A 55,536-nucleotide genomic window follows, 5' to 3' on the forward strand; every position below is an offset into this window, starting at 1 on the left:
TAGTGCTGGGTCGTTGACCAGATCGAGAAGATCAGGTGGTAGGGATCGCAGTCGACGATCTTGCCCGCTCTTATCCAGCTTCGGATCACCTCCACCTTTTCGTCGACCAGCGCCTTCAGCGGGCCTTTGAGCACGTCCTCGATGTTCGGCGCGCCCTGCAGGATCTCGTTGGCGAAAAGACGGCTCTCGCGCGGAAAATCACGCGCCATCTCGAGCTTCCGCCGGATATAGGAGCGCACCTCTTCTTCCGGATCACCTTCCGCGTCGAAGGCGCGCAACGGCTCGAGCCAGGTATCGAGCACCCGGTCGATCAGGGTACGGTGCATCGCCTCCTTGGTACGGAAATAGTAGAGCAGGTTCGGCTTCGACATGCCGGCGACCTCTGCGATCTGGTCGATGGTCGCACCGCGGAAGCCGCGGCGGGAAAACACGTCGAGAGCAGCTTCGAGGATGATCTCCTCTTTCTCCTCCTGGATGCGGGTCCGACGCTGGGTCTGTGCTGCCCTCGGTATTGCCATGCCATCGCTCCTGTCGCCTGTCGGCCACCGTTTTTCCTGCCTTTTTCCGCCGCACATTTTTTTGGCAATTGCCCGCCAAATTGTCGTGTCTTTTTTGATTTTTCCGGCTTGAGTGCGGCGATGGAAGTAGTAATGTTTACCAATCGGTCAAATTATCTGCCAGTTGTCTGACAAAGGCAACCGGGCATGTGACACCGGACAAGGCACGAAGAGGCCGCCGGAGACCACGGGAACAAAGAAGAGGGCATGCGGCTTGCATGACCCCGTCGAAAAACTGGTGAGGACTTTGCAATGACGGCTGCACCCGGCGAGAATCTGCGCGTGAACGGCGATCGCCTGTGGGATTCACTCATGGAAATGGCGAAGATCGGCCCCGGCGTCGCCGGCGGCAACAATCGCCAGACGCTGACCGACGCCGACCGTGAAGGCCGCCATCTCTTCAAGAAATGGTGCGACGAGGCCGGGCTCACCATGGGCGTCGACAAGATGGGCACCATGTTCATGACCCGCGCCAGCACCGACCCCGATGCGCTGCCCGTCTATGTCGGTTCGCATCTCGACACGCAGCCGACCGGCGGCAAGTTCGACGGCGTGCTCGGCGTGCTCTCCGCCCTCGAAGTCGTCCGCTCGATGAACGATCTCGGCATCAAGACCAGGCATCCGATCGTCGTCACCAACTGGGCCAACGAGGAAGGCGCGCGCTTTGCGCCAGCCATGCTCGCCTCCGGCGTCTTCGCCGGCGTCCATACGCTGGACTACGCCTATGACCGCAAGGATCCCGAGGGCAAGACCTATGGCGAGGAACTGAAGCGCATCGGCTGGCAGGGCGACGAGGAGGTCGGCGCCCGCAAGATGCACGCCTATTTCGAGTACCACATCGAGCAGGGGCCGATCCTCGAGGCCGAGGACCGGCAGATCGGCGTCGTCACCCACTGTCAGGGCCTCTGGTGGCTGGAATTCACCCTGACCGGCCGCGAAGCCCATACCGGCTCGACGCCGATGACGATGCGCGTCAATGCCGGGCTCGCGATGTCCCGCATCATGGAAATGGTGCAGACGGTCGCCATGGAGAACCAGCCGGGCGCCGTCGGCGGTGTCGGGCAGGTCTTCTTCTCTCCCAACTCCCGCAATGTGCTGCCGGGCAAGGTCGTCTTCACCGTCGACATCCGCACACCCGACCTCGCCAAGCTCAACGCCATGCGCGCGCGGATCGAGAAGGAGGCGGCCGTGATCTGCGAGGCGCTCGGCGTCGGCTGCTCGGTCGAGGCGGTCGGGCATTTCGATCCCGTTACCTTCGATCCGGTTCTGGTGGATCGGGTCCGCAAGGCTGCCGAACGGCTCGGCTACAGCCACATGAACATCATCTCCGGCGCCGGCCACGATGCCTGCTGGGCGGCCAAGGTCGCGCCGGCAACCATGGTCATGTGCCCCTGCGTCGGCGGCCTCAGCCACAACGAGGCCGAGGACATCTCCAGGGAATGGGCCGCCGCCGGCGCCGACGTGCTCTTCCACGCGGTACTTGAAACCGCGGAGATTGTGGGGTGAACACTTCGGCGCTATATTCGGTCGTCGAAAGGGTGCGACCATGTCCGACAAGGTCACGAACGAGCTCATTTACGAGACGCTCGGGCGCATGCAGGAAACGCTTGCCCTGCACACCCAGTATCATCTTGAGACCAAGGAGCGTCTTGGACTGCTCGAGTATCAGGTCGGCGGCCTCACAGCCCAATACGCCAGCCTCTCCAAACGTTTGGATCGTGTGGACGAGCGCCTCACCCGGATTGAAAAGCGACTCGACCTCGTTGAGGTGTGAGCGGCGTAGCGGCTCCAGACAGACAATAAGACGATAGGCATCGGGCCTCCGGCACCGATGTAGCCGGTGGTCCTCGAACAAGAACAAGAGGGAACGGGACCAATGAGCACAGTCATCAAGGGCGGCACGATCGTCACCGCCGATCTCACCTACAAGGCGGACGTCAGGATCGAGGGCGGCGTGATCGTCGAGATCGGCCCGAACCTTTCCGGCGGCGAGGTGCTGGACGCCTCCGGCTGCTACGTCATGCCGGGCGGCATCGATCCGCACGTCCACCTCGAAATGCCGTTCATGGGCACCTATTCCTCCGACGATTTCGAGAGCGGCACGCGCGCCGGTCTTGCCGGCGGCACGACCATGGTCGTCGACTTCTGTCTGCCCGCTCCCGACCAGTCGCTCCTCGACGCGCTGCAGATGTGGCACAACAAGACGAGCCGCGCCAACGCCGACTACTCCTTCCACATGGCGATTACCGGCTGGAACAAGCGCGTGTTCGACGAGATGGAAACCGTCGTCAAGGACAAGGGCATCAACACCTTCAAACACTTCATGGCCTACAAGGGCGCGCTGATGGTGAACGACGATGAGATGTTCGCCTCCTTCTCGCGCTGCGCCGAACTCGGCGCGCTGCCGCTCGTCCATGCGGAAAACGGCGACGTGGTGGCCGCCATGTGCGCCAAGCTCCTGGCGGAAGGCAACAACGGACCGGAAGCGCACGCCTATTCGAGGCCGGCGGAAGTCGAGGGCGAGGCGACCAACCGCGCGATCATGCTGGCCGACATGGCGGGTGTTCCGCTCTACGTCGTCCACACCTCCTGCGAACAGGCCCATGAAGCGATCCGCCGCGCCCGCCAGAAAGGCATGCGCGTCTATGGCGAACCGCTGATCCAGCACCTGACGCTCGACGACAGCGAATACTTCAACAAGGACTGGGACCATGCCGCCCGCCGCGTCATGAGCCCGCCCTTCCGCAACAAGCAGCACCAGGATAGCCTCTGGGCCGGCCTGCAGTCGGGCTCGCTCTCCTGTGTGGCAACCGACCACTGCGCCTTCACCACCGAGCAGAAGCGCTTCGGCGTCGGCGACTTCACCAGGATCCCGAACGGCACCGGCGGGCTCGAAGACCGCATGCCGATGCTCTGGACCTACGGTGTTGCGACCGGCCGCCTGACGATGAACGAATTCGTCGCCGTCACCTCGACCAACATCGCCAAGATCCTCAACATGTATCCGAAGAAGGGCGCGATCCTCGTCGGCGCCGACGCCGACATCGTCGTCTGGGATCCGAAGCGTTCCAAGACCATTTCCGCCAAGACCCAGCAGTCGGCGATCGACTACAATGTCTTCGAGGGCAAGCAGGTGACCGGCCTGCCGCGCTTCACGCTCACCCGCGGCATGGTCGCGATCGAGGAAGCAACGGTCAAGACGCGCGAGGGCCATGGCGAGTTCGTCAGGCGCGAGCCGTTCCAGGCCGTCAACAAGGCGCTCTCCACCTGGAAGGAACTGGTCGCCCCCCGCAAGGTTGAGCGCACCGGCATTCCGGCGACGGGGGTATGACGGACCCGATGCTGGCGGCACCTGGCCTTACCCCCCTCTGCCCTACCGGGCATCTCCCCCTCAAGGGGGGAGATCGGGAGCGGCTGGCCGCCCGATCACCTGAAGGAATTGTGATTGGCGAAGCTCGCCTATCGGCCACCAGCCGTTCTCTCGACCGAGATACGAGACCGCCGGCATTTTCAGTCACCACGCGCATGGTGCCCCTTCTTGGCCAATCGGCAAACGGCTCAAGGTGTCTGATCTCCCCCCTTGAGGGGGAGATGTCCGGCAGGACAGAGGGGGGTGCAGGCCGGGCCACCTTCTCCCCGTCGGGGAGAAGGGGAACCTCAAATCTCCACCAGCGCATCCAGCTCGGGCAACAACACAACGCTCTCCTGCTCGTTGGGATCGGTGCGGGCGATGATCGCCGAGCACGGCGTGCTGGAAAGGTTCGCCGGCAGGTGCGGCACGCCGGCCGGGATGTAGAACATCTCGCCCGCGTGCAGGATCACGTGGTTTTCCAGCCGGTCGCCGTACCAGGTATGCGCCTGGCCGGAGAGGCAGTAGATCGCCGTCTCATGGCTCTCGTGCAGGTGGGCCTTGGCGCGCGCTCCGGGCGGCATGGTCAGAAGATGCATGCAGATGCCCTTCGAGCCGACCGTCTCCGCCGCGATCCCCTCGAAATAGCTCAGGCCCTGCTTGCCGTCATAGGTGCTGCCGGGCTTGACGACACGGCAGGTGGGTTTCGATGATGCTTCCATGGTCGCGACCTCTTCTCCCTGGCGGCCGTGCCGCCGTTTCCCTTTCGCCGCGCGCTCGCGGCGCCTCATTGACAGAATGCAAGAGGCCTGATGCCTTTGCAAGAAAGCCGAATGGTTCCACCGAATGAATGCACCCTCCTCCGTTGTCTCCGCCAAGGACCTCAGTCTGGTCTTCCAGACCAATGACGGCCCCGTCCACGCCCTCTCGAACGTCGATCTCGAGGTCGAGAAGGGTGACTTCGTCTCCTTCATCGGTCCCTCCGGCTGCGGCAAGACGACCTTTCTGAGGGTGATCGCCGACCTCGAAAAGCACACCTCCGGCGCAATCACCGTCAACGGCATGACGCCGGAGAACGCCCGCAAGGACCGCTCCTACGGCTACGTCTTTCAGGCGGCCGCCCTCTATCCCTGGCGGACGATCGAGAAGAACATCGCCTTGCCGCTGGAGATCATGGGGTACGGCAAGGAGGAGCAGCGGCGGCGCATCGAGGAGACGCTGAAACTCGTCAACCTCACCGGGTTCGGCAAGAAATTCCCCTGGCAGCTTTCCGGCGGCATGCAGCAGCGCGCCTCTATCGCCCGTGCACTCGCCTTCGACGCCGACCTCCTGCTGATGGACGAGCCCTTCGGCGCCCTCGACGAAATCGTGCGCGATCACCTGAACGAACAACTGCTGAAGCTCTGGGCGGCGACCAACAAGACCATCTGTTTCGTCACCCATTCGATCCCCGAGGCCGTTTATCTCTCGACCAAGATCGTCGTCATGAGCCCGCGGCCCGGCCGCGTCACCGACATCATCCATTCGACGTTGCCGAAGGAGCGCCCACTCGACATCCGCGAGACGCCGGAATTTCTCGAAATCGCCCACCGCGTCCGCGAGGGCCTGAAGGCGGGGCATTCCTATGATGAATAGTGTTCCCTTGGGAAAGAAGGCCCCTCTCCCTCTCCTACGACAATTCCTGACCGCGGAGGAAGGCCCATGACCTCACCTTCCCTTTTCCGTGACCGGGTCTTTCCCGTCCTCACCGTCCTCTTCGCGATCCTGGTCATCTGGCACGTTTTCGTCGTCTACCTGAACGCGCCGTTCGTGCGCGACCAGGCCGCCCGCGACAACGAGGTCCTGACGTTCGGACAGGTGGTCGAACGCACCTTCAACCAGGAACGGCCGGTCCTGCCCGCGCCGCACCAGATTGCCGTCGAGCTTTGGGATACCACGGTCGGCAAGGCGATCACCTCCAAGCGCAGCCTCGTCTATCACGCCTGGATCACGCTCTCGGCGACGCTGGCCGGCTTCGGCATCGGCACGCTGCTCGGCGTGCTGCTGGCGGTCGCGATCGTGCACAACCGCGCCATGGACCGCTCCTTCATGCCGTGGGTGATCGCCAGCCAGACCATCCCGATCCTCGCGGTAGCGCCGATGATCATCGTGGTGCTGAACTCGATCGGCGTTTCCGGCCTGCTTCCGAAGGCGCTCATTTCGACCTATCTCTCCTTCTTCCCGATCGTCGTCGGCATGGTGAAGGGGCTGAGAAGCCCGGACACGATCCTGCTGGACCTGATGCACACCTATAATGCCAGCCGTTCGCAGATGTTCTGGAAGCTGCGCTGGCCGGCCTCGATGCCCTATCTCTTCACCTCGCTGAAGGTGGCGATCGCGATCTCGCTCGTCGGTGCGATCGTCGGTGAGCTGCCGACCGGCGCGGTGGCCGGGCTCGGCGCCCGCTTGCTCTCCGGTTCCTATTACGGGCAGACGATCCAGATCTGGGCTGCCCTCTTCATGGCCTCGGGTCTTGCCGCTATCCTCGTCACCATCGTCGGCATGGCCCATTCCGCCGTCCTGAAGCGCATGGGGGAAAAGCCGTGAACAGCGCCTATCTGATCTTCGCCGTCCTGTTCTGGCTCGGGGCCTGGGGCCTCAACGAATGGCTGGTGCGTCAGCATTTTGCCGCACCGGCTGCAAGGCGGGCGGCCCGCATCGCCGTTCCGCTGATCTTCGGCATCACGCTCGTGGTCGTCTGGGAATGCGTCGTGCATGGCTTTGCGATCCCGTCGATCCTGCTGCCGGCGCCCTCGGCGATCTGGGCAAAGCTCGTCGGGTCGGTCCCGACCCTCTGGGCCGACTTCCGCCAGACCTTCCTGAAATCGGTGCTGACCGGCTATGTCCTCGGCTGCGGCCTCGGCTTTGCGGTGGCGATCCTCATCGATCGTTCGCCCTTCCTCCAGAAGGGCCTGCTGCCGATCGGCAATTTCGTGTCGGCACTGCCAATCGTCGGCGTCGCGCCGATCATGGTGATGTGGTTCGGGTTCGACTGGCAGTCGAAGGTTGCGGTCGTCGTCATCATGACCTTCTTCCCGATGCTGGTGAACACGGTCCAGGGCCTCGCCTCGGCGAGCCATATGGAGCGCGACCTGATGCGCACCTACGCCGCGAACTGGTGGCAGACACTGGTGAAGCTCCGGCTGCCCGCCGCCTGGCCGTTCATCTTCACCGCCCTGAAGATCAATTCCACGCTGGCGCTCATAGGCGCGATCGTGGCAGAATTCTTCGGCACCCCGATCGTCGGCATGGGGTTCCGGATTTCCACGGAAGTGGGGCGTTCGAATGTCGACATGGTCTGGGCCGAGATCGCGGTCGCCGCGCTCGCAGGCTCGATCTTCTACGGGGTGGTGGCGCTGGCAGAGCGCGCCGTCACTTTCTGGCATCCGTCTGTCCGCGGTGGACAGGCTTAAACAAAAAAGAGGGAACAGGAATGAAAACGACTATCGCATCCCTGCTGCTGGCCGGCGCCGTCTCGCTGATGGCGATGCAGGCCGCGGCCGCCGACAAGGTGACCCTGCAGCTCAAATGGGTGACGCAGGCGCAGTTTGCCGGCTATTACGTCGCCAAGGACAAGGGCTTCTATGAGGAGGAAGGCCTCGACGTCGAGATCAAGCCGGGCGGCCCGGACATCGCCCCGCCGCAGGTTCTGGTCGGCGGCGGCGCCGACGTCATCGTCGACTGGATGCCCTCCGCACTCGCCACCCGCGAGAAGGGCGTGCCGCTCGTCAACATCGCCCAGCCGTTCAAGTCCTCCGGCATGATGCTGACCTGTCTCAAGGAAACCGGCATCACCAAGCCGGAAGACTTCAAGGGCAAGACGCTCGGCGTCTGGTTCTTCGGCAACGAATATCCGTTCCTCTCCTGGATGGCCCATCTCGGCATCAAGACCGACGGATCGCCGGACGGGGTGACCGTGCTCAAGCAGGGCTTCAACGTCGACCCGCTGCTGCAGAAGCAGGCCGCCTGCATCTCGACCATGACCTATAATGAATACTGGCAGGTCATCGACGCGGGCATCAAGGCGGAAGACCTCGTCACCTTCAAGTATGAGGACGAAGGCGTCGCAACCCTCGAGGATGGCCTCTACGTGCTCGAGGACAAGCTGAAGGACCAGGCCTTCAAGGATAAAATGGTCAAGTTCGTCCGCGCCTCGATGAAGGGCTGGAAATGGGCCGAGGAAAACCCGGATGACGCCGCCGGGATCGTCCTCGACAACGACGCCTCCGGCGCCCAGACCGAAAAGCACCAGAAGCGCATGATGAGCGAAGTCGCGAAGCTGACCGCCGGCTCGAACGGCGCCCTCGACGAGGCCGACTACAAGCGCACGGTCGCAACCCTGCTCGGCGGCGGCTCGGATCCGGTCATCACCAAGGAGCCGGAAGGCGCCTTCACCCACGAGATCACCGACGCCGCATTGAAGTAGTCTTCGGCGACGCCAGAACGACAAGAACGACCAGGACGCACGGGTTTACCGCCCGTGCGTCTTGCTGTTGCGAGACGGGCACAGTCCGGCCGTTCCTCGTTCAAAACTGGAAGTAGCGGCGGCCGTGTGCGCTGCAGGCGTTGATTTACCTGAAACGGCAGCCTAATATTTCGCGCGCAAAGCGCTTTGGAGGGCCTTGCAAGCGGCCTTTACCAAACCCACGTAAACCGCTTGAAGTGCCTTCGGGAAGAATTGTCGGTCGCGTTCAGAGAAGATATACGGCTTCCGTAAAGAGTTACGGAATTCCCGCCGGACTTCCACGGCCATTCTCCGATTTTAGAACAACGAATTTCTTGCAGCTGAACCTCGGAAGGGACAGATGAGTCGATACCTGAACACGACGGCCGTGCTGCTGGCACTGAGCACCGTTCTCGCGCCGCTGACCGCAACCGCCGAGGAGGCACCGGCAGCCAAGACCGAACAGATCCTCCCGTCGATCGTCGTCACCGAAGCGAAGGTCCGGAAGCTCGTCGACCGCGTCGTTGCGACCGGCAGCATCAAGCCGGTCGAGGAGATTTATGTCCAGCCGCAGGTCGAGGGGCTTTCGATCCGCTCGCTCGAGGCCGACGTCGGCGACCGTGTGGAAGCCGACGGCGTGCTCGCCCGTCTCTCCGACGACAGCCTGCTTCTGCAGAAGAGCCAGCTCGTCGCGACGAAAGCAAAGGCGGAAGCAGCGCTCGCCCAGTACAAGGCTCAACTGACGGATGCCGAAGCGAATGCTGCGGAAGCCGAACGGCAGTACAATCGTGCAACGAAGCTCGGCAAGTCCGGTACCGTCTCGACCTCACAGATCGAACAGGCGGAAACCGCCGCGACCAGCGCCAAGGCCAAGGTCAACAGCACCGAACAGGCGATCGCGATTGCCGAAGCCGACATCAAGGTCGTCGACAGCCAGATCGCCGATATCGACCTGAAGCTCGCCCGTACCGACATCAAGACTCCGGCCGCGGGCGTCGTCGCCTCACGCACCGCCAAGGTCGGAGCGATTGCGAGCGGCGCCGGCCAGCCACTCTTCACCGTCATCCGTGACGGCCAGATCGAGCTGGTCGCGGATGTTTCGGAAACCGATGTCCTGAAAATGAAGGTCGGCCAGAAGGCCAGCATCACCGTTGCAGGCGGCAGCTCGACGCTGACCGGCACCGTCCGTCTGATCTCCCCGGTCGTCGACCAGCAGACCCGCCTCGGCGCCGTGCATATCGCCATCGACGACGATTCCGGCGCGCGCGCCGGCATGTATGCCAAGGCCGGCATCATCGTCGAGGAGGCGACCACGCTTACCCTTCCCCTCGCCTCGGTGACCACCGAGCGCGGCGGCTCTTTCGCCCGCAAGGTCGAGAGTGGCGTCGTCAAGCAGACGGCGATCGAGATCGGCATCCAGGACGACGGTTTCGTGCAGGTCGTCAGCGGGCTGAAGGAAGGCGACGAGGTCGTCGCCAAGGCCGGAGCCTTCGTCGGAGACGGCGATCACATCAATCCCGTGCATGAACAGCAGACTGCCGTGTCGAACTGACCCGAGGTTAACCCATGAACTTCTCCGCCTGGTCGATCCGCAATCCGATTGCGCCGCTGCTCGCCTTCGCCCTTCTGGTGGTGGTCGGCCTGCAGTCGTTCTACACGCTGCCGATCACCCGCTTTCCGAATATCGACGTGCCGGTGGTGGCGATCACCATTACCCAGAGCGGCGCTTCGCCCGCCGAACTGGAGATGCAGGTCACCAAGGAGATTGAGGATGCCGTCGCCTCGATCAGCGGCATCGACGAGATCCAGTCGACGGTCACCGACGGCCAGTCCCAGACGGTCGTCGTATTCCGCATCGAGAAGCCGACCGACGAGGCCGTTCAGGACACCAAGGACGCGATCGACAAGATCCGCGGCGACTTGCCGGCCGGCATCGACGAGCCGATCGTCTCCAAGGTCGACGTCGAGGGCCAGGCGATCCAGACCTTCGCCGTCTCCTCGCCCAACATGACGCTCGAGGAGCTCTCCTGGTTCGTCGACGACACGATCAAGCGCGCGCTGCAGGGCGAGCCCGGGATCGGCCGCATCGACCGCTACGGCGGCTCCGATCGCGAAATCCTGGTGTCGCTCAACCCCGACCGCCTCGACGCCCACGGCATCACGGCGGCCGATGTGAACGGCCAGCTTCGCGGCACCAACCTCGACCTCGGCTCCGGCCGGGGCCAGGTCGCCGGCAACGAGCAGACGATCCGCACGCTGGGCGACGCCAAGGATGTCGCCAGACTGGCGGAAACGACGATCGCGCTTCCGAACGGACGCTTCGTCAAGCTCGCCGATCTCGGCACGATCAAGGATACTTACGAGGAGCCGAAGTCGTTCTCGCGCTTCAACGGCACGCCGTCGGTCACCTTCGCGGTCTTCCGCGCCAAGGGAGCGAGCGAAGTGTCGGTCGCCGAGACGGTCGCCAAGAAGCTCGATCAGGTTCGGCAAGGTCATCCCGACGTGAAGATCGAGATGGTCGACGATTCCGTCTACTTCACCTACGGCAACTACGAAGCAGCACTCCACACGCTGATGGAAGGCTCGATCCTCGCCGTCATCGTGGTGTTCCTGTTCCTCCACAACTGGCGTGCGACGCTGATTGCCGCGGTCGCCCTGCCGCTCTCGGCCATACCCACCTTCTGGGTGATGGACCTCATGGGCTTCTCGCTGAACCTCGTGAGCTTCCTCGCGCTCACGCTCGCGACCGGTATCCTGGTCGACGACGCGATCGTGGAGATCGAGAACATCGCCCGCCACATCAAGCTCGGCAAGACGCCTTATCGGGCGGCGATCGAGGCCGCCGACGAAATCGGCCTCGCCGTCATCGCGACGAGCTTCACGATCATCGCCGTCTTCGTGCCGGTATCCTTCATGCCCGGCATCGGCGGACAGTACTTCATCCAGTTCGGCCTGACGGTCGCCTTCTCGGTGCTGTTCTCGCTTCTCGTCGCCCGCTTCATCACCCCGCTGATGGCGGCTTACCTGATGCGCGCGGAAGACGGCATGGAGGACCATCACGACAACGACAGCCGCCTGATGAAGACCTACACAAGGCTGGTGACCGGAACGACGAGCAAGTGGTACTCGCGCTACGCGACGCTTGCAGCCGCAATCCTCTTCCTCATCGGCTCCATGGCGCTGCTGTCGCAGGTACCGGGCAGTTTCATGCCGCCGGACGATTCCTCCCGCATCGTGCTCTCGGTCGAACTGCCGCCGAATGCGACGCTCGAGGAAACCTCCGCCGCCAGCGACCAGGTCTATGAGGCCGTCCGCAATCTCGAGGGTGTCGAAAGCGTCTTCGTGCTCGGCGGCGCCTCGCCCAAGGGCGACCTGGAACTGCGCCGCGCGACGGTCCGCATCATCCTGCAGAACATCGACCATTCGCTGGTGAAGGTCCTCGTGAACAAGGGACTCGGTTCGCTGCCTCTGATCGGCTCCTATCTGCCGAAGATCGAGGAAAAGGGCCGCACCCGCCCGCAGTGGGAGGTGGAGAAGGAAGTCTTCGCCAAGGTCCGTTCGATCCCCGACGTTCGCATTTCCAAGGTGAACGACCGCGCAGAGCGTGAACTCACGTTCAATTTCCTCTCCACCAACGAAGAGGACCTGAACGACGCCGTTCGTCTCCTGGAATCGCGGCTGCGCGCCTCGCCGATCCTCGCCAATGTCAGCTCGGAAGGTGCCCTGCCCCGGCCCGAACTGCAGATCCGCCCGCACAAGGACGAGATCGCCCGCCTCGGCATCACGCCGCAGCAGATCGCCCAGACGGTGCGCGTCGCCACCATCGGCGACATCGATGCGCAGCTCACCAAGATCTCGCTCGACGACCGGCAGATCCCGATCCGCGTGCAGATGGCGCTCGACGTCCGGCGTGACCTCGCCGCGATCCGAGCCCTGAAGGTCCAGACCGCGACCGGCCAGACCGTGCCGCTCTACAGCATCGCCGACGTCGACTACTCGGAAGGCCCGAGCTCGATCAAGCGCAATGCCCGCAGTCGCGTCGTGGCGATCGGTTCCGACGTTCCGCAGGGAACGGCGCTCGATACCGCGACCGCGGAGTTCAAGCGCATCGTCGACGAGACGAAACTGCCGCCGACGGTACGTCTGGCAGAAAGCGGCGACGCGAAGATTCAGGCCGAGATGACCGCCAGTTTCGGCAACGCGATGCTGATGGGCCTGATGCTGGTTCTCGTCGTGCTGATCCTGCTGTTCAAGAACGTGATCCAGCCCTTCACCATCCTGTTCTCGCTGCCGCTCGCAATCGGCGGCGTGGCGGTCGCGCTCATCATCACCCAGAACGCGCTCTCCATGCCGGTGCTGATCGGCATCCTGATGCTGATGGGTATCGTCACGAAGAACGCCATCCTACTCGTGGACTTCGCGATCGAGATGCGCAACCGCGGCATGGGCCGCGTCCAGGCCATGGTGGAAGCCGGCCGCAAGCGCGCCCGGCCGATCATCATGACCTCGATTGCCATGTCCGCCGGCATGTTGCCGTCCGCCATGGGCGTCGGCGAAGGCGGCTCCTTCCGCGCGCCGATGGCGATCGCGGTGATCGGCGGCATCATCGTCTCGACCGCCCTCAGCCTCCTGGTCGTGCCGGCCTTCTTCCTGATCATGGACGACCTGTCGCGCCTGCTCGGCTGGATTTTCGGCCGCCTGGTCGGCAGGAAGGAAGAGGAGGAAGAGAGACTTAGCGCGGAGGAACTCAGCGAGCGCACCCGCAGGAACGACGAGGCGCTGGCTGCCATCGAGCAACGTCTGGCCAGCATCGAAAAGCGCGCCTCGGGCGGAACACCGGCACCGGCGCATTCGAACAAGCTTGTGCCGATCCGCCCGCTCGCCGCCGAATAAAGGCCGACATACACACCGCAAATGGAAAAAGAGCCGGGAAACCGGCTCTTTTTCGTTGCTAGGCAGGCTCATGGCGATCGATTTTTCACGAATGGACGCGAGGCGATTGATCGAAATCAAATCGTCACTTCCCGCCCTTGCTTATCCTGCCTCGCACTGGGAAATGAGTGCAGCGTAGGTCGTTTCCCGGTTTTGGGAGTGAGGCGTGGTCGGCCGCGGGCCGCGGGTGATCCGTGGCCACGGAACGGCGGAGCGGACGGGAAAGACCATGGCCGAAGGCCGCCGATGGCGCGTGCCGCTCGGACAAAGACGACTCCCAGCAAAGCCGGATCGACGACCATCTCCCGAGAACCGGCAACGGGCCCTGCGTCTGCCACGCACGGTCGGCAGGAATGGTGATACCTGTGAACAAGACATTGAAGCTGAACACACGCGACAAGAACATACTGCTGAAGAACTCCTTCATGGAAACCCTCGGCCCTGCCTCGATGGCGCGGATGCTCGACCTTGCGACCGTCACCAACTTCGAGGCCCGCGACATTCTCTTCCGGGAAGGCGAGGCGGCGGAATACTTCTACTGCGTCCTCACCGGCTATATTCGCCTCTACCGCCTGAACAGGGACGGCCGCGAGGCCGATATCCGCATCTGCGGACCGGGAGACACCTTCGCCGAATGCCTGCTCGCCTGTGGCGACCGCTATCTCTACAATGCCCAGGCGGCGGAGAACGTGACGGTGGCGCGTTTCGACTTGCAGAAGGTGCGCCAGTTCGCCGAGCAGGAAAAGGACGTGGCGAAGGCCGTGATCCAGTGCTTGTCCGCCCACCTGCGCACCAGCATGGACTGTATCGCCAACGACCGGCTGCAGACGGCGCCCCAGCGCGTCGCCCATTATCTGCTCGACAACTGCCCGCAGGACGGCAGCTCCGCCTCGATCCGCCTCCCCTTCCAGAAGAGCCTGCTCGCCGGCAAGCTCGGACTGGCGCCCGAGGCCCTGTCGCGTGCCTTCTCGTCGCTCCGCCGGGCCGGTGTCACGGTGCGCGGCCGCATCATCCAGATCAATGACATCAGCGCGCTGAAACAGATCTGAACCGGCACGTGTCGGGCATGACAGCCGGCGGTCAGAGGCCGCCGGTTTCCTTGATGAACTGCACGATATCCTCGACCCCCGCGCCGCGTTTCATGTCGGAGAAGACATAGGGCTTGGCGTTGCGCATCCGCCGGGCGTCGCGATCCATGACCTCGAGATCGACCTCGACGTAAGGGGCGAGATCCTTCTTGTTGATCACCAGAAGGTCCGAGCGGGTGATGCCGGGGCCGCCCTTGCGCGGGATTTCCTCGCCCTGGCAGACGGAGATCACATAGATAGTCAGGTCGGCGAGATCGGGCGAGAACGTCGCCGCCAGATTGTCGCCGCCAGATTCGATGAAGACGACGTCGAGATCGGGAAAGCGGCGATTGAGGTCGGCGATCGCCTGCAGGTTGATCGTCGCATCCTCGCGGATCGCCGTGTGCGGACAGCCGCCGGTCTCGACGCCCACCACACGATCGGAGGAGAGCGCCTGCATGCGCACCAGCGCATCGGCGTCCTCGCGCGTGTAAATGTCGTTGGTGACGACGGCGACCGAATAGTCGGCGCGCAGCGCCTTGCAGAGCTTTTCGGTGAGCGCCGTCTTGCCGGAGCCCACCGGGCCGCCGATGCCAATGCGCAAGGGTCCGTTTGCCGATTTCATCCCGTGTATCCCGTTGCAAGAAGAGTGAAGCCCGCGCCGATTACGAGGCAGAGCGGTCCGTAATAGCGCCGGTCGAGCCTCGCGAAAGGTTGCTGCGGAACCCGCACCCGCCACGCCGGCAGATAGGCCGCGACACCGCGGGCAAGAAAGACGAACGCAAGGACCATGCCAGCGGACGTGAGTGACCAGTCCCAGAGCGGCCAGGCGCAGAGGGAGGCAAGGGCCAGCCCAACATAAGCGGCGAAGGCGAGCGCGACCGCAACCAGCACGGCGGCCGCCGGCGGCGGCATATGCTCCTGCCCCTTGAAGCCGACCACCATCCGCACGAGCTCTTCCTCGCTCGCGGCCGGAAAGGTCGATCCCGCGGCCCAGGCGAGATGCAGGGCCGCAATCATCAGAAGCAGGGCGGCGAGGAGAAGGGCGAGCGCCGTCATGACAGGAACAGCCTCGAATGCTGTGTCTCGTGCCTGAGGCTCATCAGGTCGGCGACGAGCGTTGCGCTGCCGAGATCCTCGAGCGTGGAGGAGACCGCCTTCTCCGTCTGCTCCGCGATGACCTCCTCCAGCGCCGAGAGGAGCGCGACACCCTGGCTCTGCCCGAGGACGCCAAGACGGATCGCCACCGAGACGAGTTGCGACACCGCAGCGTGGAGAAAAGCGGCGGCGGTTTCGGCAAGGCCGACGCCATTCGATGCGGCGACGGCGCCGACGGCGACGCTGTAGGCCGTCCCGTCGCCGAGCGCTGCCGAAACAGAGCCGGGCCAGGCGCTTGCGGCCGCAAGGAAGGCGGCGCCCTGCCGCGAGATTTCGAGATGCCGTTCGGCCGATCCGGCGAGGGCCGTTGCGAGCTCGGCGACCTCCAGCAGCCGTTCATCGTCGGCCGCGGCGCGGTGGGCCTCGGCAAGCAGCACCGCGTCGTTCCGCAAACTGCCGTTTCGAAGCAGGGTCAGGAGCCAGTCCTTCAGCGTCTCGGCCGACGATACGTGTCCCGACTGGATCGCGGCCTCCAGGCCGCCGGAATAGGCAAAGCCTCCAACCGGAAAGGCCGGCGAAAGCCAGGCCATCAGCCGCAACAGGCCCTTGACTGCCGGGCGTTCACGCATCGGCGCTCATTCTCGGGCACCATACCCGTGGCCGTGGTTGTCGCCGTGGGTGTGATAAGCGCCCCGCATCGGCTGGAACGCTTCGACGATCTCCACCACCCTCGCCCCGAGCAGTTCGATCATCTCCCGGATCACCCGGTCGCGCAGGATGAGGATGCGATCCGCCTCGATCTGCGCCGTCATGTGGCGATTGCCGAGGTGCCAGGCGAGTTCCGCCAAGTGCAGCGGGTCGCGCGGAACGATCTCGTAGAGTGGTTCCTTCGCCGCCCGGATTTCCACCTGGTCGCCGTTGTCGAGCACCAGCCGGTCGCCGTCGCCGAAAACCACCGGCTCCTTGAGGTCGAGCATGATCATGTCACCGTCGGTGAGATGAAGGAGCTTCCGCCGCAGGTGCCGCTCGTCATGGGCGAGCACCACCGTGCCCACCGGAGCGGTGGCCGAAGTGCCGGCCGAAAGATAGGTCGTGATGCGCTGCATGGCTAACCTGAACTGACTACCCCGAAAAATGCAGAATTTGAGCGTGTCCCGCAACAAGGAAGTTGCGGTCGCAACACGCCGGACGGCATTTCGAGCGAAAAACAAAAAGGGCGCCGGCCAGCCGACCGACGCCCTCGAAACCAGGAGCCGCGAAAGCCTCAGGCGGCCTTCTTTTCCTGCAGCTTCGCGAGGATGTTCTGCGGAGAAGAAACGCCGTAGGGATCGCTCTCGCAGTTATCGGAGAAGCCTTCTTCCTCGAACCACTGCTCGATCATGCCGTTGTTGATGATCGCCGCATAGCGCCAGGAGCGCATGCCGAAACCGAGGTTGTCCTTGCGGACCAGCATGCCCATCTTGCGGGTGAATTCGCCGGAACCGTCAGGAATCAGCTTGACGTTTTCGAGGTTCTGCTGTTTGCCCCAGGCGTTCATGACGAAGGCGTCGTTGACGGAGATGCAGTAGATCTCGTCGATGCCCTCGGCCTTGAATTCATTGTACATTTTCTCGAAGTCGGGAAGCTGGTAGGTCGAGCAGGTCGGGGTGAAGGCGCCCGGCAGCGAGAACAGGATGACTCGCTTGCCCTTGAAGTAGTCGTCCGAGGTGACGTCCTGCCAACGATAGGGGTTCGGACCGCCGACGGACTCGTCACGGACGCGGGTACGGAAGGTGACGTGGGGCACTTTCTTGCCGATCAGCATAGCAATCTCCTTGCATGGGAAACACGGTCGCCGGCGCATCAGCGACGGAGCGCCGGACTTGCGAATTAGAACTACATTAAAATTGGTTGCGCCGCAGCATGAAACATCGTCGCAGGGCGGATGCATGGCTGGATTGCAAAAAACGCATGGCAGAAATACCCTGATCGGCACTTTCTGCAGAACGTTTGGTCAGACTGCCGTCAGAACAGGAAATACCGCTGCGCCATCGGCAGCGTCGTCGCCGGTTCGCAGGTGAGTAACTCGCCATCGGCGCGCACCTCGTAGGTTTCCGGATCGACCTCGATTTCCGGCGTCAGGTCGTTGTGGATCATGGACGCCTTGGAGATACCGCCGCGCGTGTTCTTCACGGCCACCAACTGCTTGGCGACGCCGAGCCTGTTTGCGAGTCCCGCATCGAGCGAGGCCTGGGAGACGAAGGTGACGGAAGAATTGGTCCGCGCCTTGCCATAAGCGCCGAACATCGGCCGGTAGTGCACCGGCTGCGGCGTCGGGATCGAGGCGTTCGGATCGCCCATCGGTGCGGCGACGATCGTCCCGCCCATCAGCACCATGTCCGGCTTCACGCCGAAGAAGGCGGGGCTCCAGAGAACGAGGTCTGCCCGCTTGCCGATCTCGACGGAGCCGATCTCATGGCTGACGCCGTGGGCGATCGCCGGGTTGATCGTATATTTGGCGATATAGCGCTTCACCCGGGCATTGTCGTTGTCGCCGGTCTCCTGCGGCAGCCGGCCGCGCTGGCGCTTCATCTTGTCGGCGGTCTGCCAGGTGCGGATCGCCACCTCCCCGACGCGGCCCATCGCCTGGCTGTCGGAGGAGATGATCGAAAACGCGCCGATGTCGTGCAGGATGTCTTCCGCCGCGATCGTCTCCTTGCGGATGCGGCTTTCGGCAAAGGCGATGTCTTCCGGGATCGACGCCGAGAGGTGATGGCACACCATCAGCATGTCGAGGTGCTCGGCAATGGTGTTAACGGTGTACGGCCGTGTCGGGTTCGTCGAAGACGGGATGACGTTCGCCTGCCCGCAGATCTTGATGATGTCCGGCGCGTGTCCGCCGCCCGCCCCTTCCGTGTGGAAGGCGTGGATCGTACACCCCTTGATGGCGCCGATCGAATCCTCGACGAAGCCCGACTCGTTCAGCGTATCGGTGTGGATCATCACCTGCACATCGTACTGGTCGGCGACCGAGAGGCAGCAGTCGATCGCCGCCGGCGTCGTTCCCCAGTCCTCGTGCAGCTTCAGCGAGGAGGCGCCGCCGAGCACCATCTCCTCGAGCGCTCCCGGCAGCGAGGCATTGCCCTTGCCGGCGAAGGCGAGGTTCATCGGGAAGGCATCCGCCGCCTCGATCATCCGGGCGATGTGCCAGGGACCCGGCGTGCAGGTGGTGGCGAGCGTCCCATGCGCCGGCCCGGTGCCGCCGCCGAGCATGCAGGTGATGCCGGACATCAGCGCCTCCTCGATCTGCTGCGGGCAGATGAAGTGGATGTGGCTGTCCATGCCGCCGGCGGTGACGATCTTGCCCTCGCCGGCGATTGCCTCCGTCCCCGGCCCGACGATAATGGTAACGTCCGGCTGCGTGTCGGGATTGCCGGCCTTGCCGATCGCGACGATACGGCCGTCCTTGAGCCCGATGTCGGCTTTCACGATACCCCAGTGGTCGACGATCAGCGCATTGGTGATGACCGTGTCGACCGCGCCCGCCGCGCGCGTCACCTGGCTCTGGCCCATGCCGTCGCGGATGACCTTGCCGCCGCCGAACTTCACCTCGTCGCCATAGGTCGTGTAGTCCTTCTCGACCTCGACGAAGAGCTCGGTATCGGCGAGCCGCACCTTGTCGCCGGTCGTCGGACCGAACATCGAGGCGTAGGCGGCGCGGGACATCTTGTAGGACATCGGATCAGGCTCCTTCCAGCGGAGAGACGAAATCGGTGCGCTGCAGACGGCTGAGCCTGCCCGCGGCAATGTAGGAATCGACGAGACGCCGCTCGGCGGCGAAGGGATGACCGTCCCAGCCTTCATGCGAAAACCCGGTCAGGACGACGTCGTCACCGGCGCCTTCCGCCTGCGCGAGGACCCTTGCCACGACGACCAAGCCGCTGCTCGGAACGACATAGTCGCCCGGCTCGAACGGCACGAGCGCGGCATCGACGGCTTCGTGCACCGACCGGTCGATGATCACGTGGGTCTTGCCGATGTCGCCTGCGAAAGCCGCGAGCGCGTCAGTGTAGTCATCGCAGAAATCCGCAAGCTCGGGATGGGTCAGCATCAGCGCCGGATGCAGCGCCCGGAATTTTTCCGGATCGCGGACCGACCAGATTTCCCGGCAGTCGTTCACCGGGCGGCTCGCCCGCCATTCGGGCGAGGAGAGCATCATGAGCGCCGGCCGGCCGGTATTGCAGACGGCGACGACATCCGTGCGGCTGCCGCTCAAGCCGAAATTGCGGCATTCGTTGAAGCGCACGACCATGTCGGCGGCGTCGATCGCCTCCGCTGCCCCCTGCGGCACCTCACCGTTTCCGACAATGACGATCCGTCGCCCCATCGCCCGCGGTCCCGTTACTCGACGCCGTTCGCGAGTTCTTCGAGTTCCTTGGTCCGCTTGCGGGTCAGGTCCTCCAGACAGGAAGCGACGATCGTCGGATACATGCTTCCGCCCCAGACGCTGTAGCCGACGGCATTGCACTGGTTGTCGCGGTACTGGATCCAGGCGCGCTGCGCCGCCAGCAGGGCCTCGACAGCCCCCTTGTTCTCGGCATCGAGCTCGGCATCCCAGTCGGCCATCACCTTCTTGGTCTTCGCCCACTGGACATTCAGCGCCTTGTCGGCCTTCTCGTAGTCCCGCTGCGAGCAGACATTCATGTCGAGCTGGGTCATCGCGTTTTCGCAGTCGACCTCGGGCTCATCCTCGGCCGCCACGGGTACGGCAAAGGTAAGGCCGGAGAGAAGGGCCGCTGCCAGACCGTGGCGGCAAAATCTCGAGAAATTCATGACGATTTAAACCCTTGGCTAAAAGGCAGTTAGACCGATGCGCCGTCGAAAGCCTGCGAGGGAAGCGAGCGGGCATCGACGCCATCGAGCGTGTTGACGTTGAGCGCCACCATCTGTTTCCCGTCAGGTGTCTCCCCGAAGGAAAAGCTCTGGATGCCGCAGGTCTTGCAGAACAGGTGATGGATCAGGTGCTTGTTGAACTGGTATTCGGTGAGATTGTCCTCGCCGGAATTCAGCGTGAAGGATTCCCGCGGAGCGAAGGCCAATACCGATCCGAGGCGCCGGCAGCGCGAGCAGTTGCAGACGACCGTGTGCCCGAGATCGGCGTCGACGTCGAAGTCCACCGCGCCGCACTGGCAACTTCCGTGATAATGCAAGACCGCCATCAGAGTGCTCCCATGATCTGTTGTCGAAAACCGTAGACCTCGCGCTTTCCCGAAAGCGGGATCAGCGTCACCTGTCTTGTCTGACCCGGTTCGAAGCGCACCGCCGTTCCGGCCGGAATATCGAGCCGCATCCCCTTCGCCATCTCGCGGTCGAAAGAGAGGCCGGCATTGGCCTCGAAGAAGTGATAATGGCTGCCGACCTGCACCGGCCGGTCGCCGGTATTGGAGACCTCGACCGTCACCGTCGGGAGGTCCGCATTAAGTTCGATTTCGCCTTTTGCGGCAATGATTTCGCCGGGGATCATGAATCAGTCCTCCAATGGCTTAACGTATCGGTTCATGCACGGTCACGAGCTTCGTGCCGTCGGGAAAGGTCGCCTCCACCTGCACGTCGTGGATCATCTCGGCGATGCCCTCCATCACCTGGTCGCGGGTGATCACATGCGCGCCGGCCTCCATGAGGTCGGCCACCGACCGCCCGTCGCGGGCGCCTTCCACGACGAAGTCGGTGATGAGCGCGATCGCTTCCGGATAGTTGAGCTTCACCCCCCGCTCGAGCCGGCGGCGTGCCACCATGGCCGCCATGGCGATCAGGAGTTTGTCTTTTTCTCTCGGCGTGAGGTTCATGCCCGCTCCACTCTTCTTGACGACTGTCAGAGATTCCAGACTTTCGGCATAGTCGCGCCGCCGCGCAAGACCGAAACGATCGGAACCAGTTTTTGTCTGAGCCGGAAGCCGTCGGCGGCGGTCATCCGCACCACCAGCTTGCCGTTCCATTGGCTCGCGCCGCCCGGACCGTCGCCGAGGATCGCGCGCACCTGTGGCAGCAGCGCCTCCGCCAGGGGCCCGACGTAAAGCACGCTGGCGAAGGCGACATCGCCGCCGAGAACTGCTTTCGAGGCGGTCAACGCCGCGATATCACCGTCGAGGCGGAGTTCCTCGGCATGGATCAGCCGCCCGGCACATCGGATGCGCCAGCGGTCGCGCATGAGGCCGCGGGAGACGCCCTCGCCCATCGCTTTGCGGCCGAGCAGCACCGCCTCGACGCATAGGAATTCGGCGGATGGATCGAGGTCGACCTCCAGCCGGCGGGTGAGTGAGGCATTGTCGAAGAGGATCGTTTCCTGCGGCAGCCAGTGGACGCGCGCGCCTGCGGCGGCGCTGATCCGCGTCTCGACCGAGGCGGTGCCGGACGAGGCCTTGTAGATCTTTTCGCAGGCCTGCGTCGTCGCGGTCACGAAGGTGCCGGGACCTGCGGCGACCGACCAGTCCATGCGGTCGCCGCCCGTCAGCCCGCCGCCGGTATTGATGAGCACCGCCTCCAGTTCGGCGGTAAAGGTCTCGGGCAGCCGGATCTTGGCCGCCCCTTCCTGGTAGAGCTCGGCGAGGCGCGTGCGGCCGCCGAGCGCCTTCGTCACAAGCCTTCCGACGCCCCGGGCGCGCTGAGGTCTGATGTCACTTGCCGGTTGCACGTTGTCCCCTGCCCGCCGTCTGTGGTCGCGGCGGCTATTGTGTTCGCGGCGCAAGCTGTCGTGGTCGCCGTTCCGGCCATCAGCTTGCCTCCCGCATTGCGGAAAAATTCCCACATTCTGTCCGTGGCATTAACCTCGCGGAGCGTCTCGTCCCCGTTCGAGGCGAAGCGGAAGCGGATGTTCCGCGCCGGCCAGTCGTGGTTGGCCTCGGCGATCACATAGGACACCACGTTCGTCCCGCGGCGACAGCCCGAATAGCTCGAAACCGTCACCTTCTCGCCCGCATCGACGAGCGGGCGGCCTTCACAGCCATTGAGCTCCGCCCAGCGTTCGACCGCGGCCTCCCCGCCGTACTGCCAATAGGGCTGCCCACCGCCGGCAAACGGATTGACGTGGTCCTTCAGACCCGAAAAAGCGATGATCGAGATCGCCTTGGCCGGATGGCAGCTTTCCTTGTGCGGACGCCAGACGCCATCCTCCTGCTCGGGATAGCCGGCGCGCAGCCCCATCACGAAACCGGCGGCGGCAAAATCGTCGTGCCCGTCGCAGACATATTGCGACAGCATCCGCCCGCCGCCCGAATAGCCGGAGGCATAGATGCGGTCCGGATCGATGCAGAACGTGTCCTTTGCCTTCTCCACCGCATCGCGGATGAACGCGCCTTCGTCGAGGCTGCCCTCGCGGCTGACACCCGGCAGCGGCTTCACGCCGGGCACGTTCCAGGCATGGGTGCCGGGCAGCGCGCCGTCGAGGCTTCCTTCGAGCGCCATAACGACGAAGTCCTCGCGCTCGGCCACCTCGTCCCACCGACTGCGATTGAGCTGGCCGCGCGGATGGCTGTTCGAACCATGGAAGTCGAAGACCAGCGGCACCTTGCGGTCGCCGGTATAGGTCGACGGGATGAAATAGACCGCGTGCCGGTCATGCCCTCCGGAACGGATCGTCATGTCATGGCGGCCGGCGGGCATCGGTGTTCCGCAGCCGGTCGCGGCCGATGCATAACCTGTCATGAACGCAAGAAAGAGAAAGCCCGTCGCAAGCAGACCCACGAGGTCTCGCGCCCGCAACGGCTTTCGGGCCGTGCTGGATGTCATGGCTGTGCCTTCTGTTAGCAGACGCGGGTAAATACCACGTTCCCCCTCAGCATCAAGCATATATTACTAACACCTCATGAATGATCCGCAACACGTCAAACCGTCAGGTGTCGCCGCGCCTCCGGCGTGTCGAGCGTTTCCGCCGCCCCCTGATGCACGATCTCGCCGCGATCCATGATGTAGACCTGATCGGCGAGATCCCGGCAGAAGTCGAGGTATTGCTCGACGAGCAGGATCGCCATGCCCGTCGTGTCGCGCAGATAGCGGATCGCCCGGCCGATATCCTTGATGATCGACGGCTGGATGCCCTCTGTCGGCTCGTCGAGCACGAGGATCTTCGGGCGCGTCACCATGGCCCGTCCGATCGCGAGCTGCTGCTGCTGTCCGCCCGAGAGGTCGCCACCGCGCCGGCCGAGCATGGATTGCAGCACCGGAAACAGCCTGAAGATGTCGTCGGGTATGAAGCGGTCCTTGCGGGCGAGCTGTGCATAGCCGGTCTCGAGGTTTTCCTTGACCGTCAGCAACGGAAAAATCTCGCGACCCTGCGGCACATAGCCGACACCGTTGCGCGCCCGGTTGAACGGCGCCATGCCATCGAGCTTCGTGCCGTCGAAGGCGATCGTGCCGGCGGAGACCGGATGCTGGCCGGTTATCGCCCGCAACAGCGAGGACTTGCCGACACCGTTGCGTCCCAGCACGCAGGTTATCTTGCCCATCTCGGCCTTGATCGACACCCCGCGAAGGGCCTGCGCCGCACCGTAGTGGAGATTGATGTTTTCGACTGTCAGCATGGCAGACCTCCGCTGGCGGTAAGGGTCAGGCAAATACCCCCCTCTGCCCTGCCGGGCATCTCCCCCTCAAGGGGGGAGATCGGAAGACGGCTAGCGCCGCAGACCGAACGAACCGCCGAATAGATTAGAAATTTTCGAGTGCCCCGAGCGCGAGGTGTCGGGACATGAGCGATCAGTTGCACACCGATCTCCCCCCTTGAGGGGGAGATGGCCGGCAGGCCAGAGGGGGGTAGGCAAACCCGAGCGTAAGACATGGTCACCTCACCGCCCCAGATAATTCTCGATGACCTTCTGGTCGTTCGAGACGAAATCGATCGAGCCTTCGGCGAGCACTGAGCCTTCCGCGAGGCACGTCACCTTGACGCCGAGGTCGCGGATGAAGCCCATGTCGTGTTCGACGACGACGACGGAGCGGGTCCTCGCGATCTCCTTCAGGAGCACGGCCGTCTCCGCTGTCTCGGCATCGGTCATGCCGGCGACGGGTTCGTCGACCAGCAGCAGTTTCGGCTCCTGTGCGAGCAGCATGCCGATCTCCAGCCACTGCTTCTGGCCATGGGAGAGATTGGCGGCCAGATCGTCCTTGCGTGCCGTCAACCGAATGGTCTCCAGAATCTCGTCGATGCGGGCCTTGTCCTCTTCCGTCAGCCGATAGAACAGCGTCGCAAAGACCCCGCGCTTGCGGTTGAGCGCGAGTTCGAGATTGTCCCAGACGGTGTGGCTTTCGAAGACCGTCGGCTTCTGGAACTTGCGGCCGATGCCGAGCTCCGCGATCTCCGCCTCGTCCTTCTTCGTCAGATCGATCTTGCCGCCGTCGAAGAAGACCTCGCCCTCGTCGGGCCGGGTCTTGCCGGTGATGATGTCCATCATCGTCGTCTTGCCAGCGCCGTTCGGGCCGATGATGGCCCTGAGTTCGCCGGGCTCGACGATGAAGGACAGCGAGTTCAGCGCCTTGAACCCGTCGAAGGAGACGGAGACACCGTCGAGATAGAGCAGGCTGGAGGTGGTCTTGTCGCTCATGGTCTCACTCCGCAGCCACGGGGGCCGGTTGGGGATTCGCGTCGGCGTTCGCCGCGTCCTTGTCGGCGGCTTCCCGATATTCCCGCCGCCGGGCGATATACTGCTGCACCGTTCCGACGATGCCCTTGGGCAGGAAGAGCGTGACACCGATGAAGAGGCCACCCAGCGCGAAGAGCCAGAGGTCCGGAAACGCGCCGGTGAAATAGCTCTTTCCCACGTTGACGAGGATCGCCCCGATGATCGGCCCGATCAGCGTGCCGCGCCCGCCGACCGCCGTCCACACGACCACTTCGATGGAATTGGCAGGCGCGAACTCGCCCGGATTGATGATGCCGACCTGCGGCACGAAGAGCGCCCCGGCGATCCCCGCCATCATCGCCGAGACGGTGAAGGTGAAGAGCTTGATGTTTTCCACCCGGTAGCCCAGGAAGCGCACGCGGCTTTCCGCATCGCGCACCCCGACCAGTACCTTGCCGAACTTGGAACGGGTGATCGCCGAAGCGAGGACGAGGCAGAGCGCCAGAAAGAGTGCCGAGAGGGCGAAGAGCACAGCACGCGTCCCGTCCGCCTGGACGGAGAAGCCGAGGATTTCCTTGTAGTCGGTCAGCCCGTTATTGCCGCCGAAGCCCATGTCGTTGCGGAAGAAGGCGAGCATCAGCGCATAGGTCATCGCCTGGGTGATGATCGAGAGATAGACGCCGTTGACACGCGAGCGGAAGGCAAACCAGCCGAAGACGAAGGCGAGCAGGCCCGGAACGATCAGCACCATCGCCATGGCGATGGGGAACATGTCCATGCCACGCCAGAACCACGGCAGTTCCTTCCAGTTCAGGAAGACCATGAAGTCCGGCAGAATCGGGTCGCCATAGACGCCTCGGCTGCCGATCTGGCGCATCAGATACATGCCCATCGCATAGCCGCCGAGCGCGAAGAAGGCGCCATGGCCGAGCGAGAGGATGCCGCAATAGCCCCAGACGAGGTCGAGTGCCAGCGCCAGGAGCGCATAGCAGAGATATTTGCCGAAGAGCGACATGATGTAGGTCGGCACATGCAGCTGGCTATCGGGCGGCGTCATCAGGTTGAGCGCCGGAATGAGCAAGGCAAAGGCGACGAGGATGCCGACGGCAATGACGATCTTGCCTTCGAGTGCACGCAGGATGAAGCCGGTAATCACGCTTCCACCGCCCTTCCCTTGAGCGCGAAGAGGCCGCGCGGACGCTTCTGGATGAAGAGGATGATGAGGACCAGCACGAGGATCTTGCCGAGCACTGCACCGACGGAAGGTTCGAGGAACTTGTTGAGCACGCCGAGCGAGAGCGCCCCGACCAGCGTACCCCAGAGATTGCCGACGCCGCCGAAGACCACGACCATGAAGCTGTCGATGATGTAGGACTGGCCGAGGTTCGGTGAGACATTGTCGATCTGGCTGAGCGCCACGCCGGCGATGCCGGCGATCCCGGAACCGAGCGCGAAGGTGAAGGCATCGACGAGAGGCGTTCGGATGCCCATGGAAGACGCCATGCGGCGGTTCTGGGTGACCGCGCGCATCTGCAGGCCGAAGGACGACCGCTTCATAAGCGTCAGCAGTGCGAAGAAGATGGTGAGCGAGAACAGCACGATCCACAGCCGGTTCCAGGTGATCGTCATGCCGCCGAGCGCAAAGGAACCCGACATCCAGGACGGATTGCCGACCTCCTGGTTGGTCGGACCGAAGATGGTGCGGATCGCCTGTTGCAGGATGAGCGAGATGCCCCAGGTGGCCAGCAGGGTTTCAAGCGGCCGTCCATAGAGGAAACGGATGACGCCGCGTTCGATGACGAGGCCGATGACGGCGGTGACAAGAAAGGCGACCGGCAACGCGATCGCGAGCGACCAGTCGAAGAGATGCGGATAGCTGGTGCGGATCACCTGCTGGACCACGAAGGTGGAATAGGCGCCGATCATGACCATCTCGCCATGCGCCATGTTGATGATGCCCATGACGCCGAAGGTGATCGCAAGTCCGATGGCCGCAAGCAGCAGCACCGAGCCGAGCGAGATGCCGTACCAGACGTTCTGGCCCGCATCCCACAGCATCAGCTGGCTCTCGATGCCGGAAATCGCCGCGTCGAGATCGGGCCTGAGGCTCTCGTCGATCGTCGACGACACCGACATCAGGATGCCGATCGCCTCGCGCCCGCCGAGCGAGGCGACGGTTTCGATTGCGGCGCGCTTCTCGTCGGCGCTGCGGTCGGAGGCAAGCACGGAGACCGCACGAGCCTCCTCCATGCGCGCCTTGACCTCGGCGTCCGTTTCCTTGGCAAGCGCCGCCTCGACGAGTTCAAGGTTCTCCGCACCGGGCGACAGCAGGACCGCCTGCGCGGCGGCAAGGCGCACGCCGCGATCGGGGCTGAGCAGCGTGAGCCCGCCGAGGGCCGAACGGATCGCCCGGCGGAGATTGTTGTTGACCTTGATCTTGGTGAAGGCCGCCTTCGGCGCCTCGCCGACCGCCTCGCCCGTCAGCGGATCGATCGCGGCGAGGTTCCCGCCTGCTGCCTTCGTGATGAACACGGCACCATCCGACTTGCGGACATAGAGATCGCCTTCGGCAAAGGCTTCGAGTACCGGGACCACGCGCGGGTCGCCGGTTGCGGCGATCTCACCTAGCAGTTCTTCGGCCTGCTTGAAATTCGCCTTGCCGAGCGCGTTGATGAGGTCTCTCGGATCGCTCTGCGCCATGGTGGGCGCGGCGAAGGAGAAGAAAATTAAAAAGAACGCGAGCAGTCGATTGGTCATTGTGGCAGTCCCCGTCGCCCACCGTTATCGGAGGCGATTGCGGCTTGCTCCCTCCTCTCCCCGCGGGGAGAAGTGCCGAGCGGATGCGAGGCTGGTTCGTAGCCACCCTCCCCTTGAGGGGGAGGGTCGAACCAAAGGTTCGGGGTGGGGTGACCATGCACGAGGTCACCCCCACCCATCGCTGCGCGATGACCTCCCCCCTCAAGGGGGAGGTAGGAGTAGCCGATCAGCTGCCCTTGCCGCCGCACTTGCCGGACGCGACGTTGAAGTTGCCGCAGGACATCGGCTTGCGCCAGTCGGAGATCAGGTCCTTGGAGTCCGGCAGGTAATCCGACCACTCGTCGCCGACGACGGCCGGCGTCTCCTGGACGATTTCGAACTGGCCGTCGGCCTGGATTTCGCCGATCAGCACCGGCTTGGTGATGTGGTGGTTCGGCATGACGGTCGAGGTGCCGCCCGAAAGGTTCGGAACGGAGACGCCGATGATCGAGTCGAGAACGGCGTCGGTATCGGTCGTGCCGGCGGCTTCGACCGCCTTCACCCAGGCGTTGAAGCCGATATAGGCGGCCTCCATCGGGTCGTTGGTCACGCGCTTGTCGTTCTTGGTGAAGGCGTGCCAGGTCTTGATGAACTCGGCATTGACCGGCGCGTCGACGGACTGGAAATAGTTCCAGGCGGCGAGATGGCCGACGAGCGGCGCCGTATCGAGGCCGGCAAGCTCTTCTTCGCCGACGGAGAAGGCGACGACCGGGATGTCTTCCGCCTTGATGCCCTGGTTGGCGAGCTCCTTGTAGAACGGCACGTTCGCGTCACCGTTGATGGTCGAGACGACGGCGGTCTTCTTGCCGGCCGAACCGAATTTCTTGATGTCGGAGACGATGGTCTGCCAGTCGGAATGGCCGAAGGGCGTGTAGTTGATCATGATGTCTTCTTCGGCAACGCCCTTCGACATCAGATAGGCTTTCAGGATCTTGTTGGTCGTCTGCGGATAGACGTAGTCGGTGCCGGCCAGCACCCAGCGCTCGACGCCTTCGTTTTCGGCGAGGTAGTCGACGGCGGGAATCGCCTGCTGGTTCGGCGCGGCACCCGTGTAGAAGATGTTGCGCGAGGATTCCTCACCCTCGTACTGGACCGGGTAGAAGAGGATCGAGTTCAGCTCTTCGAAGACCGGCAGGACGGACTTGCGCGAAGAGGACGTCCAGCAGCCGAAGACGGCGGCGACCTTGTCCTTTTCAATGAGCTCGCGCGCCTTTTCGGCGAACAGCGGCCAGTCGGAGGCCGGGTCGACCACGACCGCCTCGAGTTTCTTGCCGAGAACACCGCCCTTCTTGTTCTGCTCGTCGACGAGCATCAGCATGGCGTCCTTGAGCGTCGTCTCCGAGATCGCCATGGTGCCGGACAGCGAATGCAGGACGCCGATCTTGATCGTATCGTCGGCGGCGAAGGCGCCCTGCAGGGCGGTTGCCGAAAGCATGGCGGCGCCAAGCGCTCCCATCATCAGGTTCTTGAATTTCATCGGAATTCCCCTCTCTTCAGCAGCGGGTCCCGAGATTAGGAAGAGCTTAATGCCCGCTGTCCGAGGGAACTATCCGACCGAATTGTGCACTGCGACATACGTTGTTTGACGTATGAGAGGGGGGAAAATGGCATTCCGGGTGCCGATCGTCCCGATCAGCCCGGCACTGTCACCAATTGTCGCAATGATGAATAACTATTCAATATGCCTAGAATTTGCGTTATCGGCAGTACCGTGTTGCCTTGTTTTGGGCGCGAAAGCTGCAGGAGAAGAGAGTGGTCAACGTAGACGAGAAGCTTCAGCCTATCCTGGATGAGGTGATACGCAGGAATGCGGGTGAGAACGAATTCCACCAAGCTGTACGTGAAGTGCTTGAAAGTCTTGGCAGGGTCATCGCCAAGCACCCCGATTATGCCGACGATGCGCTGATCGAGCGGATCTGCGAGCCGGAGCGGCAGATCATCTTCCGCGTTCCGTGGATCGACGACAAGGGACGAGTTCAGATCAACCGCGGTTTTCGCGTGCAGTTCAATTCCGCGCTGGGGCCGTACAAGGGCGGGATCCGTTTCCATCCCTCGGTCAATGTCGGCATCATCAAATTCCTGGGTTTCGAGCAGACCTTCAAGAACGCACTGACCGGCATGCCGATCGGTGGCGGCAAGGGCGGCTCCGACTTCAATCCGCGTGACCGTTCCGATGGCGAAATCATGCGCTTCTGCCAATCCTTCATGACGGAACTCTACCGCCATCTCGGGGAGTATACCGATGTTCCCGCCGGCGATATCGGTGTGGGCGGACGCGAGATCGGCTACATGTTCGGCCAGTACAAGCGGCTCACCAACCGCTATGAAGCCGGCGTCCTGACGGGCAAGGCGCTCTTCTACGGGGGCTCGCGCGCCCGCACTGAAGCGACGGGTTATGGCAATACCTATTTCGTGCAGTCCATGCTGGCGACAAAAGGGCAGAGCTTCGACGGCAAGAAGGTCGTCGTCTCGGGCTCAGGCAATGTTGCCATCTATACGGTCGAGAAGGTGCAGTCGTTTGGCGGCAAGGTCATGGCCGTCTCTGACAGTTCCGGCTATGTTGTCGATGAAAACGGCATCGACCTCGCGCTCCTCAAGGAGATCAAGGAGGTTCGCCGTGGCCGCGTCTCGGACTATCTCCGCGCCAAGGGCGAGGGCAAGGGCGTCTACTTCGTCAAGGCCGACGCAGGATCGATTTGGGACGTCCCATGCGACGTGGCGATGCCATCAGCCACCCAGAATGAGCTGACCGGAAAGGATGCCAAGAAGCTTGTCGCGAACGGAGTGATCGCGGTAGGCGAAGGCGCAAACATGCCCTCCACGCCCGATGCGATTCACATCTTCCAGGAGGCCGGCGTTCTCTTCGCGCCAGGCAAGGCTGCCAATGCAGGCGGTGTAGCGACCTCCGCGCTCGAAATGCAGCAGAACGCATCCCGCGACAGCTGGACGTTCGAGCAGACCGAGGCTCGGCTTGCCACCATCATGCGCAACATTCACGACGCATGCGCAGAGACAGCCGAGAAATATGGAGCACCAGGAGACTATGTCCTCGGGGCGAATATCGCGGGCTTCGTCCGTGTCGCCGATGCAATGCGTGCCCTCGGAGTCATCTAGGTCCACTCCGGGACCAGCTTCCGGACGCGGCGGCGTCCGGAAGCTGTCCAGTCTTGACAATCACGACGCGAAAGCCCTTGCAAATTGACGGCGTTCCGCCAAAAGTGCCTAATTGAAAGTCATTCTTTCAGGGGCGCCAGAAAATAGGCATGTGGGCACGTCAGCGCATTATTCCGGTCCGGCGCGAATACAACCGCTGGGTCGCCGACCAGACGCTTGAAGACTACGCGCTGCGCTTCACGGCCAAGAGTGCGCGACGATATTCGACGTCGCGGATCTCGCAAACCGCCATCGGTGCGATCTCGTTTCTGGCGCTGGAGGCCGTCGGCGGCACGATCACCCTTTCCTATGGCACAACCAACGCATGTCTCGCCATCCTGGCGGCGGCGCTGGTCATGCTGCTCGTCGGCGTGCCGATCACCCGCTATGCCATCCGCCACGGCGTCGACATCGACCTTCTGACCCGCGGCGCGGGCTTCGGCTATATCGGCTCGACCATCACCTCGCTGATCTATGCGAGCTTCACCTTCATGCTCTTCGCCATCGAGGCATCGATCATGACCGGGGCGCTCGACCTCACCTTCGGCGTTCCACCCTGGATCGGTTACATCGTCTCCGCCGCGGTCGTCATTCCGCTGGTCACCTACGGCGTCCGGCTGATCTCGAAGTTCCAGTTGCTGACGCAGCCCTTCTGGATCGTGCTCAACATCCTGCCCTTCGTCTTCATCGCCTTTCTCGACTGGGAAAAGATCGATCTCTGGCGCTCCTTTGCCGGCATCGGCCATTCCAACGCGCAGACGGGTCCGGCCGCACCCTTCAACCTGGTCGAATTCGGCGCGGCCTCCGCAGTGATCCTTGCCCTGATGCCGCAGATCGGCGAACAGGTCGACTTCCTGCGCTTCCTGCCACCGGAAGGCGGGCGCAAGCTGCGCCATCGCCTCGCCGTCTTCCTCGCCGGTTCCGGCTGGGTCGTCCTCGGCGTCCCGAAGCTGCTGGCCGGTTCCTTCCTCGCGGTGCTGACGCTTTCGACCGGTGTCCCCGTTCGCGAGGCGGCCGACCCCGCCCACATGTATTTCGCCGCCTTCGGCTACATGATCCCGAACGAGACGGCGGCCATGCTGCTGATGGCCTGTTTCGTCGTCATCTCGCAGCTCAAGATCAACGTGATGAACGCCTATGCGGGATCGCTCGCCTGGTCGAACTTCTTCTCCCGCCTCACCCACAGCCACCCGGGTCGGGTCGTCTGGCTGGTGTTCAACGTGGCGATCGCGCTCCTGCTGATGGAACTCGGCATCTACCGGCTGTTGGAGGAGACGCTCGGCATCTTCTCGATCGTCGCCATGGCATGGCTCTGCACCGTTTCGGCGGATCTCTTCGTCAACAAGGCGCTCGGCCTTGCGCCGCCCGGCATCGAGTTCAAGCGCGCCCATCTCTACGACGTCAATCCGGTGGGCTGCGGTACATTGCTGCTCTCCGCCGGCATTGCGCTTGCCGCGCATTTCGGGCTGTTCGGCGCGCAGACGGCGTCGCTCGCGACCTATGTGACGCTCGTCGCCTTTCTGATCTCGCCGCTGATCGCCTGGGCGACCGACGGCCGGTTCTATCTCGCCCGCAAGCCGCGCCGGAGCTGGAAGAACCTCACCTCGATCACCTGTTCGATCTGCGAACACCCGTTCGAGCCGGAAGACATGGCATGGTGCCCTGCCTATGCCGCGCCCATCTGCTCACTCTGCTGTTCGCTCGACAGCCGCTGCCACGACATGTGCAAGCCGCAGGCGAAGCTCGATGCCCAGACCGCCTTCGTCGCCGCGCGAATCCTGCCGCCCTCCGCCCTCGCCTGGCTCTCCACCCGTCTCGGGCGCTACGCGATCACGGCCTTCGTCGCCGTCTCTATGATCGGCGCGATCCTCGCGCTCATTGCCCACCAGGTCGGTGCCGCTTCCCCGGAGACGGCGGCCGTGGTCGATCGTACGGCGCTGATCGTGTTCTTCGTCTTCTCGGTGATCGCCGGCGTCGCAAGCTGGTTCTACGTGCTCGCCCACGACAGCCGGGTCGTCGCGGAAGAGGAATCATCCCGCCAGAACACGCTGCTCCTGAAGGAGATCGCCGCCCACAGGAAGACCGACGCCGCCCTGCAGACGGCGAAAGAAACGGCAGAGGCCGCCAACCGCGCCAAGAGCCGCTATGTCGTCGGCCTCTCCCACGAACTGCGCACGCCGCTCAACGCGGTGCTCGGCTACGCACAAATCCTCGAGCGTGACGAAACGATCCCGCCAAAGCGGCAGTCGGCGATCCGGGTCATCCGCCGTTCCGCCGATCACCTCTCCGGCCTCATCGATGGTCTTCTCGACATCTCCAAGATCGAGGCCGGTCGCCTGCAGGTCTATTCGAACGAGCTCGACATCCAGGACTTCCTCGACCAGATCACCGACATGTTCCGCCCGCAGGCGGAGGCCAAGGGGCTCGCCTTCGTCCACCAGCGCGCCCGCGGCCTGCCGCAATATGTCCGCACCGACGAGAAGCGGCTGCGCCAGATCCTCGTCAACCTGCTGTCGAACGCGATCAAGTTTACCGACCGCGGCAGCGTCACCTTCAAGGTCGACTATCGCAGCCAGGTCGCAACGTTTACCGTCACCGATACGGGACGCGGGATCGCCGAGAAGGAGCTGACGCGGATCTTCGAGCCTTTTCAGCGCGGCGAGGCCGACAATGTCCGGCCCCTGCCAGGCCTGGGCCTCGGCCTGACGATCACCAGGCTCCTCACCAACACCCTCGGCGGCGAGATCGGCGTCTCGAGCGAGCGTGACGAGGGATCGACCTTCCGCGTGCGTCTGTTGCTTTCGGCCGTCGACCGGCCGAACACCGCCCCGGCGCCCGAGCGTAGGATCGTCTCCTATACCGGGCCGCGCCGGACCATCGTCGTCGTCGACGACAACGAGGACCACCGCGACCTGATGCGCGAAGTGCTGGCCCCGCTCGACTTCGTGGTGCTGACCGCGGCAGGAGGGCCGGAATGCCTGACCCTGATCGAGGGGGTGAAGGCCGACCTCTTCCTCGTCGACATCTCCATGCCCGGCATGGACGGGTGGCAACTCGTGGAGCGGTTGCGGGAGGCCGGCCAGACCGCCCCCATCCTGATGCTCTCCGCCAATATCGGCGACGGCTCGGTGTCGAACGGCGGCAGCGACGCCCACAACGACACGATCGCCAAGCCGGTCGACGTCCGCCGGTTGCGCGACAAGCTCGCGCAGTATCTCGGTCTCGAATGGACCTATGCCGACGAGCAGCCGACGACGAGACGGGCCGGAGCGCCGGAAAGACCGAAGCCGCCCGCGGCCGGACATATCGAGGAACTCGTGCGGCTCGGCGAGATCGGCTATATCCGCGGGATAGAGGCAAGGCTCGGGGAGATCGGTGCAGACCCGGACCATGTCGCCTTCACCGAGGCGCTACGCGCCCACGTGCAGGCCTTCGACATTCCGGGCTACCTCGCCCTCCTGAAGACCTACTAGACGGAAAGGGCCGAAACCCGTGGCTGATGCACTCGAACCCCGCGACATCGTGCTGCTCGTCGACGACAGCCCCGACGCGCTCGGTTTCCTCACCGAAGCGCTGGAGCAATCCGGCTTCTCCGTGCTGATCGCGACCTCGGGACAGGCGGCGCTGTCGATCGTCGGGCGCATCAGCCCCGACCTGATCCTCCTCGATGCGGTGATGCCCGCGATGGACGGTTTCGAGACCTGCCGCAGGCTGAAGGCCGACCCGGCCGTCGCGCAAGTGCCGGTGATCTTCATGACCGGCCTCACCGAAACCGAGCACGTCGTGCATGCACTGGACTCCGGTGGCGTCGACTACCTGACGAAGCCGATCAACATCGACGAGCTGCGAGCCCGCATCCGCGTGCATCTCGCCAACGCCCGCTCCGCCCGCAGCGCCCGCGTGGCGCTCGACGCAACCGGCCGCCATCTCGTGGCGTTTCGCGCCGACGGCGGTGTGCGCTGGTCGACGCCGCAGGCCTCCCGGCTGATCACAGAGGCGACCGGCCGCGACGACGGTGCCGATCTCGTGGCACCGGTCGTCGCCGGCTGGATGGCGACACGCAGCAAGCAGGGACAGGGTGGAGACGCGGCCTTCGCTTATCCCCCCTCCGGCGATCCTCTGCTGCATTTCTCGTTTCTGGGAGCGATCGGAGCCGACGAATACCTTTTCCGCCTGACCGCGGCCGCAAGGAGCGGTGACGAGGCCCTTCGCCGGACCTTCGGCCTGACCGTCCGCGAATCCGAGGTTCTCGCATGGATCGCCAAGGGCAAATCCAACCGCGACATCGGCGAGATCCTTGGCCTCTCCGCCCGCACCGTCAACAAGCACCTGGAGCAGATCTACGTGAAGCTCGGCGTCGAAAACCGCGCCTCCGCCGCCGTCAAGGCAGCGAACGTATTACACGAGGCGTGAGCGAGAGAGGCAGTGGGCGAATAGCGAATAGCGAATAGCGAATAGATGGCATTCAGGTTGTGCGAGCCGCGTACACCCTGTTCTCATCTGAATTATCATTGCCGCCACAGCTATTACCCGCGGCCTTGTTCCCTATTCGCTACTTCCTATCCCCCCACAACGCAGAAAGCCCGGCACGAGGCCGGGCTTTCCGTCAACCAGATTTGCAGGAGCGTATCACAGACCCTGCTGGAAGTAGCTGTACTTGCCGTCGGGGCCCTTCTTCCATTCGTACATGACGTAGCCAGGAAGCGTCGGGTCGCCCTTTTCGTCGAAGGAGATTTCGCCGAGAGCGGTGGTGAACTTGCCCTTCTTCATAGCTTCGGCCACGGCTTCGGGTTCGACCGAGCCTGCAGCTTTGGCGGCTTCCGCAATAACCTGAACACCAGCATAGGAGTAGAGGGTGTAAGCTTCAGGGTTGAAGCCGGCAGCCTTGAACTTCTCTACCAGCTCCTTGTTTTCCGGGCGCAGCGTCGGATCCGGACCGAAGGTATTCAGCGTGCCGGCAACGGCGTCGCCGGCGATCGAGGCGAGTTCGTTCGAAACGATACCGTCACCCGAGATGAGCGTGGCCTTCAGACCCTGATCGGCAGCCTGGCGGATGATGAGGCCGGCTTCGGTGTGCAAACCACCCCAGTAGATGATGGAAACGCCGGCTTCCTTCATCTTCGCGATGAGGGCGGAGAAGTCCTTGTCGCCGGCGTTGACGCCTTCATACATGACCTCGGTGACGCCAGCGGCGTTCATCGCCTTCTTGGTTTCGTCGGCGAGACCCTGACCATACGGGGTCTTGTCGTGGACCACAGCGATCTTTGCGTCCTTGAACTTTTCGGCAAGGTAAGCACCCGCAATACCGCCCTGCTGGTCATCACGGCCGCAGGTACGGAAGGTGTTCCACAGGCCGCGCTCGGTGAAGACCGGGTTGGTGGCAGCCGGGGTGACTTCGAGGATGCCGTTTTCGGCGTAGACTTCCGAAGCCGGGATCGAAACGCCGGAGTTGAAGTGACCGATCACGAACTTGACACCGTCAGCGACGAACTTGTTGGCCACCGAGATGCCCTGCTTCGGGTCGGACACGTCATCGCCGAGAACGATCTTGATCTGTTCGCCGTTGATGCCACCGGCAGCGTTGATGTCAGCTGCGGCCTGTTCAGCACCCTTCTGGATCTGAGCACCGAAAGCGGCGTTCGGACCCGTCAGCGGGGCGCCGATGCCGACGAGCACTTCGGCCCAGGCGCTGCCGCCGTAGGCCACCATGGCCGTCAGCGCAACAGCAGAGAGAAGAACCTTCTTCATATTGTTACTCCCAATTTTTAGGCAGGTTAGGTTTCTGAAACCCTGCGCAATACCCACCACAACTGCGCCGGTAATCTGTTCCACTCTGTATGAGAGCCAAGCCCTTCTTGCCGGCAATCTGCGACAAGAAAAACGTGGCTGTCAATCTTTGTTCTTCCACGAAAAGGCCGAGGTCTTTTCATAAAGCCAGTAGTAATTATCGACCATCTGACGGGTCCGGCGGACCCGGTATCCGGCTGTCGCAAAGACCAGCAGCACAGCGACGTCGATGACATAATAGAAGGGGTTGATGAACGGCCCCTGAAACAGCGCGTAATGCAGAAAGCGCATCGCGACGCCGAGTAAAAGCGTATAGACGATCACCGTCGGATAGTGCTGCCAGCCTTCGGCGACGGCCTTGCCCGTCCGCCACGCGGTCCAGAACCCGAGCAGCAGCACTAGGAACCGCAAGACGTAGCGGACGCCGGTGTCGGTCTCGAAAAACAATCCTTGCATGTCAAATTCCCCCTAACCCGATCAGTGATGGCCGCCTTCAAGGTAGGCCGCGCGAACCTGCGGGTCCGCGAGGAGTTCCTTGCCGGTGCCGCTCATGGTGACCTGGCCGTTGACCATCACATAGGCGCGGTCCGACAGCTTGAGCGCCGCGAAGGCGTTCTGCTCGACGAGGAAGACGGTAAGCCCTTCTTCCTTGTTGAGCTTCTTGATCGCCTCGAAGATGCCCTTGACGATCAGCGGAGCGAGGCCGAGCGAGGGTTCGTCGAGGAGGAGGAGCTTCGGACGTGCCATCAGGGCGCGGCCAATGGAGAGCATCTGCTGCTCGCCACCCGAAAGCGTGCCGCCGCGCTGCTGCTGGCGTTCCCTGAGGCGCGGGAAGAGGGTGAAGATCTTCTCGACGTCCTCGTTGAAATATTTGAGGTTGTCGAGCCCGGCACCCATCTGCAGGTTTTCGAAGACCGTCATGCGCGGGAAGATACGGCGACCTTCCGGCGACTGGGCGATGCGGCGACGCGCGATCAGGTGCGTCGGCATCCGCGTGATGTCGGTGCCGTCAAAGATCACCTGGCCGGAACGCGCCTGCGGGCTACCGCAGATCGTCATCATCAGCGTCGACTTGCCGGCGCCGTTGGCGCCGATCAGCGACACGATCTCACCCTGCCGGACCTCGACGGTCACCCCGCCGAGAGCACGGATGTTGCCGTAATAGGTCTCGACGTCCTTTACCTTGAGAAGCGGTTCAGTGGACATCAGTTCTGCCCTCCCGCAACGGCTTCGACCTCAGAAATTGCTTCATCCAACTCTTCATCCTCGACACCCAGATAGGCCGCGATGACCTTCGGGTCGTTCTTCACATGATCCGGCGTGCCGTCCGAGATCTTCTGGCCGTATTCGAGCACCACGATGTGGTCGGAAATCTCCATGACGACCGACATGTCGTGCTCGATCAGCAGGATCGAGGTCCCGGTATCGCCCCGGATGCTGTGAAGAAGGGTGTTGAGCGCCGCCGATTCGCGCGGGTTGAGGCCGGCCGCGGGCTCGTCGAGGCAGAGCAGTTCCGGCTCGGTGCACATGGCACGCGCGATCTCGAGACGCCGCTGGGCGCCATAGGGCAGATCGCCCGCCGGATCGTCGGCGCGATCGATGAGATCGGCCTTTTCGAGCCAGTGCGCCGCCTTTTCGACCGATTCCCTGGCCGCCCGCTTGTAGGCCGGCAGGCCAAGCAGGCCAAGAACGGTGTAGCCCGACGCCCGCATGAGGGCGTTGTGCTGTGCGACCAGCAGGTTTTCGAGAACAGTCAGGCCCGAGAAGAGCCGGATGTTCTGGAAGGTGCGCGCCACCTTGGCCTGCTTGGTGATCTCGAAGTCCGGCAGCCGCTCGAGCAGGTACTGCTTGCCCGAACGCTGGGTGAGCGTGAGCATCCCCATCGTCGGCTTGTAGAAGCCGGTGATGCAGTTGAACACGGTCGTCTTGCCGGCGCCGTTCGGTCCGATGAGAGCGGTGATGTCACCGCGCCGCACGTCGAAGGAGAGGTCGTTGATGGCCATCAGTCCGCCGAATTTCATCGACAGATGTTCCACCTTCAGAATGTTGTCAGTCATCTGTTCGGTTCCGGAGGTCATCAGCCGTGACCTTCCTTGGTAAAGCTTCCGGATACCGCCTTGCGCTGCTTGAGGAAGGCGGTGGGTTCACGCGAGCCCACGAAGCCGCGGGGCTTGAAGAGCATGACGGCGATCATCGCAAGGCCGAAGAGCAGCATGCGATAGAGCTCCGGCGTGAAGTCCGGCCCGAAGATCTGCTTCAGGAACTCCATTTCGCGCAACAGTTCAGTGCCGCCGACCATGACGATCGCAGCGAGCGCGATGCCCGTCAGTGAACCCATGCCGCCGAGAACGACGATCGCCAGGATCACGGCGGATTCCAGGAACACGAAGGATTCCGGAGAGACGAAGCCCTGGCGGGCGGCGAAGAAGGAGCCAGCGAAGCCGCCGAACATCGCACCGATGGCAAAGGCCGCCAGCTTCGTCGTCACCGTGTTGATGCCGAGCGAACGGCAGGCGGTCTCGTCTTCGCGCAACGCTTCCCACGCGCGACCGATCGGCATGCGGCGCAGACGGATGGTCACGTAGGCCGTCAGCAGGCAGAGCGCGAGGATCAGGTAGAAGAGGAAGATCTTGTAATAGGCCGAGGACATCGGCAGACCGAAGAGCTTGGCGAAGCCGTCGGGCGAGGCGTCGAACTTGATGCCGAACAGCGTCGCCTTCGGAATGCCGGATACACCGAAAGTACCCTTGGTGACGTCGGTCCAGTTGATCAGCACCAGACGGATGATCTCACCGAAGGCGAGCGTCACGATCGCCAGATAGTCGCCGCGCAGCCTGAGGACCGGGAAGCCGAGCATGATGCCCCAGAAGGCGGCAAGGATGCCCGAGATCGGCAGCAACACCCAGAAGGAGAGACCGAACTGTTGCGACAGCAGCGCGTAGGAATAGGCACCGACCGCGTAGAAGGCGACATAGCCGAGGTCGAGCAGACCGGCGAGACCCACGACGATGTTGAGGCCCCAGGCGAGCATCACGTAGATGAGGATCTGGATGCCGAAGTTGTCGACGAACTTCAGCGAACCCTGGACGCCGAAGATGGCCATGATGATCGGCGGATAGAGCAGCAGCGCCACCAATCCGATCTTCAGGAAGTGCTTATGGAAGAAGCTCGCCTTGGCCTCGATCTCGTGGACCGGAACCTGGGCCCGGTTCGCCTTGCGCTCGGCAAGCCAGGGCGACAGGAAGCCGACCATCACGAAGCGGCCGACTGCGGCGATCGCGACGAAGATGGCGAGCAGACCCCAACGCGGATACCAGATCAGCGTGTTGGAGATGTCCTGGTCGGTCTTGATGCCGATGTAGAGGCTGAACATGCCGAGCGCGATCACGCCGGCGAAGATGCCTTCCTTGAAGGCCTTCGCGAGATGACCCGGCTGGGCGTTGTTTTGCACGGTTGCAGTATTCGCCATCGGATCACACCTTCTCGACTTCAGGACGGCCCAGGATGCCGGTCGGCTTGAAGATCAGCACGAAGGCCAGGATGGCGAAGGTCGCGACATCCTTGTAGGCGATCGTGAAATAGGCCGACCAGAGCGACTCGATGAGACCGATCAGCAGTCCGCCGAGAACTGCGCCGGGAAGCGAACCGATACCGCCGAGAACCGCGGCCGTGAAGGCCTTCACGCCCGGCGTGAAGCCGTCGGCAAACGACGCGACCCCGTAATACATCAGATACATGGTACCGGCGACCGCTGCGAGTGCGGCGCCCATGACGAAGGTGATCGAGATCGTGCGGTCGACGTCGACGCCAAGGAGCGCCGCCATCTTGCGGTCCTGTTCGGTCGCTCTTTGCGCACGACCGAGCGGCGTCTTGTTGACGATGTACCAGAAGATCGTGAGCAAGACCGCCGTGACGACGACGATGATGATCTGCTTCAGGGAAACGGTGATCGCGCCGAGATGGTAAACGTCGCTGACGAGCGACGGAATCGGCTTGTTGCGCGGACCCTGTGCAACCTGAATGAAGTTCGAGAGCACGATCGACATGCCGATTGCGGTGATGAGCGGCGCAAGCCGGAAGGAACCACGCAACGGGCGGTAGGCGACGCGTTCGATCACCCAGTTCCACAGTCCGGTCATCAGCATCGCAACGACCAGCATGACCAGCAGCGCGAGCGCGACCGGGATGCCTGCGAAGAATGATGTCAGGATGAGAAAGACGATCAAGGCAGCGAAGCTGCCGAGCATGAAGATGTCACCATGGGCAAAGTTGATCATGCCGATGATGCCGTAGACCATGGTGTAGCCGATGGCCACCAGGCCATAGATAGACCCAAGAGTCAGCCCGTTTATGAGCTGCTGGACGAAATACTCCATATGTTATCCCCCAGACGCGGTCGTCAACGCGTCCCATTTTTAGTTTCCCGTTCCGGGTTTTTCGCGTTCGGGATTTGATAGCGTTTTCGGTGAAAATGTGAAGCGCAAAAGCTTCCTTACGCACATTTTGTTGGTTTCCCACATAGATTTGGCGATTTCCGCGGCAAATCCCCCAAAAAAGCGACGTTAGTTGCTGCGGAAATAGCCATTGCCGGGAATCCCACCGAATTGCCGGGGAAAGCCTGTCGCCATGCGGGCCTTCCTCGGCGGCGGCGACGGCCGTTCGCGGCACCCGGCCGACACCTGGGACCGCCGTCGCCGATGAAAATGGCGGCAGAAAACACCCGTCGGCTTTTCATCAATTCTGCCATAGCTTAACGGTGACGGCCAGCCGCAATCTGACGGTCGGCCTTTCCGGAGCGCGGCAATGAAGGAGGACACGGGATGCGAATGCTGGACACCTTCGAAAAGGCGGCGATCAGTGCCGGCCAGGCGATCATGGAGGTTTTCGAGGCGGGGGCGACCGTCCGGCTGAAGGACGACGCCTCCCCCGTGACCGAAGCCGACGAGCGCGCCGAGCGGATCATTCTCGCGATCCTCGGCTCGGCGCTTCCGGATATTCCGGTCGTCGCAGAGGAATCCGTCGCCGCCGGAAAGGTGCCGGAGGTCGCGGACCGGCCGTTCATCCTCGTCGACCCGCTCGACGGGACAAAGGAATTCGTCAACCGTCGCGAGGACTTCACCGTCAATATCGCCCTCGTCGTCGACGGCGCACCGGTCGCGGGCGTGGTCTACGCCCCCGCGAAGGCGGTCGCCTACAGCGGATCGTCCGAGGGTGCGGAAAAGCTCCTGATCGCGCCGGACTTCACCATATCCGTCCGCAAGGCCATTCACGCCCGCCCGGTCGCGGAAGAGATGGTTGCCGTCGCCAGCCGCTCGCACAGCACGCCGGAGACCGAAACGTTCCTCGACCGGCAGCGCGTGTCGTCGCGGACATCGGTCGGGTCGTCCCTCAAGTTCTGCCTGCTGGCGGAGGGCGTGGCCGACGTCTATCCACGCTTCGGCCGCACGATGGAATGGGACACCGCGGCGGGCGACGCGGTGCTGAGAGCGGCCGGCGGCGTGACGCTCGACCTCGACGGCCTGCCGCTCCGCTACGGCAAGGTTCGGCAGGCGGCCGACAGCAACTTCGCCAATCCCTCCTTCATCGCCTGGGGCCGGCGTCAGCCGGTCTGAGGCAGGCGGCATCGCGGCAACGGGCGAGAAAACTCTTTCCTTTCAATGAAGGGAACCCGTTTTCGTTCACCCTCCCGCGGGCCGTGGGACAATTCTCCGAACCTGCGTCGCGATCAGTGCCGGCATCGACCGGCATCGGCCGGCGCCAACCGGAGAAGCACAACCATGACCGACGCCACGACCAACCTCGCTTTGCCCTACCTCCTCCCGGCCCAGGCCCAGAAGCATGTCACCCACAACGAGGCCCTGCAGCGGCTCGATGCCCTCGTCCAGCTGGTGATCGTCGGCACGTCGGCCTCGCCGCCGGCAGATGCCGTGGACGGCGGGTGCTACTGGACGGCGGCACCCGCGGCCGGCGACTGGAGCGGCAAGGAGGGCAGGCTCGCCTTTCGCCAGGATGGCAGCTGGATCTTCATCACGCCTCGCCCGGGCTGGCGCGCTTTCGACCTTCAGCGTGGGGGACTGGTCGTCTTCTCCGGGGGTGCGTGGAACGACCTGCCGCTGCCGGCGGACGCCGCCGTCGAGACGCTCGGCGTCAACGCCGCGGCCGATGGCTACAACCGGCTCGCCGTCTCGGCCGATGCCAGCCTCTTCAGCCATGCCGGCCACGGCCACCAGGTGAAGATCAATAAGGCCGCCGCCGCCGAGACGGCTTCGCTGCTGTTCCAGTCTGGCTGGCAGGGACGCGCCGAGATGGGGCTTGCAGGCTCCGACGCCTTCGCGATCAAGGTGAGCCCCGACGGAGGCGCCTGGACGACCGCGCTCGCGATCTCGTCCGCGGGCGTCGTCGAGATGAGCGGGCGCCCGGCCGTGCGCGCCTCTCTCGCGGCCTCGACCCTCGTACCGGCGGCGGGCAGCCATACGGGCTTCGACGACCTTCATGTCGTCCAGGGCGGGTTTGCACTCGGACCGGCTCTCGGTTCGGGATACGGCCACGCGCTCATGGTTCCGGCAACCGGCATCTATCAGGTGAGTATCGGGGCCGCCCTCCTGTCCTCTTCCGGGCACGAGATCGCGCTCAGCGTCAACGGAACGACCAGCATCAGCACGATCCAGGGCCCTGCCCTATCGTCGGCGACGTTTCAGTCGGTCATGGTAGTGACCTGGCTCTCGGCGGGAGACGAACTGTCCTTCAGGCACGGCGGCAGCGCCGAACTCCGGTTCGGCTATGGCGGCACGGAGCTCTCGGCGGTGATGATCTAGGGTCGACCGGCCCGGATCAGTCCGAGCCGGCAGGCGCGGGCGATCGCCTGCATGCGATTGACCGCGCCGAGCTTGCGCAGCGCTTTCTTGAGATAACTCACGACCGTGTGCGGAGAGATGTCGAGGATGACCGCGATCCCGTCGCTGCTCTTGCCTCGGCCGACCACCTGAGGCAGGGCAGAGGAAAGAACGCTCGTCGAAAACGAAGCCTCGCGGCGAAGCGAATGCACGTCCGGCCGCGTTGGTAGCCGGCCTTATACATGGTTCAGCGAGAACGAATACTGTTCTTTACGAATGACTTCTATACATTTCGCTCAGATTTAAGCAGCAGCGGCCGCGGAAACGCGCGACTGAAACCACAGTCGGTAAAATGGTAGAATTCTTATCAAATCGTTACTGCCTGCTTAGGCAATTTTTAAAGATGCCCGGCTAGCATGCGCTCGTGTGGTCTTGAGTATGTGTAGAGAGTCCAATGACCGAAATGATCCGCCCGCGAGTAAAATACGTCATCGGCCCCGATGGCAGTCCCCTGACCATCGCCGATCTGCCCCCGGCCAATACGCGTCGCTGGGTCATACGGCGGAAGGCGGAAGTCGTCGCCGCGGTGCGGGGTGGCCTGCTGAGCCTCGAGGAAGCCTGCGAGCGCTATACGCTGACGGTCGAGGAGTTCCTTTCCTGGCAGTCTTCGATCAACGACCACGGCTTGCCGGGTCTTCGCACCACCCGCATCCAGCAGTACCGCCACTGAGCTGTACCGGGCCCTCCCGGCCGAAGCCTTTCTCCCAAGATCCGGCGTTCGAGCACATCGAGCGCCCTTTCGTTTTGCAATCCGCCTCCCATATTGTAGCGCGGCCCGCCGGTCGACTAACCGGCGTTCGCCGCCGCTGCATTGTCCCCAACGAGGAGCAGGAAGATGGATTTTAGCCACGACGAGACAGGATCGGGTGGGCGCTACCGCGCGACCCTGGACGGCGCCGACGCCGTCATGACGTATTCGCGGACCTCCCCTCGCCTCATCATCGTCGATCATACGGAGGTCGCCGAAGCTCTTCGCGGCAAGGGCGTCGGCCAGGCGCTTGCCGTTCACGTCGTCGAGCAGGCCCGCACCGGCGGCTGGAAGATCATTCCGCTCTGCCCATTCTTCCGCGCCCAGGCGAACCGCCATCCGGAATGGAACGACGTCATTCAGTTCTGAGCGGTCGACGGACCGTTCCCGCCGATATCCCCATCTGAAAACGAAAATGCCGCGACCTCTGGTCGCGGCATCTTACAATTCGTTCCTGAACGCCCTGAGAGAGCGTCCGCCTATGCGCGGATGCGCATCTGGCTGTCGCGCTCCCCGAGCGCGGCCGCCTTTGCCATTTCGGCTTCCGCCTCCTCAAGCGCCAGTTCGGCTGCGTCCTGCTGGACCTTCAGTTCCCGGATCGAGATCTGGAGATTGTCCGCGCGCTGGCGTGCCGCCTTGGCAAAGGTCGGATAGGCGAAATGGTTCGGATCGGAAATGCCGGACTTCTTCTCCTCGAGAACGATCTGGTTCTCGAGTTCCTTCGCCATGCGATCGAATTCGGACATCATAGTCTGCAGCTGTTGCAATTGCCGACGCTTTTCGGCGACCTGAAATTCCTTCAGGCGCAATAGGCTCTCACGCGACTTCATACGCAATACTCCCGTGATGCGAGACCCCCCGCCACACATGCTCAAAAACTACCTGCCCATGCCGCTCGGACGAATCAGTGTCTGCAAAAAGTCCGCCGGGGTTAACAAAAAACTACCGCTGGTAACCTTTCGTTTACGGGCATCGTTAATGATAGGCACGATCATTTAAGGGTCGGTAAATGCCAGGGTCCGAAAATGGCCTGCGACAATGATGAGTCAAATGAATCGGTTAGCGTGCTTTCCTCGCAAGTTGATTCACTTATGGCGATGCCCGAAATCTGTGAAAAAACAGGAGACTGGTATCTTTGCTTAATAAATTCGGTACACCTTGCCAGAGGGAATCAGAATTTGTTAACCATTTGGTGGCAGCCTTCAAATCAGGCAACGACTGGATCCGTATCGCGTAGGGGGCCAACTCGACCTTTCGGCGGCGGTAAAGGGGATAATTATGCGGGTTCTACTCATTGAAGACGACAGCGCCACTGCGCAGAGCATCGAATTGATGCTCAAATCCGAAAGCTTCAACGTCTATACCACCGACCTCGGTGAAGAAGGCGTCGATCTCGGAAAACTTTACGATTACGACATTATCCTGCTCGACCTGAATCTGCCCGACATGTCCGGCTACGAGGTCCTGCGCACGCTGCGTCTTTCCAAGGTCAAGACCCCGATCCTCATCCTCTCCGGCATGGCGGGCATCGAGGACAAGGTCCGCGGCCTCGGCTTCGGCGCCGACGACTACATGACCAAGCCGTTCCACAAGGACGAGCTCGTTGCCCGCATCCATGCCATCGTCCGCCGCTCCAAGGGCCACGCCCAGTCGATCATCATCACCGGCGAGCTGATCGTGAACCTCGATGCCAAGACCGTCGAAGTCGGCGGCCAGCGCGTTCACCTGACCGGCAAGGAATACCAGATGCTGGAGCTCCTTTCGCTCCGCAAGGGTACGACCCTCACCAAGGAAATGTTCCTCAACCATCTCTACGGCGGTATGGACGAGCCGGAACTGAAGATCATCGACGTCTTCATCTGCAAGCTCCGCAAGAAGCTCGCCAACGCCGCCGGCGGCGCCAACTACATCGAGACCGTCTGGGGCCGCGGCTATGTCCTGCGCGAGCCGGACGGTTCGGAATACATGGAAACGGCCTGACAGGGCCATCCCCTCCCCGCATTCCTGGAACCTGCCCTTCGGGGCAGGTTTTTTTATTGCCCGCGCGCAGCGTGTGAGCGGAAACAATTCGTCCGCCGCGGCGGGACCGGGCGGACGGCGGTGAACGGTTTGTCTTGGGGGGTCAGATCAGGCGGCGATCGCCTTTCCGGTGAAGATCTGCGTCAGGATCTTGCGGTCGAAGGGCTTCAGCAGAAACTCGTTGGCCCCGGCACGCTTGCCGGCCATCATCGTCTTCAGGTCGGCCTCGATCACGCAGTAATAGATGAGCACGCTCTTGCCCTCCGGCAGCGCACGGATGTTGGTGATGAGGTCGAGCGCCCTGTCGAGGCCCGCATCGACAATGACGATGTTGGGAAGTTCGGTCTCGCAGCGCAGCAGCGCATCACGGGCCGAGGCAGCTTCGAGAACGAGGAAACCGATCTCCGAGAGGATACGCTTGCCGACCTTGCGAACGATATCCGCACTGTCTGCGATCATCAGACGTTGCATCAGAGACTCCCCCGGCTTTCCACCCCGAATTGCGGCACTGGGCCGAAGGATAGTCTAGGGCGAGACCGCTAACGAAAGGTTACCGCCTTTCGTTCCGCATGGCGCACGCGCCCGCGCGATGGCCGGTGCGGGATACAACGAGCGCTCAGGCCGCAGGCACGAGCTCGGCGGTGAAGACGACTTCCTCGTCCGTCTGGTAATACTTGATCTCCATGCCGCATTCCTCGGCGAGAAGCACCGTGTAGTAAGGCTGGATCGAGTGCGCGTCGATGGCCTCCTCGATGGTGCCCGAGCAGATCTCCGCGAACTTTGCCGGCACCCGCATCATGCGTCCCTTCGCGGTGATGCGGAATTTCGCTTCGAATTCGGGATCTTCGAGGGTTACGTCGATCGAGCCGCCCCGCGGAATGGCGCTGTAGGCGACGAGGAAGAGGTTGAGCAGAAGCTTGACCCGGTTCTTGGCGATGATCGCCCGGGGACCGTTCCAGGCGAGTTCGGTCTTCTTTTCCGCGGCAACGAAGTCGCGCGCAGCCTTTTCCGCCTCTCCGGTATCGATGGAAGCGCCGACCGATCCGGAGGCGCCGAAGGCCAGGCGGGCGAACTTCAGCCGCACCGACGCGTTCAGCGCGCTGGTACGGATGAGCTCCATCGCATCCTCGTCGGCGCCACCTTCGTCGAGGAGTTCCAACCCGTTGTTGATCGCTCCGACCGGCGAGATCACGTCGTGGCAAACCCGGCTGCACAGCAGCGCTGCCAGATCGGGACCGGCGAGAGTGAGGTTGGCGTTCTTCGGCATCGATGTCTCCTGGAGGCGCGGTCACCCCGCAAAGGCAGGGCGCCATGAGCAAGCGGCCTTCCCGGTCGGGCGGGAATCCTCGCGCCATAATGACACCATATTTGGTAAACCGATTATTAAGGCGATCACGACTAAATAGTTTTACTCGGCATAGTGATGCACGCGCATCGAAAAGTTTGGAGGAAACCATGCGCCCTGACTTCATCCGCGAGACCGCAGGCCTTCGTGCGCTGATGGCGGCGATCGTCCTTCTTGTCGGCATGGGCTTCCACCTCGCGCCCGCCGCGGCCGCAAACGACGAATATACCGCCCAGGAAATCGTCGACGCCGGCCATAGCTTCTTCGGTGAAACCAGCGGCGCGCTCGCCAAGGTGATCGAAAAGGCATTCTCCCAGTACGGACTGCCGAACGGCTATATCCTCGGCCAGGAAGGCTCCGGCGCCTTCATCGCCGGCCTGACCTACGGCGAAGGCATGCTCTATACCAAGAATGCCGGCCAGCACGACGTCTTCTGGCAGGGCCCCTCCCTCGGCCTCGACTACGGCGGCAACGGCACGCGCGCCATGATGCTGGTCTACGACCTGCCGAGCATCGACGCCCTCTTTGCCCGCTACGGCGGCGTCAGCGGCTCGGCCTACGTGGTCGCCGGCCTCGGCATGACCGTGCTGAAGAACCAGAACATCGTCCTCGTGCCGATCCGCACCGGCGTCGGCGCCCGCCTCGGCATCAATGTCGGCTACTTGAAGCTCACCCGCCAGCCGACCTGGAACCCCTTCTGAGCGTGCAGGTGCGTCGTCCGGGAACCGCAAATCGGGCGACTTTCTCCGCCCACGGTTCTCAGGCCCGCTTGTTCTCCCGCAAGCCGCGTGTTTAATGGCAGGCAGGGTGTCCGCAATAGCTCAGTCGAGATGGCGCGATCGTGATTGAATATGCACTGCTGTTCGGATTGGGCTTCCTCTCGGCGGTTCTCCTGGTGATGCTGGTCGCCCCGTCGGTTCACAAGCGCATCGTGCTCTATACCGAGAACCGGCTGAAGGCGACGGTGCCGCTCAGCCCGCGCGAGGTCCGCGCCCAGAAGGACATGGTCCGCGCCGTCTACGCCGCCGAGAACGCCCGCATGTCGCAGGATCTGAAGCGCGAGCGCGACAAGTCCGTCGACCTCAAGCTCCAGAACGAGACACTCGCCGCCGAGGCCGGCCGGCTCTCCGCGGAAGGCCAGGACCTCCGCACCCAGATCGACGAAATGAGCGTGGAGGCCGCGAATTTCCGTGCGGAGATCCGGCGCGCCGAGAGCGAGGCGCTGCATCTGCACGCAACGCTGAAGCGCACCGAGGAGGCGGCCGTCGCCAAGGACCTCGAAATCGAGCGCCTCGTCGTGCGCATTTCCCGAATGAACCGCGAAATCGACGACCTGAAGATCGAGAAGAGCGGTCGCGACACCGAGATCGAGAACCTGAAGATGCGGGTGCAGACGCTGAAGGCCGAGCGCGACGAACTGGGGCGGGAGACGAAGCTCGCCACCCGCCGCGCCAAGGACGCAGAGATGCGGCTGGCGCAGGAAGAAGACAAGCTCCTGCGGCTCGACGACAGGCTGACGCGGCTGATGGCCGAGGCCGTGGACAAGGATGCCGTCATCGAACGCCGGACGAAGGAGATCGCCACTTTGCGCGAGAACCTGAAGGCCGGCAATCGCCAGGTTCGCGCGGCGCTGCGCGCCCTTCGCGCCGCCAATATTGCCGCGCCCGACATCAAGGAGATCGACATTCCCGAGCAAGCCACCGAAGACCCGCTGGTGCTGATGCAGCCGGCGGCCGCAATCGATCCCGATCTCCTCGCCGACGAACTGCGCCACCGCCACACGGCGCTCACCGAGCGGCTGACGAAGGCGACCTCGCCCGCAAACGACGAGGCGTTGCGCGAGGAAATTGCGGAGATCGCCGCCAAGATGATCGCGCTCACGGCCCGCCGGGAAGGCGCCGCCTCGCCGATCCGCGCGCTGTTGTCCAACGTTCCCGCCCGCGGCGGCGAGGCTCGCAAGTCGCTCGCCGAACGCGCGGTGGCCTTTGATCCGTCGCTGCCGGCGGCGACCGTTCCGACGACGCCGGAATGACGGCCTTTCAGAGGATGCGCTTGGCCATCGCCGCGCTGTAGAGCGCGATCCCGCTCGCCGTCCCGACATTCAGGCTGTCGAGCTCCGGGGACTGGGCGATGCGGGCTGTGTGGAACCGCGACAGCACCGCCGGCGGCAGCCCCTCGCCTTCCGTTCCCATCACCAGTGCGAGGCGCGGCGACGGTGCGATGTCGCGGATTTCGATCTCGCCCTTCGGCGACAGCGCCCAGATCGCAAACCCCGCTCCGGCGAGTGCCCCGAGCATGTCGAGGATCGAGCCTTCCCGCGCATAGGGCATGGTGAGCACCGATCCGACCGACACCCTGAGCGCCTTGCGGTAGAGCGGATCGCAAGAGGTTTCGTCGAGGACGACGGCGCTCGCGCCGAAGGCGGCGGCATTGCGGAACATCGAGCCGACATTGTCGTGGTTGGAGATGCCGCAGGCGGCAAGCACGAGCGCGTCGTCCGGCAGCTCCCGCAACAGTTCGTTCAGCGGAGGTGCAGCGTCGCGAATTCCGAGCGCCAGCACGCCGCGATGCAGGTGGAAACCGGCGATCGCATCGATCACCGGAGCCTCGGCCTCGTAGACAGGAACATCCGCCGGAAAGAGCGACAGGACATCGGCGAGACCGGCGGCACGGTTGCGCAGGAGCAGGATCTTTTCCGCCCGAATACCGCGGCCCGCGCGGTGCGCCGCCGCAAGCATGCGCAGGACGACCGTGCCCTCGGCGACAAACCGGCCTTCCCGTCCCGTGAGATCGCGCTCCCGGATGTGCCGGAACTCCGCGATGCGCGGATCGTCCGGATCGGTGATCTCTGTTCTTTCCTCGGCCGGCGTCATCGCGCCGCGATCACTGTCCGGCGACCGTCACGTCGGCGACGACGCGACCGACGGTGATGTCGAAGACGAGCGCCTTGCGCGTGCCGTCGGCCATCTGGCCGAAGAACAGGATCTGGCTGCCCGAAAGCGCAGTCGACTGGACCGTGAAGCCCTGCGGCAGGCTGGCCGTCGCCGTCACCGGCTGGTCGGCGGGAATGGCGAGCGAGGTTGATGCGACCGGCTCGCGGGTCTCGCTCTTGGTCGCCTTGTAGACAACGGCTCCCAACACCGCCATAAGGCTGACGAACATGATGCCCGCGGAGACGAGTTGCAGACGCACCATCTTTCGGCGGACGTTCTCGAGCGCCGGATCGAGCGGTTTTTCTTCCTGTTCTTCTGGCTCGAAATTCGTCATATACGCTTGCCTTTCCTTCGGAGCGACCGGCCGTGGCCCGTTCTGATCGAGAGCGAACCGGGCGGAAAACCGCCGTCACGCAGGATCGCAGGGATGAACGACCCCTTTAACCAACCCGAAAGCGCAAGGAAAGAGCTGATTGCCGGCGACGATGCCGAAGGTCGCATCGATGCCTGGCTTGCGGCCCATCTCGAAGGAAGCCTCTCGCGCAGCCGCGTCAAGGCGCTGATCGAGCAGGGCGCGGTGACGCTGAACGGCAATCCGACCACCGAGCCGAAGCGCAAGATCCATCCCGGCGACCGTCTGGCGATCGTGATGCCGGAGCCGGAAGACCCGGAGCCGACGGGCGAGGATATTCCCCTAGACGTCGTCTACGAAGACAAGGACCTGATCGTCGTCGTCAAGCCGCCGGGCCTCGTCGTCCATCCGGCAGCCGGCAACTGGACGGGAACGCTCGTCAACGCGCTGATTCATCATTGCGGCGACAGCTTGTCGGGGATCGGCGGGGTCAAACGGCCGGGCATCGTCCACCGGCTCGACAAGGATACCTCGGGCGTCATGGTCGTCGCCAAGAACGACCTTTCCCATCGCCACCTCGCCGACCAGTTCGCCGACCATGGCCGCACCGGCCCGCTGGAACGTGCCTATCAGGCAATCGTCTGGGGCCGGCCGCGGAGCCTGCACGGAACGATCGACGCGCCGCTCGGCCGCGGCGGCGACCGCACCAAGCGCGCCGTCAAGCGCGAGGAGAGCGACGACGCGCGCGAAGCGATCACCCACTATGAAGTGCTGGAGCGTTACGGCGAGAAGCCGGATGCCACCTGCATCGCCTCTCTCGTCGAATGCCGGCTGGAGACCGGCCGCACCCACCAGATCCGCGTTCATATGGCCCATATCGGCCATCCCCTTATCGGCGACGTCGATTACGGCGCCGCCTTCCGCACCAAGGCGAACCTGCTGCCGGAACCCGCGCGGACAATCGTCAATCGCTTCCCGCGCCAGGCGCTGCACGCCTATCTGCTGCAGTTCGAACATCCCTCGACCGGCGAGGTCATGCGCTTTGAAGTGCCCCTGCCGGACGACATGGTCAAGGTGATCGAGGCACTGCGCCAGGTCTGAGCCTCGGCGCCGGACAACGATTCATATCGGTCGAATTTCTCAAGAAACGGGTGGCGGAACGCGCGTGTTCACGCTATGTTCCTCACCCCGAACTGGAGAACCGGCCATGGCCTTCGTGGTGAACCTGCTGCTCGAGACGGAGAGCGTCGCCGTTCGCGACGTCATCTGCGACGGCGCGTGCCGCGAGATGGGCGAGGAAGAACAGGCGTCGCAGACCTGCCTCGTCTTCCCCTACCGCGGCGTCTTCGTGCGGCGTATCGGCGAAGAGGACGTCGTCGCCGAGCCGAACCAGGTCCTCCTCTTCAACCGCGGCGAGGCCTATCGGGTCAGCCATCCGGTCGCAGGCGGCGATGCCTGCCTGAGCGTTGCGATGCCGGAAGCGCTGTTTGCCGAACTCGTTCCCGACACCCACTGCACGAAGGCGCCGGCCTTCGCCTTCAACAAGCAGAAGCTGCAGATCGACGCGCGCGCCCAGGCCCTCGTCGCCCTGCTGCGCCATGGCCTCGCCACCGGCACCGCCGAAATGCTGGAGGGCGAGACGCTGGCGCTGACGCTCGTTCGCCGCGCCGTCGGACGACACAACACCGGCGGCGGCTCGTCGTCGAGCTACGGACGCAGGAAACTCGCCGACCGGGCGAAGCTCGTGCTCTCCTCCGACCTCGCCCGCCGCTGGACGCTCGGCGAGATCGCCGCAGAAACCGGCGTCTCCCCCGTCTACCTCACCCAAGTGTTCCAGCAGGTCGAGGGGGTGCCGCTCTATCGCTACCAGTTGCGTCTGAGGCTCGCCAAGGCGCTCGATCTTCTGGGCGATTATGACGACCTGACGGCGCTCGGTCTCGAACTCGGCTTTTCAAGCCATAGCCACTTCAGTGCCGCCTTCCGCCAGGCCTATGGCCGCACGCCGGCGGAATTCCAGCGATTCGTCGGATTGCGTTGAACCGGCGATAGATCGCTAAAGAATCTGACAGCGGCGGACCGGCGAAAGAGGCATTTTTAGATCGTACACAACAGCCGATGCCAAGGAGCGGATGATGAAGAACGACACATGTGCTGCCTGTGACTGCAAGCTCGACGACACCCGCATCGCCGTGCGGATCGGCGGCAAGACTGTGGAGGTCTGTTGCCAGGAATGTGCGGACGCCCTGCGGGAAGCCTACCAGGCGATCGGCCGCCAGCCGGCGGCACACATGCAGAACTGAGGCAAATCGAACGGCCTATGCTTGACGGCCGGCTCTGACGAGCCGGCCATTTCTGACAGGAGAACAGTGATGGACAATTTTGATCCGGGGCGGACGCGCCCGCGGCAGGAAACGCTCGCCCTTTTGCCGGCCCGGCATGAAACCTCGCCGGAAACGACGACCGGCGGTACGCCAGTGGAATGTCCGGTGGACGGTTCCGCGCGAACAAGATCGTGGCTCGCCGGCGTGGTGGCCTTCTTTCGCAGGATGCGGGAGCGGCGCCGCAACAGGAACGCGCTTTACGAACTTTCCGACCAGACGCTGAAGGACATCGGTGTGTCGCGCGGCCAGTTCGACCACGATTTCGACCGCTACCGCAGGAGCCAGTCATACGTGCTGGAGCACCTCACGCGCTTGTGACCTCGAAGACGGTCGAGGTTACCGAATTGTAATGATATAACACCATCAGGATGACTTGAATCACCGTTTTGCCGTACTTATCTGGCATATGGCTCGGTATGGGCTTCGTCCGGAAGCCATGCCGATCGGTCCGCCTATCGACTGGGGTCACTCAAGGGGACCGTCGCGACACAAGGAAGGGGGTGCTTTATGGCCCGCAATACTTTGCCTATCATCGCCGCCGGCGAAGCCGGCCTGAGCCGTTATCTCGACGAAATCCGCAAATTTCCGATGCTTGAGCCGCAGGAAGAATACATGCTGGCCAAGCGCTATGCCGAGCATAACGACCGCGATGCTGCCCACAAGCTCGTCACCAGCCACCTGCGCCTCGTCGCCAAGATCGCTATGGGCTATCGTGGCTATGGCCTGCCGATCGGCGAAGTCGTCTCCGAGGGCAATGTCGGCCTGATGCAGGCGGTCAAGAAATTCGATCCGGAACGCGGCTTCCGCCTGGCAACCTACGCCATGTGGTGGATCAAGGCCGCGATCCAGGAATACATCCTGCGCTCCTGGTCACTGGTGAAGATGGGGACGACCGCCAACCAGAAGCGGCTGTTCTTCAACCTTCGCCGCCTCAAGGGCAAGATCCAGGCGATCGAGGAAGGCGACCTGAAACCCGAGCAGGTGACGGAAATCGCCACCAAGCTGAACGTGTCCGAGGACGAGGTCGTCTCGATGAACCGCCGCCTCTCCGGCGACGCATCGCTGAATGCGCCGATCCGTGCCGCCGAGGGTGAATCCGGCCAGTGGCAGGACTGGCTCGTCGACGAACACGACAGCCAGGAAGACATCCTCATCGAGCAGGACGAACTCGAAACACGCCGGCGCATGCTCGCCCGTGCCATGAGCGTCCTCAACGATCGTGAACGGCGTATCTTCGAGGCCCGCCGTCTGGCGGAGGATCCGGTGACGCTGGAAGACCTGTCGGCGGAATTCGACATCAGTCGCGAGCGCGTCCGCCAGATCGAGGTCCGCGCCTTCGAGAAGGTGCAGGAAGCCGTGCAGAAGGAGGCGCTCGAGCGCGCTTCCGCGCTCAGCGTGGTCGAAGCCTGATTTCGGATTTTCCGGATGACGCCGATCCGTCGGCAGACGGACGCGTGGTCTGAAACACGCTTTCGCGGCGGCAGCCGCGCCGTTTCTCCGCCTTTTGCGACACAGGGTTTCGGGTTAGCTCCCGAAACCCTTTTTTGTTGCCGTCAGCCGCCGTTGGCGCCGCTGTCGAGCGCCGCCCACTGCTTCAGGACCTCGTCGAATACCGCCACGCCGGCAGTACCCTTGTCGAGCGTCAGCAGGGCCCGGCGACCGTTGCGGTACGTCACCGGGATATCGATCCAGTTGCGGGTGCGCAGCAGGTCGAGATTGCGCGCGACGACATCCTGGAAGTCGTTGAGCGCGATCAGGTAGCTGTCGTCGGTGACCTTCGCGGAAACCGCGACCAGCGGATCGCCGCGGTCCTGTTCCGTCCGCTTCATGGCAATGCGCTGGACGTTGTCGACCGCCCCGCCTTCGAAATCCGCCGGCACCGAGAAGACAATCTCGATCAGGTGGCTCGCGGGCAGCGAGTTGTCGGCGTTCCGCTTGATGGTGATTAGTGCCGAAAGGCCGCGATCGGGTATGGAGAGCTTGCCCTGGATCGCCGGATTGGGGCGCCCGTTCTCGCTCGTGTCGTTGAGCGCCGTCCACTCGACGGCGCCGG

At 63.4% G+C, this 55,536-nt stretch carries 57 protein-coding genes and 1 pseudogene (2 of these 58 only partly in view); 25 read left to right on the forward strand and 33 right to left on the reverse strand.

Annotated elements, in window-relative coordinates; all coding sequences use genetic code 11:
* Positions 1 to 518, reverse strand: the 5' portion of a protein-coding gene (locus ACM6UT_RS01405; RefSeq protein ID WP_416795589.1) for a TetR family transcriptional regulator C-terminal domain-containing protein. Its footprint begins 130 nt before the window's first position; 518 of the gene's 648 nt are visible here — the first part of the coding sequence; it begins with the start codon at positions 516 to 518; its stop codon lies off the left edge, out of view.
* 291 nt (positions 519 to 809) lie between these two features.
* On the opposite strand from ACM6UT_RS01405, the gene ACM6UT_RS01410 reads away from it, so the two are divergent.
* The 3 genes from ACM6UT_RS01410 (at position 810) to hydA (ending at position 3,888) form a co-directional block, all read left to right on the forward strand.
* Positions 810 to 2,063, forward strand: coding sequence for a Zn-dependent hydrolase (locus tag ACM6UT_RS01410; RefSeq protein ID WP_416795590.1), 1,254 nt, complete (start codon positions 810 to 812; stop codon positions 2,061 to 2,063).
* A 40-nt stretch (positions 2,064 to 2,103) separates the two neighbouring features.
* Positions 2,104 to 2,331: a hypothetical protein gene (locus tag ACM6UT_RS01415; RefSeq protein ID WP_416795591.1), complete on the forward strand. Its 228-nt coding sequence runs from the start codon at positions 2,104 to 2,106 to the stop codon at positions 2,329 to 2,331.
* Positions 2,332 to 2,433: 102 nt separating this feature from the next.
* Positions 2,434 to 3,888, forward strand: a complete 1,455-nt coding sequence (gene hydA, locus ACM6UT_RS01420) for a dihydropyrimidinase (protein WP_416795592.1) — start codon at positions 2,434 to 2,436, stop codon at positions 3,886 to 3,888.
* A gap of 326 nt (positions 3,889 to 4,214) precedes the next feature.
* Here the strand turns inward: hydA and ACM6UT_RS01425 are convergent, their stop codons facing one another.
* Positions 4,215 to 4,628 (reverse strand): cupin domain-containing protein, encoded by a 414-nt coding sequence (locus ACM6UT_RS01425; RefSeq protein ID WP_416795593.1) that lies wholly within the window; start codon positions 4,626 to 4,628, stop codon positions 4,215 to 4,217.
* A gap of 124 nt (positions 4,629 to 4,752) precedes the next feature.
* Between ACM6UT_RS01425 and ACM6UT_RS01430 the strand changes: the two genes are divergently transcribed.
* The 7 genes from ACM6UT_RS01430 to ACM6UT_RS01460 all read left to right on the forward strand — a co-directional run bounded on the left by ACM6UT_RS01430 (position 4,753) and on the right by ACM6UT_RS01460 (position 14,370).
* Positions 4,753 to 5,541 (forward strand): ABC transporter ATP-binding protein, encoded by a 789-nt coding sequence (locus ACM6UT_RS01430; protein ID WP_416795594.1) that lies wholly within the window; start codon positions 4,753 to 4,755, stop codon positions 5,539 to 5,541.
* 66 nt (positions 5,542 to 5,607) lie between these two features.
* On the forward strand, positions 5,608 to 6,492 hold the full coding sequence (locus tag ACM6UT_RS01435) for an ABC transporter permease (RefSeq protein WP_416795595.1): 885 nt from the start codon (positions 5,608 to 5,610) through the stop codon (positions 6,490 to 6,492).
* Positions 6,489 to 7,358, forward strand: coding sequence for an ABC transporter permease (locus ACM6UT_RS01440; RefSeq protein ID WP_416795596.1), 870 nt, complete (start codon positions 6,489 to 6,491; stop codon positions 7,356 to 7,358). Before ACM6UT_RS01435 ends, ACM6UT_RS01440 begins: the two co-directional genes overlap by 4 nt.
* A 20-nt stretch (positions 7,359 to 7,378) precedes the next feature.
* Positions 7,379 to 8,371 carry an ABC transporter substrate-binding protein gene (locus tag ACM6UT_RS01445; RefSeq protein WP_416795597.1) on the forward strand — a complete coding sequence of 331 codons (993 nt, stop codon included), beginning with the start codon at positions 7,379 to 7,381 and terminating at the stop codon, positions 8,369 to 8,371.
* A 379-nt stretch (positions 8,372 to 8,750) separates the two neighbouring features.
* The gene (locus tag ACM6UT_RS01450; RefSeq protein WP_416795598.1) at positions 8,751 to 9,941 is read left to right on the forward strand and encodes an efflux RND transporter periplasmic adaptor subunit; all 1,191 of its coding nucleotides are present in this window, start codon (positions 8,751 to 8,753) and stop codon (positions 9,939 to 9,941) included.
* Between the two features lie 14 nt (positions 9,942 to 9,955).
* On the forward strand, positions 9,956 to 13,282 hold the full coding sequence (locus tag ACM6UT_RS01455) for an efflux RND transporter permease subunit (RefSeq protein WP_416795599.1): 3,327 nt from the start codon (positions 9,956 to 9,958) through the stop codon (positions 13,280 to 13,282).
* Between the two features lie 398 nt (positions 13,283 to 13,680).
* Entirely contained in the window at positions 13,681 to 14,370 is a 690-nt protein-coding gene (locus ACM6UT_RS01460; protein ID WP_416795863.1) for a Crp/Fnr family transcriptional regulator, read from the forward strand.
* A gap of 31 nt (positions 14,371 to 14,401) precedes the next feature.
* On the opposite strand, the gene ureG is transcribed toward ACM6UT_RS01460, so the two are convergent.
* The 18 genes from ureG to urtA form a co-directional block, all read right to left on the reverse strand.
* On the reverse strand, positions 14,402 to 15,013 hold the full coding sequence (ureG, locus tag ACM6UT_RS01465; protein ID WP_416795600.1) for an urease accessory protein UreG: 612 nt from the start codon (positions 15,011 to 15,013) through the stop codon (positions 14,402 to 14,404).
* On the reverse strand, positions 15,010 to 15,447 hold the full coding sequence (locus ACM6UT_RS01470; RefSeq protein ID WP_416795601.1) for a DUF3995 domain-containing protein: 438 nt from the start codon (positions 15,445 to 15,447) through the stop codon (positions 15,010 to 15,012). The genes ureG and ACM6UT_RS01470 overlap by 4 nt, the downstream gene beginning before the upstream one ends.
* Positions 15,444 to 16,115, reverse strand: a complete 672-nt coding sequence (locus tag ACM6UT_RS01475; protein WP_416795602.1) for an urease accessory protein UreF — start codon at positions 16,113 to 16,115, stop codon at positions 15,444 to 15,446. Before ACM6UT_RS01475 ends, ACM6UT_RS01470 begins: the two co-directional genes overlap by 4 nt.
* A gap of 6 nt (positions 16,116 to 16,121) precedes the next feature.
* Positions 16,122 to 16,592: an urease accessory protein UreE gene (gene ureE / locus ACM6UT_RS01480; protein WP_416795603.1), complete on the reverse strand. Its 471-nt coding sequence runs from the start codon at positions 16,590 to 16,592 to the stop codon at positions 16,122 to 16,124.
* A gap of 158 nt (positions 16,593 to 16,750) precedes the next feature.
* Entirely contained in the window at positions 16,751 to 17,287 is a 537-nt protein-coding gene (locus ACM6UT_RS01485; RefSeq protein WP_416795864.1) for a peroxiredoxin, read from the reverse strand.
* A gap of 203 nt (positions 17,288 to 17,490) precedes the next feature.
* Complete coding sequence (gene ureC, locus ACM6UT_RS01490) at positions 17,491 to 19,203, reverse strand: urease subunit alpha (RefSeq protein WP_416795604.1); 1,713 nt, start codon at positions 19,201 to 19,203, stop codon at positions 17,491 to 17,493.
* A 4-nt stretch (positions 19,204 to 19,207) separates the two neighbouring features.
* On the reverse strand, positions 19,208 to 19,852 hold the full coding sequence (locus tag ACM6UT_RS01495) for a Urease operon accessory protein (protein ID WP_416795605.1): 645 nt from the start codon (positions 19,850 to 19,852) through the stop codon (positions 19,208 to 19,210).
* A gap of 14 nt (positions 19,853 to 19,866) precedes the next feature.
* The gene (locus ACM6UT_RS01500; protein ID WP_416795606.1) at positions 19,867 to 20,298 is read right to left on the reverse strand and encodes a lysozyme inhibitor LprI family protein; all 432 of its coding nucleotides are present in this window, start codon (positions 20,296 to 20,298) and stop codon (positions 19,867 to 19,869) included.
* Positions 20,299 to 20,327: 29 nt separating this feature from the next.
* The gene (locus ACM6UT_RS01505; RefSeq protein WP_416795607.1) at positions 20,328 to 20,684 is read right to left on the reverse strand and encodes a GFA family protein; all 357 of its coding nucleotides are present in this window, start codon (positions 20,682 to 20,684) and stop codon (positions 20,328 to 20,330) included.
* Complete coding sequence (locus tag ACM6UT_RS01510; protein ID WP_416795608.1) at positions 20,684 to 20,989, reverse strand: urease subunit beta; 306 nt, start codon at positions 20,987 to 20,989, stop codon at positions 20,684 to 20,686. The genes ACM6UT_RS01505 and ACM6UT_RS01510 overlap by 1 nt, the downstream gene beginning before the upstream one ends.
* Positions 20,990 to 21,008: 19 nt before the next feature.
* Entirely contained in the window at positions 21,009 to 21,311 is a 303-nt protein-coding gene (locus ACM6UT_RS01515; RefSeq protein WP_112688637.1) for an urease subunit gamma, read from the reverse strand.
* A 26-nt stretch (positions 21,312 to 21,337) separates the two neighbouring features.
* On the reverse strand, positions 21,338 to 22,156 hold the full coding sequence (locus ACM6UT_RS01520) for an urease accessory protein UreD (RefSeq protein ID WP_416795609.1): 819 nt from the start codon (positions 22,154 to 22,156) through the stop codon (positions 21,338 to 21,340).
* Positions 22,099 to 23,250 carry a CE1 family esterase gene (locus ACM6UT_RS01525; protein ID WP_416795610.1) on the reverse strand — a complete coding sequence of 384 codons (1,152 nt, stop codon included), beginning with the start codon at positions 23,248 to 23,250 and terminating at the stop codon, positions 22,099 to 22,101. Before ACM6UT_RS01525 ends, ACM6UT_RS01520 begins: the two co-directional genes overlap by 58 nt.
* 95 nt (positions 23,251 to 23,345) lie before the next feature.
* Entirely contained in the window at positions 23,346 to 24,041 is a 696-nt protein-coding gene (gene urtE, locus ACM6UT_RS01530) for an urea ABC transporter ATP-binding subunit UrtE (protein ID WP_416795611.1), read from the reverse strand.
* 261 nt (positions 24,042 to 24,302) lie between these two features.
* Positions 24,303 to 25,058: an urea ABC transporter ATP-binding protein UrtD gene (urtD, locus tag ACM6UT_RS01535; protein WP_416795612.1), complete on the reverse strand. Its 756-nt coding sequence runs from the start codon at positions 25,056 to 25,058 to the stop codon at positions 24,303 to 24,305.
* 4 nt (positions 25,059 to 25,062) lie between these two features.
* The gene (gene urtC, locus ACM6UT_RS01540; RefSeq protein ID WP_416795613.1) at positions 25,063 to 26,232 is read right to left on the reverse strand and encodes an urea ABC transporter permease subunit UrtC; all 1,170 of its coding nucleotides are present in this window, start codon (positions 26,230 to 26,232) and stop codon (positions 25,063 to 25,065) included.
* Positions 26,229 to 27,833 (reverse strand): urea ABC transporter permease subunit UrtB, encoded by a 1,605-nt coding sequence (gene urtB / locus ACM6UT_RS01545; protein WP_416795614.1) that lies wholly within the window; start codon positions 27,831 to 27,833, stop codon positions 26,229 to 26,231. The genes urtC and urtB overlap by 4 nt, the downstream gene beginning before the upstream one ends.
* Positions 27,834 to 28,059: 226 nt before the next feature.
* Entirely contained in the window at positions 28,060 to 29,349 is a 1,290-nt protein-coding gene (gene urtA / locus ACM6UT_RS01550; protein ID WP_416795615.1) for an urea ABC transporter substrate-binding protein, read from the reverse strand.
* A 275-nt stretch (positions 29,350 to 29,624) separates the two neighbouring features.
* Between urtA and gdhA the strand changes: the two genes are divergently transcribed.
* The 3 genes from gdhA (at position 29,625) to ACM6UT_RS01565 (ending at position 35,438) form a co-directional block, all read left to right on the forward strand.
* The gene (gene gdhA, locus ACM6UT_RS01555) at positions 29,625 to 30,986 is read left to right on the forward strand and encodes an NADP-specific glutamate dehydrogenase (RefSeq protein WP_416795616.1); all 1,362 of its coding nucleotides are present in this window, start codon (positions 29,625 to 29,627) and stop codon (positions 30,984 to 30,986) included.
* Positions 30,987 to 31,135: 149 nt separating this feature from the next.
* Positions 31,136 to 34,498, forward strand: coding sequence for a hybrid sensor histidine kinase/response regulator (locus ACM6UT_RS01560; RefSeq protein WP_416795617.1), 3,363 nt, complete (start codon positions 31,136 to 31,138; stop codon positions 34,496 to 34,498).
* Between the two features lie 19 nt (positions 34,499 to 34,517).
* Complete coding sequence (locus ACM6UT_RS01565) at positions 34,518 to 35,438, forward strand: response regulator (RefSeq protein ID WP_416795618.1); 921 nt, start codon at positions 34,518 to 34,520, stop codon at positions 35,436 to 35,438.
* A 216-nt stretch (positions 35,439 to 35,654) separates the two neighbouring features.
* On the opposite strand, the gene ACM6UT_RS01570 is transcribed toward ACM6UT_RS01565, so the two are convergent.
* The 6 genes from ACM6UT_RS01570 to ACM6UT_RS01595 form a co-directional block, all read right to left on the reverse strand.
* Complete coding sequence (locus ACM6UT_RS01570) at positions 35,655 to 36,773, reverse strand: branched-chain amino acid ABC transporter substrate-binding protein (protein ID WP_416795619.1); 1,119 nt, start codon at positions 36,771 to 36,773, stop codon at positions 35,655 to 35,657.
* 141 nt (positions 36,774 to 36,914) lie between these two features.
* Complete coding sequence (locus ACM6UT_RS01575) at positions 36,915 to 37,268, reverse strand: DUF6867 family protein (protein ID WP_416795620.1); 354 nt, start codon at positions 37,266 to 37,268, stop codon at positions 36,915 to 36,917.
* A gap of 21 nt (positions 37,269 to 37,289) precedes the next feature.
* Positions 37,290 to 38,018 (reverse strand): ABC transporter ATP-binding protein, encoded by a 729-nt coding sequence (locus ACM6UT_RS01580; RefSeq protein WP_416795621.1) that lies wholly within the window; start codon positions 38,016 to 38,018, stop codon positions 37,290 to 37,292.
* A complete protein-coding gene (locus tag ACM6UT_RS01585; protein WP_416795622.1) occupies positions 38,018 to 38,890 on the reverse strand; it encodes an ABC transporter ATP-binding protein in 873 nt (290 codons plus the stop codon). Before ACM6UT_RS01585 ends, ACM6UT_RS01580 begins: the two co-directional genes overlap by 1 nt.
* Entirely contained in the window at positions 38,890 to 40,281 is a 1,392-nt protein-coding gene (gene livM / locus ACM6UT_RS01590) for a high-affinity branched-chain amino acid ABC transporter permease LivM (RefSeq protein ID WP_416795623.1), read from the reverse strand. The genes ACM6UT_RS01585 and livM overlap by 1 nt, the downstream gene beginning before the upstream one ends.
* A gap of 4 nt (positions 40,282 to 40,285) precedes the next feature.
* Complete coding sequence (locus tag ACM6UT_RS01595) at positions 40,286 to 41,188, reverse strand: branched-chain amino acid ABC transporter permease (RefSeq protein ID WP_416795624.1); 903 nt, start codon at positions 41,186 to 41,188, stop codon at positions 40,286 to 40,288.
* 450 nt (positions 41,189 to 41,638) lie between these two features.
* Here ACM6UT_RS01595 and cysQ point away from each other — a divergent pair, with 450 nt between their 5' ends.
* Entirely contained in the window at positions 41,639 to 42,424 is a 786-nt protein-coding gene (cysQ, locus tag ACM6UT_RS01600) for a 3'(2'),5'-bisphosphate nucleotidase CysQ (protein WP_416795865.1), read from the forward strand.
* Between the two features lie 165 nt (positions 42,425 to 42,589).
* Positions 42,590 to 43,627: a DUF2793 domain-containing protein gene (locus ACM6UT_RS01605; RefSeq protein ID WP_416795625.1), complete on the forward strand. Its 1,038-nt coding sequence runs from the start codon at positions 42,590 to 42,592 to the stop codon at positions 43,625 to 43,627.
* Here the strand turns inward: ACM6UT_RS01605 and ACM6UT_RS01610 are convergent.
* Positions 43,624 to 43,808 (reverse strand): annotated as a pseudogene (locus tag ACM6UT_RS01610) (helix-turn-helix domain-containing protein); the annotation flags it as partial. The gene ACM6UT_RS01605 and the pseudogene ACM6UT_RS01610 overlap by 4 nt on opposite strands.
* 291 nt (positions 43,809 to 44,099) lie before the next feature.
* Here ACM6UT_RS01610 and sciP point away from each other — a divergent pair.
* Positions 44,100 to 44,375 carry a CtrA inhibitor SciP gene (gene sciP, locus ACM6UT_RS01615; protein WP_006725852.1) on the forward strand — a complete coding sequence of 92 codons (276 nt, stop codon included), beginning with the start codon at positions 44,100 to 44,102 and terminating at the stop codon, positions 44,373 to 44,375.
* Positions 44,376 to 44,540: 165 nt separating this feature from the next.
* A complete protein-coding gene (locus ACM6UT_RS01620) occupies positions 44,541 to 44,822 on the forward strand; it encodes a GNAT family N-acetyltransferase (RefSeq protein WP_416795626.1) in 282 nt (93 codons plus the stop codon).
* A gap of 110 nt (positions 44,823 to 44,932) precedes the next feature.
* Here the strand turns inward: ACM6UT_RS01620 and ACM6UT_RS01625 are convergent, their stop codons facing one another.
* Entirely contained in the window at positions 44,933 to 45,283 is a 351-nt protein-coding gene (locus tag ACM6UT_RS01625; RefSeq protein WP_416795627.1) for a flagellar export protein FliJ, read from the reverse strand.
* A 448-nt stretch (positions 45,284 to 45,731) separates the two neighbouring features.
* Here ACM6UT_RS01625 and ctrA point away from each other — a divergent pair, with 448 nt between their 5' ends.
* On the forward strand, positions 45,732 to 46,433 hold the full coding sequence (ctrA, locus tag ACM6UT_RS01630) for a response regulator transcription factor CtrA (protein ID WP_099058674.1): 702 nt from the start codon (positions 45,732 to 45,734) through the stop codon (positions 46,431 to 46,433).
* 147 nt (positions 46,434 to 46,580) lie between these two features.
* Here the strand turns inward: ctrA and ACM6UT_RS01635 are convergent, their stop codons facing one another.
* Positions 46,581 to 46,943, reverse strand: coding sequence for a response regulator (locus ACM6UT_RS01635; RefSeq protein ID WP_416795628.1), 363 nt, complete (start codon positions 46,941 to 46,943; stop codon positions 46,581 to 46,583).
* Positions 46,944 to 47,088: 145 nt separating this feature from the next.
* Positions 47,089 to 47,739, reverse strand: a complete 651-nt coding sequence (chpT, locus tag ACM6UT_RS01640) for a histidine phosphotransferase ChpT (protein WP_416795629.1) — start codon at positions 47,737 to 47,739, stop codon at positions 47,089 to 47,091.
* A 233-nt stretch (positions 47,740 to 47,972) separates the two neighbouring features.
* Between chpT and ACM6UT_RS01645 the strand changes: the two genes are divergently transcribed.
* Entirely contained in the window at positions 47,973 to 48,518 is a 546-nt protein-coding gene (locus ACM6UT_RS01645; protein WP_416795866.1) for a DUF1134 domain-containing protein, read from the forward strand.
* A 140-nt stretch (positions 48,519 to 48,658) separates the two neighbouring features.
* Positions 48,659 to 49,849 (forward strand): coiled-coil domain-containing protein, encoded by a 1,191-nt coding sequence (locus ACM6UT_RS01650; RefSeq protein WP_416795630.1) that lies wholly within the window; start codon positions 48,659 to 48,661, stop codon positions 49,847 to 49,849.
* Between the two features lie 7 nt (positions 49,850 to 49,856).
* On the opposite strand, the gene ACM6UT_RS01655 is transcribed toward ACM6UT_RS01650, so the two are convergent.
* Together ACM6UT_RS01655 and ACM6UT_RS01660 are read right to left on the reverse strand one after the other, a co-directional pair.
* Positions 49,857 to 50,690, reverse strand: a complete 834-nt coding sequence (locus ACM6UT_RS01655; RefSeq protein WP_416795631.1) for a TrmH family RNA methyltransferase — start codon at positions 50,688 to 50,690, stop codon at positions 49,857 to 49,859.
* Between the two features lie 10 nt (positions 50,691 to 50,700).
* Positions 50,701 to 51,084 carry a hypothetical protein gene (locus tag ACM6UT_RS01660; protein ID WP_416795632.1) on the reverse strand — a complete coding sequence of 128 codons (384 nt, stop codon included), beginning with the start codon at positions 51,082 to 51,084 and terminating at the stop codon, positions 50,701 to 50,703.
* Between the two features lie 93 nt (positions 51,085 to 51,177).
* Here ACM6UT_RS01660 and ACM6UT_RS01665 point away from each other — a divergent pair, with 93 nt between their 5' ends.
* The 5 genes from ACM6UT_RS01665 (at position 51,178) to rpoH (ending at position 54,893) form a co-directional block, all read left to right on the forward strand.
* On the forward strand, positions 51,178 to 52,203 hold the full coding sequence (locus ACM6UT_RS01665; RefSeq protein WP_416795633.1) for an RluA family pseudouridine synthase: 1,026 nt from the start codon (positions 51,178 to 51,180) through the stop codon (positions 52,201 to 52,203).
* Between the two features lie 106 nt (positions 52,204 to 52,309).
* Positions 52,310 to 53,140: a helix-turn-helix transcriptional regulator gene (locus tag ACM6UT_RS01670; RefSeq protein ID WP_416795634.1), complete on the forward strand. Its 831-nt coding sequence runs from the start codon at positions 52,310 to 52,312 to the stop codon at positions 53,138 to 53,140.
* 94 nt (positions 53,141 to 53,234) lie between these two features.
* Positions 53,235 to 53,402, forward strand: coding sequence for a hypothetical protein (locus tag ACM6UT_RS01675; protein ID WP_416795635.1), 168 nt, complete (start codon positions 53,235 to 53,237; stop codon positions 53,400 to 53,402).
* Between the two features lie 69 nt (positions 53,403 to 53,471).
* On the forward strand, positions 53,472 to 53,801 hold the full coding sequence (locus ACM6UT_RS01680) for a YjiS-like domain-containing protein (protein ID WP_416795636.1): 330 nt from the start codon (positions 53,472 to 53,474) through the stop codon (positions 53,799 to 53,801).
* 189 nt (positions 53,802 to 53,990) lie between these two features.
* Positions 53,991 to 54,893, forward strand: coding sequence for an RNA polymerase sigma factor RpoH (gene rpoH, locus ACM6UT_RS01685; RefSeq protein ID WP_416795637.1), 903 nt, complete (start codon positions 53,991 to 53,993; stop codon positions 54,891 to 54,893).
* Between the two features lie 143 nt (positions 54,894 to 55,036).
* Here rpoH and ACM6UT_RS01690 read toward each other — a convergent pair whose 3' ends face one another.
* Positions 55,037 to 55,536 carry the final stretch of a hypothetical protein gene (locus ACM6UT_RS01690; RefSeq protein WP_416795638.1) on the reverse strand. It continues 1,807 nt past the right edge of the window, so the window shows 500 of its 2,307 coding nt (coding positions 1,808-2,307); its start codon lies beyond the right edge, outside the window; its stop codon occupies positions 55,037 to 55,039.

It is taken from the genome of Ciceribacter azotifigens, assembly GCF_048159625.1.
Taxonomy (GTDB): Bacteria; Pseudomonadota; Alphaproteobacteria; order Rhizobiales; family Rhizobiaceae; genus Allorhizobium; species Allorhizobium azotifigens.

Bases quoted from the DNA above. Each gene is read 5' to 3' on its own strand.
- ACM6UT_RS01450 (WP_416795598.1), top strand. From the start codon at position 8,751: ATGAGTCGATACCTGAACACGACGGCCGTGCTGCTGGCACTGAGCACC.
- hydA (WP_416795592.1), top strand. From the start codon at position 2,434: ATGAGCACAGTCATCAAGGGCGGCACGATCGTCACCGCCGATCTCACC.
- chpT (WP_416795629.1), bottom strand. From the start codon at position 47,739: ATGCCGAAGAACGCCAACCTCACTCTCGCCGGTCCCGATCTGGCAGCG.
- ACM6UT_RS01430 (WP_416795594.1), top strand. From the start codon at position 4,753: ATGAATGCACCCTCCTCCGTTGTCTCCGCCAAGGACCTCAGTCTGGTC.
- ctrA (WP_099058674.1), top strand. From the start codon at position 45,732: ATGCGGGTTCTACTCATTGAAGACGACAGCGCCACTGCGCAGAGCATC.
- urtD (WP_416795612.1), bottom strand. From the start codon at position 25,058: ATGAGCGACAAGACCACCTCCAGCCTGCTCTATCTCGACGGTGTCTCC.
- ACM6UT_RS01605 (WP_416795625.1), top strand. From the start codon at position 42,590: ATGACCGACGCCACGACCAACCTCGCTTTGCCCTACCTCCTCCCGGCC.
- ACM6UT_RS01675 (WP_416795635.1), top strand. From the start codon at position 53,235: ATGAAGAACGACACATGTGCTGCCTGTGACTGCAAGCTCGACGACACC.
- ACM6UT_RS01660 (WP_416795632.1), bottom strand. From the start codon at position 51,084: ATGACGAATTTCGAGCCAGAAGAACAGGAAGAAAAACCGCTCGATCCG.
- ACM6UT_RS01560 (WP_416795617.1), top strand. From the start codon at position 31,136: ATGTGGGCACGTCAGCGCATTATTCCGGTCCGGCGCGAATACAACCGC.
- ureG (WP_416795600.1), bottom strand. From the start codon at position 15,013: ATGAAATCGGCAAACGGACCCTTGCGCATTGGCATCGGCGGCCCGGTG.
- ACM6UT_RS01495 (WP_416795605.1), bottom strand. From the start codon at position 19,852: ATGGGGCGACGGATCGTCATTGTCGGAAACGGTGAGGTGCCGCAGGGG.
- ACM6UT_RS01445 (WP_416795597.1), top strand. From the start codon at position 7,379: ATGAAAACGACTATCGCATCCCTGCTGCTGGCCGGCGCCGTCTCGCTG.
- ACM6UT_RS01625 (WP_416795627.1), bottom strand. From the start codon at position 45,283: ATGAAGTCGCGTGAGAGCCTATTGCGCCTGAAGGAATTTCAGGTCGCC.
- ACM6UT_RS01665 (WP_416795633.1), top strand. From the start codon at position 51,178: ATGAACGACCCCTTTAACCAACCCGAAAGCGCAAGGAAAGAGCTGATT.
- ACM6UT_RS01680 (WP_416795636.1), top strand. From the start codon at position 53,472: ATGGACAATTTTGATCCGGGGCGGACGCGCCCGCGGCAGGAAACGCTC.
- ACM6UT_RS01415 (WP_416795591.1), top strand. From the start codon at position 2,104: ATGTCCGACAAGGTCACGAACGAGCTCATTTACGAGACGCTCGGGCGC.
- ureE (WP_416795603.1), bottom strand. From the start codon at position 16,592: ATGCAGCGCATCACGACCTATCTTTCGGCCGGCACTTCGGCCACCGCT.
- ACM6UT_RS01670 (WP_416795634.1), top strand. From the start codon at position 52,310: ATGGCCTTCGTGGTGAACCTGCTGCTCGAGACGGAGAGCGTCGCCGTT.
- rpoH (WP_416795637.1), top strand. From the start codon at position 53,991: ATGGCCCGCAATACTTTGCCTATCATCGCCGCCGGCGAAGCCGGCCTG.
- ACM6UT_RS01470 (WP_416795601.1), bottom strand. From the start codon at position 15,447: ATGACGGCGCTCGCCCTTCTCCTCGCCGCCCTGCTTCTGATGATTGCG.
- ACM6UT_RS01655 (WP_416795631.1), bottom strand. From the start codon at position 50,690: ATGACGCCGGCCGAGGAAAGAACAGAGATCACCGATCCGGACGATCCG.
- livM (WP_416795623.1), bottom strand. From the start codon at position 40,281: ATGGCGAATACTGCAACCGTGCAAAACAACGCCCAGCCGGGTCATCTC.
- ACM6UT_RS01475 (WP_416795602.1), bottom strand. From the start codon at position 16,115: ATGCGTGAACGCCCGGCAGTCAAGGGCCTGTTGCGGCTGATGGCCTGG.
- ACM6UT_RS01525 (WP_416795610.1), bottom strand. From the start codon at position 23,250: ATGACATCCAGCACGGCCCGAAAGCCGTTGCGGGCGCGAGACCTCGTG.
- ACM6UT_RS01510 (WP_416795608.1), bottom strand. From the start codon at position 20,989: ATGATCCCCGGCGAAATCATTGCCGCAAAAGGCGAAATCGAACTTAAT.
- ACM6UT_RS01455 (WP_416795599.1), top strand. From the start codon at position 9,956: ATGAACTTCTCCGCCTGGTCGATCCGCAATCCGATTGCGCCGCTGCTC.
- ACM6UT_RS01515 (WP_112688637.1), bottom strand. From the start codon at position 21,311: ATGAACCTCACGCCGAGAGAAAAAGACAAACTCCTGATCGCCATGGCG.
- ACM6UT_RS01635 (WP_416795628.1), bottom strand. From the start codon at position 46,943: ATGCAACGTCTGATGATCGCAGACAGTGCGGATATCGTTCGCAAGGTC.
- urtB (WP_416795614.1), bottom strand. From the start codon at position 27,833: ATGACCAATCGACTGCTCGCGTTCTTTTTAATTTTCTTCTCCTTCGCC.
- urtE (WP_416795611.1), bottom strand. From the start codon at position 24,041: ATGCTGACAGTCGAAAACATCAATCTCCACTACGGTGCGGCGCAGGCC.
- ACM6UT_RS01505 (WP_416795607.1), bottom strand. From the start codon at position 20,684: ATGGCGGTCTTGCATTATCACGGAAGTTGCCAGTGCGGCGCGGTGGAC.
- ACM6UT_RS01570 (WP_416795619.1), bottom strand. From the start codon at position 36,773: ATGAAGAAGGTTCTTCTCTCTGCTGTTGCGCTGACGGCCATGGTGGCC.
- ureC (WP_416795604.1), bottom strand. From the start codon at position 19,203: ATGTCCTACAAGATGTCCCGCGCCGCCTACGCCTCGATGTTCGGTCCG.
- ACM6UT_RS01575 (WP_416795620.1), bottom strand. From the start codon at position 37,268: ATGCAAGGATTGTTTTTCGAGACCGACACCGGCGTCCGCTACGTCTTG.
- ACM6UT_RS01500 (WP_416795606.1), bottom strand. From the start codon at position 20,298: ATGAATTTCTCGAGATTTTGCCGCCACGGTCTGGCAGCGGCCCTTCTC.
- urtA (WP_416795615.1), bottom strand. From the start codon at position 29,349: ATGAAATTCAAGAACCTGATGATGGGAGCGCTTGGCGCCGCCATGCTT.
- sciP (WP_006725852.1), top strand. From the start codon at position 44,100: ATGACCGAAATGATCCGCCCGCGAGTAAAATACGTCATCGGCCCCGAT.
- ACM6UT_RS01425 (WP_416795593.1), bottom strand. From the start codon at position 4,628: ATGGAAGCATCATCGAAACCCACCTGCCGTGTCGTCAAGCCCGGCAGC.
- ACM6UT_RS01580 (WP_416795621.1), bottom strand. From the start codon at position 38,018: ATGTCCACTGAACCGCTTCTCAAGGTAAAGGACGTCGAGACCTATTAC.
- ACM6UT_RS01645 (WP_416795866.1), top strand. From the start codon at position 47,973: ATGGCGGCGATCGTCCTTCTTGTCGGCATGGGCTTCCACCTCGCGCCC.
- ACM6UT_RS01410 (WP_416795590.1), top strand. From the start codon at position 810: ATGACGGCTGCACCCGGCGAGAATCTGCGCGTGAACGGCGATCGCCTG.
- ACM6UT_RS01585 (WP_416795622.1), bottom strand. From the start codon at position 38,890: ATGACCTCCGGAACCGAACAGATGACTGACAACATTCTGAAGGTGGAA.
- ACM6UT_RS01595 (WP_416795624.1), bottom strand. From the start codon at position 41,188: ATGGAGTATTTCGTCCAGCAGCTCATAAACGGGCTGACTCTTGGGTCT.
- ACM6UT_RS01435 (WP_416795595.1), top strand. From the start codon at position 5,608: ATGACCTCACCTTCCCTTTTCCGTGACCGGGTCTTTCCCGTCCTCACC.
- cysQ (WP_416795865.1), top strand. From the start codon at position 41,639: ATGCTGGACACCTTCGAAAAGGCGGCGATCAGTGCCGGCCAGGCGATC.
- ACM6UT_RS01620 (WP_416795626.1), top strand. From the start codon at position 44,541: ATGGATTTTAGCCACGACGAGACAGGATCGGGTGGGCGCTACCGCGCG.